Origin of the sequence: Clostridium sp. AM58-1XD (assembly GCF_003464085.1) — a bacterium.
Lineage (GTDB): Bacteria > Bacillota > Clostridia > Lachnospirales > Lachnospiraceae > Lachnoclostridium_A.
Window position 1 is genome coordinate 1 of the sequence record NZ_QSDR01000021.1, and the last position, 57,671, is coordinate 57,671.

The following is a 57,671-nucleotide window of genomic DNA, read 5'->3' on the forward strand; positions in this document are numbered from 1 at the left end:
ATAAATTCATTAACTTTTAGTTCCTACATGTTGCCTCAGACTTGATTTTGAGGTAAAATTTATTCATAAAAGTGATAATCGATACACCAACGGAGAATAAATACAGGAACACTCATTGAATTGAAGCAGAGTGAGCGAGGGGAGCAGATCAGATGATTACGATTGCAGATGTGGCAAGAGAAGCTGGCGTATCAGTAGCAACTGTCAGCAGGGTATTAAATAAGAACGGTCCGGTATCGCCGGCAGCATTGGAAAAGGTACATATAGCAATTAATAAATTGAATTATCAGCCGAACGTCTGGGGAAGACGGCTGAGAAAAAAGGAGAGCAGAATGCTGCTGATCTTTGTCCCTGCGATCAGCAATCCCTTTTATGCCGCCATTGTTTCCGGTATTGAGGATGAAGCCAGGAAGAACCGGTATGGCACGATGCTCTGTATTACGAATGGGGACAAGGTGAGAGAACGGGAGTTTATGGAGCTTTTGTTCGACGGCCAGGCCGACGGGGCAGTGCTGCTTTGCGTCGATAAAGATGATAAGGATATAAAGAAAACAGCGGAGAAAGTTCCGCTTGTCCAATGTTGTGAATTCTGCGAGGACGCAGATATTGCTCATGTAACGGTGGACAATTTTGAAGCGGCCAAGCAGGTGGTGCGCTATCTGCACAGCCTGGGGCATGAAAAAATAGGATTTATCGGCAGCGTAAACCACTTTATAAGCAGTGAGGAACGCCAAAAAGGATATGAAGAAGCAATGAAAGAGGCCGGTCTTCCGGTACGGAACGAATATATGGTAAATGCTGACCGGGATTACAGCTTTCAGAGCGGTATTGCCGCAGGCCGACAGCTTTTGAGCCTGAATGACAGGCCGACAGCCATATTTTGTATATCGGACGTACTGGCGATGGGTGCGATCAGGGCGGCGGAAGGCATGGGAATAAAAATCAGCAGAGATTTGTCTGTCGTCGGATTCGACGATGTCGAATACGCTACCATGATGAACCCCATGCTGACGACGGTCTCCCAGCTCTCTATTTACTGGGAAAGACAAGCGCAGGTATGCTTGTAGAGCAGATGAAACTGGAGAAAGAAAGGGAGCCAAAGGGTCTGTTTTCCTGGAACACAAACTGGTAATACGTGATTCTACAGCCGGGATACGGTTTTAGAATAGAAAGTAAAAATAAAGGAGGAAGTAAGAATGAAAAAAGTATTGGCGGTAGTATTGGCATCAACAATGGCAATGTCACTGGCTGCATGCTCAGGCTCAAAGCCGGCAGAAACAGCAGCTGCAACAGCAGCAGAGACAAAGGCAGAGGAGACGACTGCAAAAGAGGAAAAGGCAGAAGAGAGCAAGGAAGAGACAGAAGCAGAAGCTCCGGCAGCAGATTTAAAGGGTAAAATGATGGGTGTTGTTACACCGTCTGCAGACCATGGTTTTACGGCAGAATCAATCAAGCACTGTGAAGCAGAGGTAAAGGAACTGGCAGAAAAGTATGGATTTGAATACAAATTCATGACAGCAGCAGAGTCTGGCGAGCAGAGCAACGCAGTAGAGACAATTCTCGGATTAAACCCAGATGTAATGGTACTTTGGCCTGTTACAGGCGACGAGCTGAGAAGTGCTGCACAGCAGGTACAGGACGCAGACGTTCCGCTTATTATCTATGACCGTTTAATTGAAGGATTTGAGCCGACCAGCTGGATTATGGGCGACAATGATGCCATCGGCGAGGGCGCAGGCGAGTATTTCACCGAGTACTTCAAAGACGATCTGGCAGCAGGCGAAGTAGGACTTCTGGAATTTAAGGGCGATTCCTCTACGGTTCCGATGCAGCGTTCCAATGGTTTCTGGAAAACAGCAGACAAGAACTTTAAGAAAATTCAGGAATTCTCCACTGACTGGAGCCAGCAGAAGGCTATGGAGCAGATGGAAGACTTCTTAAATACAAAGAGCGTTGAAGAAATTGAATCTGTAAAAGCAATCTTTACCCATGACGATGAAATCGTATTCGGTATTGTAGAAGCATTAAAGAATTACAACGGACCTGCAAAATTAAACATCAAACTGGTTTCCGGCGTATCCGCAGGCGAAGGCTTCATGAACTTATATGAGAATTCCGGTCTGGAAGGTATTGATTTCATGACATATACATTCTCACCATCCATGGTTCGTGACGCAGTTGATTTAGGACTGAAAGTAATGCAGGGTGAAACTCTGGATGCCAGCTACTTAATTCCTACCGAAATGATTGATAAGACAAACTATAAAGAATATATGGAATCTGATGTTTATAAGATTCGTTACAGCTTACAGTAAGCCCATAAGCCGGTCGGTTTTTAACCGGCCGGCTTTTCTATCACAGATGATTGTGCCTGCGATAGAAAAGCGCTGCGTGTGTTGCACTGAGGCGGAAGGGAATCATGTCGCTGCAGCGGCCCCGCCGCAGGTATTGATTACGCTGCTGCGTAATCGTTCTTGAATTAAAGGAGGTTCTACTACATGAACTTGGAAATGAAGAATATAAGCAAGCAATTTGGCCCGGTTGCCGCATTGCAGGATGTGAGTTTCCAGACAGGACCGGGAGAAATCCACGGCCTTTTGGGAGAGAATGGTGCAGGCAAGACCACATTGATGAATATCCTGTCAGGAAATTTTCCTCCCACCTCCGGGAAAATCATAATCGATGGGAAAGAAATTACGGATATGACTCCGCAAAAGTCAATGGAAATGAAAATTCGTTTTATCCATCAGGAACTGAACCTTTGCAATGATCTGAAGGTTTATGAAAATATGTTCCTGGGAGAAGAACTTACGAATAAAGCAGGTGTAGTGGATAAAAAAACCGAGATTAAAAGGGCGCAGGAAGTTCTGGACAGCATGAATGTGCAGATCGATGCCAAAGCGCTGGTGGCGGATCTGGAAACGGCTAAAAAGCAGCTTGTCGAGATTGCCAAAGCTCTTTTATTCCAGTCTGAACTGATTATTATGGATGAGCCGACCACTGCCCTCAATAACCAGGAAATTGAAAACCTGTTTTCCATTATGAGGGGGCTTCAGGAACAGAAGGTAAGTTTATTTATATCTCCCATAAAATGCCGGAGATATTTACCATATGTGACCGCTATACGGTGCTGAGAGACGGACGGTTTATTGAAAGTGGTCTGATTAAGGATATCGATGAACACAAGGCCACGGAGCTGTTAATTGGAAAGACATTTATTAATGCCAACTTAAAAGAGCAGCAGGAACCGTGTATGAAGGATGAAGTTCTGATGTCGGTTAAGAACTTATGCGGAGAGACCTTTGAGGACATCTCATTTGACCTCCATAAAGGAGAAGTAATCGCTGTTACAGGTCTGCAGGGGGCTGGAAGCGGCGAACTCGCTACGGCCATTTTCGGTGCGACCGGCGTAAAGAGCGGCACGGTGGAGACGAAAAACGGAAAGCTGAATACGAAGAGCATATTAAACGTTATGAGACATGGAGTAGCAATGATTCCATGCAACAGAAAAGAGAGAGGAATTCTCCCGGATTTGAGTATCAGAGATAACAATTCCGCAGCTTATTTTACACTGCTGCACAAGAAACTTATTATCAGTAATAAGGAAGAGACGGAACGTTTTGAGAAAAACCGGAAGAAAATGGAAATAAAAGTGGGCAGTGAAAAGGACCCGATTACATCTCTGTCAGGAGGGAACCAGCAGAAAGTAATTGTCGGCCGATGGCTGGAAACAAACGCTGATGTGCTGATTATGGACAATCCGACACAGGGAATAGACGTAGGGGCAAAATATTCGATCTACCGGCTGATTCTGGAACTGGCTTCTCAGGGAAAGGGAATTCTGGTTTTCAGTACGGAATTTCCGGAAATTTATCAGATAGCAGACCGCTGCATCGTCATGTATAAGGGGAAAATCAGCGGCACCCTCGGCAGACAGGAAATGGATGAGACCAGAATGATGGCGCTTTCCACAGGTACAAAAATGGAGGTACGGAAATGAATACGACAAATAAGGATTTCAAGCATATCTGGCAGAATATAACAACTAATTACAGCCATTGGCTGAGCTTCGTTTTATTGATGATTGTAGCGGTTGTGATCAATCCATCGTTTCTATCGTTTACCAATCTGACCAACCAGTTTGTACAGGGAGCAATTGTAGGAATCTGCGCCATGGGAATGAGCCTTGTTATTTCCGCAGGAATGATTGACCTTTCCGTAGGTTCCTCCGTAGCTCTTGTCTCAGGACTTGGAATTCTGCTTCTGAACAGAACGCAGAGCATCGTTCTGTGCCTTTTGTTCTGCCTGGGATTTGGTCTGTTATTGGGCCTGTTCAATGGTCTGTTTATTACAAAGGGAAATATTGCGCCTTTCATCGTGACGCTTGCTACGTTCTCCGCATACCGCTCTATTATTACACAGCTGGGCCAGGGCGGACCGTTTACCGTAGACAAATCCATGTATGATGCATTCCGCAGCGTGGCGGCAGGAAAAATTTTCGGTATTCCTCACCTGATGATTATTTTTATACTCATCACCCTGCTTACCGGATTTATTATGAGCAAGACAAAATTCGGCCGTTATGTCTATGCCGTCGGATCCAATCAACAGGCGGCCAGACTGGCAGGAATCAAGGTGGGAAATGTAAGGCTCTTATCTACGCATATGCAGGAATTCTGTATGGATTGGCAGCGTTTCTTTTGGCAAGCCGTCTTACTTCCATTCAGGCGGCCAGCGCAGGCGACGGATATGAAATGGATGCCATCGCTGCCGTTGCAATCGGCGGAACATCGATGGAGGGCGGCCGCGGCAAGATTATCGGAACGTTTTTAGGCGTCCTGATGCTGCGCATTATTCAGACAATTCTGGTTATGGCAAATGTACCTCCGTTCCTGAATGGACTGGTACGCGGTATTGTAATCCTGGTTGCCGTACTCGCTCAGACGAAGAAAAAGAATAAATAAATGATAAGCTGCAGAAGGAAAGGGGAAGAGGGGAGATATTATGTTTAAAATAGGTATAATCGGATGTGGAAAAATTGCTCAGGTACGTCATATACCGGAGTATGCAGATCATGATGAGGCAGTTCTGGCGGGATTCTATGACCTGAATCAGAAGAGAGCAGAAGAACTGGCAGCCCAATATGGCGGCAGAGTATTCAACTCTTATGAGGCGCTCCTGGCGGACCCCGGCATTGACGCAGTCAGCGTCTGCGTGGCTAACAGCGCCCATGCGGAGATTACGATGGCGGCTTTAAGGGCCGGTAAGCATGTTCTGTGTGAAAAACCGATGGCGATGTCGTTAAAGGAGTGCGAAGACATGGTTCGTACGGCCAGAGAAGCCGGACGGTTCCTTATGATTGGCCACAACCAGAGGCTGGCAAAAGCTCATGCCAGAGCCAGAAAGCTGATTGAAGAAGGCTGATTGGGGATATTGTGACCTTCAAGACAAATTTCGCTCACGGGGGACCGGAGACCTGGAGCATTGATCCTGGCAGAGCCGTATGGTTTTTTGACAAGGACAAAGCCGTGTTAGGCGCCATGGCCGATCTGGGTATACATAAAACCGATTTGATTCAGTTTTTGACAGGCTCGAGAGTAGTCGAGGTTATGGCTTATCTGGGAACAATCGATAAACGGGGAGCCGATGGGAAACTGATCGGGGTGGACGACAACGCGATCTGTATTTACAGAATGGAAAGCGGCTGTATGGGAACGATGACAGCCAGCTGGACCTGCTATGGAGAAGAGGATAATTCTACTATTTTATATGGAACAAAAGGCGTAATGAAAATATACAGCGATCCTGCACATTCGATCATTGTGGAGATGAAGGATGGTGAGAAGATCCTGTATGATATCGATAAGATACAGACGAATGACAACCAGACGAAATCGGGCGTGATCGATCTGTTTATGGAGTGCCTCGTGACAAATACCCCGCCAGAAATCAGCGGAGAAGAAGCGTTAGCGGCGATGAGAGCGGTATTTGCGGCTGTGGAGAGTTCAGAGACAGGAAAGAGCATTAAGATTGCGCAGTAGCTGCAGCAAAAGGCAGCGGGTGTGCGAAAAATATGGCGAGTGGAGGAAATAACATGAAACTGGGACTTGTAAGTGCGATTTTGGATTGGATGTCCTTTGAGGAAATGATTGATACGGTCAGCAGACTTGGATATGAGTGCGTGGAAGTGGCCTGTTGGCCAAACGGCAAGGCAGAGCGCCGCTACGCAGGCGTCAGCCATATTGATGTAGATGGGCTGGATGATGAAAAGGCAGCTTATATTCAGTCTTACTGCAGGGATAAGGGCGTTGAGATATCGTCTCTGGCATTTTATCCGAATACGATGGACGGCAATCTGGAGAAAAGGGCGGCAAATATTGAGCATCTGAAAAAGGTAATCCTGGCTTCAGAAAAGCTCGGTGTCGGCATGGTTACGACTTTTATCGGACGCGACCAGACCAAAACCGTTGAAGAAAATATGGAGCTATTCAAGGAAATATGGCCGGATATTATCCGCCTGGCAGAAGATCATAAGGTCAAGGTGGCAATTGAAAACTGCCCGATGCTGTTCGGAGCAGAGCAGTGGCCGGGAGGACAGAATCTGGCGACGACTCCAAAAATATGGAAAGAAATGTTTGAAGCAATCCCCAGCGACTGCTTTGGACTGAATTATGATCCCAGCCATTTTGTATGGCAGATGATGGATTATATCAGGCCGATGTATGAATTTAAGGATAAAATTTTCCATGTTCATTATAAGGATATAAAGCTTTACCGCGACAGACTGGACCGGGTGGGCACCATGGCATACCCGCTGGAATATATGGCGCCGAAGCTTCCTGGTTTGGGAGATGTGGACTGGGCGAAGTATGTGAGCGCACTGACGGATATTGGGTATAAGGGATATACGTGCGTGGAAGTGGAAGACAAAAGCTTTGAGGAGACGAGAGAAGATGTGATCAGAAGCCTCGTTCTCAGCAAACGATATCTGGGGCAGTTCATTGTATAAACGATAGCTGTGTGCATCGAAATGAAAAGTTTTTAACTGTATATTATTTGTCAGGTTTTTGTCGTTCCCGTCCGCTTTATGGGGCGGAAAATGAGGGAGGAATAAAGAATCGTACATAAAAGGCCGCACCGGGTGCAGAAATGATGAAACCGGGCGGCTTTTTTCACTTCCAGGAAAGACCTTGTTCTGAACAGAAGAAACGGTATAACGGTATAAAATGACACGATCAAGACTTGGCGGAAGTATTTAAGACGCGGTGCGAGTCATATAATTGTACTTAGTGATATCTTACACAGGCTGATACAAAATATATGGAATTTTCTTTTCATATTCTGTATAATAATAGAAAGTTCCCTAAATGGGGGAAAGGCTTGACATTTCAATAAAAAAGAAGTAAAAGTAAGTGAAATCATACAGAAAAAAGGATGGGAAACATTATGTATCAGATAGATTTTAAAACACCGTGCCATATTCATTTTATAGGGATCGGGGGCATCAGCATGAGCGGCCTGGCAGAAATCCTTCTGGATGAGGGATTTACGGTATCCGGGTCCGATGCGAAGCAGACAGAACTGACCGATCATCTGGAAGCGAAAGGGGCGCAGGTATTTTACGGGCAGAGAGCGTCAAACATCGGAGACGGAATCGACGTAGTCGTATATACGGCGGCAATCCACAAAGACAATCCTGAATTTGAAGCCGTTGTGGAAAAAGATATCCCAATGCTGACAAGGGCAGAACTGTTGGGGCAGATGATGAAAAATTACAAACAGGCCCTGGGAATTTCCGGTACTCATGGAAAGACCACGACAACCTCTATGATCACCGAGGTTCTGCTGGCGGCCGATCAGGATCCAACCGTTTCCGTAGGCGGGATTCTGCCGTCCATAGGCGGGAATATCCGCGTGGGCGGCCCTGATTTATTCGTTACAGAAGCGTGTGAGTATACAAACAGCTTCCTGTCATTTTATCCGACAATGGAGATTATTCTGAATATAGAAGCGGACCATCTGGATTTCTTCAAGGATCTGGCCGATATCAGGCGTTCTTTCCGCCTGTTTGCAGAGAAACTTCCTGTTCACGGACTGCTGGTTATTAACAATGATATCGAGCAGGTAGAAGAGATTACGAAAGGCCTTCCGTGCCGTGTTGTGACATTTGGACAGTCTGAGGGCAGCGATTACAGATCGGTCAATGTCCGCCACGACGCGTATGCGAGAGCGGAATTTGACCTGATTAAGGAAGGCAGGGAAATGGGACACATCGTTTTGGGCGTGAGTGGAGACCATAATGTTTCGAACGCGTTAGCCGCGGTTGCGGTCTGCCTGGAACTGGGAGTTCCCATGAAGCAGATTCAGGACGGACTTCATAAATTTACCGGTACGAACAGGCGGTTTGAAAAGAAGGGAGAGATCGGCGGCGTTACGATTATTGATGATTATGCCCATCATCCAAGTGAGATCCGGGCGACTCTTTCCGCTGCCAGAAATTATCCTCATAAGAAGCTGTGGTGCGTCTTCCAGCCGCATACATATACGAGAACAAAGGCATTTATGGACGAATTTGCAAAAGCGCTGTCCATGGCGGATGAGGTGATTCTGGCGGATATCTATGCGGCCAGAGAAACCGACAATCTGGCATAAGTTCTGGAGATTTAGCCGATAAAATAGAAGAATTGGGGACCAGGACGCAGTATATCCCGTCTTTTGACGAAATTGAAACATTTATTTTAGAAAAATGTGTCAACGGTGATTTGTTGATAACTATGGGGGCTGGAGATATCGTAAAAGTGGGAGAAAAGCTGTTGGGTCTTTAAGTTATCCACATTATCCACATAGTTTTCAACATTTTATGTAAAGAAGCTATGTGGATTTTTTGATTTACATAATAAATTAACAGATAATATTTTTGATATTGAAAATTACAGTATTTCGACATAAAATTACAAGATATTGAAGATTATGTTAACTTATTATCCCCGTTATCCACATTATCCACAATAGGGATGGTGGATAAGTCGCCCTATTTTCTTTTTAAAAATGGTGTGATATGATAGGAACATAGAAAAGAGAGGGGAGTTTTGTACCGTGAATATTAAAAATCCATTCGTAATAAAGGCTACGGCAGTTGCAAATGAGTTTATTGATAAGTACATGCCCTCGGCAAATGGAGAGTACGTAAAAGTATATCTCTATGTGCTCCGCCATGAGCAGGAGACGATTGAAATTGCAGATATTGCCGATGCGCTGAACCATACGGAGGCCGATGTAAAACGTGCTTTGGCGTATTGGAAAAAATATGGGATACTGGAAGAAGCGGCGGGAACGGAGGCAGACGTTTCGGGAGCGGGAGAGACGGCGGCGGCACTCAGCGGCAGTGGCGGAAAGCAGCCGGATCAGACATACAGGAAGCCGGCTCAGGAGCGTAAGAAGCCGGTCCAGGAGTATCAGAAGCCGGTCCAGGAGCATCAGAGGCCAGTCCAGGAGCATCAGAGGCCGGTCCAGACGTATCAGCAGTCGGGTGCCTCGTCTGCAGGAACCAGAAAAGTATATTCGGTCGATGAGATCAACCGTCTGTCCGGTGATGAAGAGTTTACACAGCTGCTTTACATTGCCCAGAAATATATGAACCGTCTTTTTACGCAGCGGGACAGCGAAGTAATGGCTTATTTGTATGATGGGCTGAAACTTCCGGCGGAACTGATCGAATATCTGATTGAATATTGTGTACAGAATCAGCATACGAGCCTGCGGTATATGGAAAAGGTGGCGATCGACTGGCATGAAAAGGGAATTGGCACCGTAGATCAGGCCAAGGCGAGAGCGGAAGGCTTCAGCAAAGATTACTTTGCTGTGATGAAGGCGTTTGGCCTGGGCGACAGACGGCCGGGTGAGGCTGAGATTACATATCTGGACAAGTGGTTCGGAGAATATGGTTTTACCAGAAAGATGGTGGTAGATGCCTGCAACAGGACGATAGAGGCGATTCACCAGCCCAGTTTCCAGTATGCGGATAAGATTCTGTCTGAGTGGAAAAAGGCTGGTGTCAGGACACTGGAGGACGTAGAAGTGCTGGCTGGGCGCAGAAAGAAGACCGGTGCAACAGCTCCGGCCAAAAAGCAGGCTCAGACAAACCGTTTCCATAATTTTGAACAGAGGAATACGGACTACGATGCCCTTGTTATGGAATTGTGGCAGAAGGAAAAGTAGTGAACAGGAGGACATGTTATGGCGCTGAGCAATTCCCAGTATGATTCCATCATCAGGGACTACCAGAAGCAGCAGCTTCAGAATAAACACGAACAGGACGAGCGGGTGGCCAGAGTATATGAGAAGATACCGGTTATGAGGGAACTGGAGGATTCCATCAGCACTGCGGCGGTGCGGTCGGCCAGAAGGCTTCTGGACGGAGATTCCGGGGCGCTGAAAGCGCTCAGGGAAGAGCTGTCGGATTTGAGGGAGCAGAAGGAACTTCTGCTGAAAGCCAATGGTTTTCCCGCAGATTACATGGAAATGCATTACCGCTGCCCGGACTGCCGCGATACCGGATATGTGGATGGAAGGAAATGCCACTGTTTCCGTCAGGCTCAGATGAAGCTGCTTTATGCGCAGTCCAACATCGAGGAGATCGTACGGAGAGAGAACTTCGATACCTTCTCCTATCGCTATTTTGACGATTCGGTTAAAATTCCAGGAGTGGGAGAAACGGAAGCGGAGCATATGCGCGAGGTGGTGAAGCTCTGCCGTCAGTTTATCGAAGCGTTTCAGGAAGAGAAAGGCAATCTCCTCTTTACCGGTACGACTGGCGTCGGAAAGACGTTTCTTACCAACTGCATAGCGAAAGAGCTGATGGAGCTGTATTATTCGGTCATCTACCTCTCGGCAAACGATCTTTTCGATGTTTTTTCCAAAAATAAATTCTCCTATCAGGATGACGATGAGATGAAGGATATGTACGAATTTATTCTGGACTGCGACCTGCTGATTATCGATGACCTGGGAACGGAGCTGAATAACAGTTTTACATCCTCTCAGCTTTTTTACTGCATTAATGAAAGGCTGATCAGGAAAAAAGGAACGATCATTTCCACCAATCTTTCCCTGAATATGCTGCAGGATCTGTATACGGACCGGGTGGCATCCAGGATTATGAGCAATTACCGCATGATTCCTCTGTATGGAGAGGATATTCGTATTAAAAAAAGACGAAAAGGCCTTGACTGACTTGACTATTTAAGAACATAATGATAGAGTATACGTTGCGTTACTTTTTTGACACAAATTGTTCTGCTTATAATATAAATTACAAACATAATTAGGAGGACGAATGATGATATACGAGGAGAAGACAATCGAAACCATACCGGTAGGACCACTTGGACTGATTCCGCTTAAGAGCTGCGCGGAATTAGGAGAACGGGTAAACCAGCATTTAATTGCCTGGAGACATGAACGTGAAAGTGAACACAAATCTACGATTGCCTTTGCTGGATATCAGAGAGACTCCTATATCATTAAGGCTGAGACGCCGCGATTCGGCTCCGGCGAGGGAAAGGGTTCCATTGAGGAATCAGTCCGCGGAGATGACCTTTATTTTATGGTGGATATCTGCAACTACAGCCTTACGTATTCTCTGTGCGGAATGGTCAACCACATGTCGCCGGATGATCATTTTCAGGATTTAAAGCGTGTGATTGCCGCTGCCGCAGGAAAGGCCAGAAGAATCAACGTAATCATGCCATTCCTGTATGAGGGAAGACAGCATAAGCGTTCCGGAAGAGAATCCCTGGACTGTGCGACTGCACTTCAGGAGCTCTGTGATATGGGCGTGGAGAACATCATTACATTTGATGCGCACGATCCACGTGTGCAGAATGCGATCCCGCTGAGAGGCTTTGAGACTGTCCAGCCGATTTACCAGTTTATTAAATATCTTCTGAAGGCAGAGACGAACCTCCAGATCGATAGCGACCATATGATGGTCATCAGTCCGGACGAGGGTGGTATGAAGCGCGCCATCTATTTTGCAAACGTGCTGGGACTGGATATGGGAATGTTTTACAAACGGCGTGACTATACGCAGATTGTAAACGGCAGAAATCCGATTGTAGCTCATGAATTCCTCGGCACAGATGTAGAGGGCAAGGATGTGCTGATTATCGACGACATGATATCTTCCGGAGAGAGTATGCTGGATGTTGCGAAGGAACTGAAGAGGAGAAAGGCGGGAAAGGTATTTATCTGTTCTACGTTCGGCCTCTTTACCAACGGGCTTGCCAAATTTGACGAGTATTATCAGAATGGTCTGATCGATCGGATTCTTACGACGAACCTGGTTTACCAGACGCCGGAACTTCTGTCAAAGCCGTATTATATCGATGTGGATATGAGCAAATATATCGCATTAATTATTGATAATCTGAATCACGATGCTTCCCTGAGCGAGCTTCTTAACCCAACGAGGAGAATCAACAAGCTCCTGAAGGCATATAGAAAAGAACAAAATTAAACGAATTCCGCGCCTGTAAAGCGCGGAATTTTTATATTTGGCGAGCGCTCTTTGGTTTCGCAGGAACCCCGACAACTGTTGTAAAGTCGGGAACATTTCTGATAACAACCGCTCCGGCGCCGACAACGGCTTCTTTTCCGATACGAATGCCGTCAATTATGGTACTTCCGATCCCCAAAAATGATTTCCGACCGATCTGTGTGTGGCCGGCCATGGATGCGTTAGGACAGATATTAACGAAATCTTCGATGATACAGTCATGCTCAATTACGGCAGCCGTATTGATGATACAGCCGGTTCCTACTACGGCGTTTGTATGGACAACCGCATTGGCCAGAATCGTACATCCTCCAGCAATTTTGGCGGACGGGCTGATAACAGCTGTGGGATGAATGACCGTTGCCAGAGGCCGTTCCATAGAGATCAGCCGGGAAATTTTTTTGTCCCTAAGATCATTGCTGCCGGTTGCAACGATGATTTCGTCGTAAGACCTGATGATCCTGCCGATATCGTCATCGTCTTCCCTGTATATGACACGGCCTGGAATCCGGCGGTGTCCCTTTTCCTTTATTTCTAAAAAATCTATCGCGGCGTATTGGTTCATTGCCAATGCACATTCCAGCGTTACCGTACCCTGGTCGCCTGCACCCCAAATCAGTAATTTCTTCATTTTAACAGTTTTTCTCCCGTTTTTATATTGGATTTTTGCCCCGGTTTACAGGTGCTTTCTTTTATTATATTCTCAATTGAAGCGGTGTCAATCGAACTTTGCAGCAATGAGTTTTATCGTGTCTGGTTTTGTTAAATATTTGTTGTGCCCTGGACATGGCCGTGATAAAATGAAAGGAAAAGTACAGATATTCCTAAATGAGGAGGGAGACAGAAGTGAGATCGGATCGATTGGCGTTTGACCTTATTTTAAATATCGGCCTTCTGGTTATTATCGCTAACCTGCTGTCGAAACTGCGCCTGATACAGAATATGCTTGTTCAGGAAGCCAGGGACTGGCGGCGTCAGATGGTGCTCTCCATGCTGTTCGGCGGAATTATCATGCTGTCTACCTATACAAGCATCGATATCGGTTCCTACAACCTGAATACGCGTGTAATCGGCGGTATGGCAGCCGGCCTTCTGGGCGGCCCCCTTGTAGGTATGTATGCCTCTCTTCTGGGAGCCGTTTACGTATATTTCTTTTCCTCTCCTTCGGCATTTGCAGCAGCTTCGGCGTTTTCAACGGCTCTTTTCGGCCTTTTGGGCGGGGGATTTTACCCTTATTTCCAGCGGGGCAAATGGAAGTATAAGGATCTGTTTTTCCTCACATGTTTTGCGGAAGTCTGTGATATGATTGCGATTCTGAGACTGGCGTCGCCGTTTGATATGGCGTTCCAGACGGTGCTTCAGGTGGCCGGTCCTATGATTATACTGAACTCGTGCGGAATTCTGCTGTTTATTTCCAGCTTTAACAACGTGTTTATACAGCAGGACCTGGAGAGCAGCCGGCAGCTTCAGCTGTCGTCTGAGCTTTCAAGAAAATGTATTCCTCTGCTTAGAAAAGGGCTTAAAAACCGGGATGACATCGAGGAAATGGCTGATATTATTCTTAAGGAAACGGACTGGACGGGAATCATGGTTCTGGACCGTACCGAGATTATTGCCTGGAAACATAAAGGAATTCCTCTGGAACTGGAGGATATGAAAAATATCCCTTTGATAGCCAGAGAGGCGATGGACAATGCCAGGCTTACAACCGTCAGTCAGGTGGCAAGGGATAATCCGCTGTACGAGATCGTTAAGGACTACTCCCTTATCGCGGCGCCTTTTGTCATACACGAGCAGTCCATTGGCTGTCTGGTTGCCTGGACGAAACGCCAGTGGGTAATGAGAAGAAGTGAGATGGTACTTCTTCAGAACATTGCAACGATTGGTTCTGCGCAGATTGCCATGGCGGAACTGGAAAATCAGAAAAGAATGCGTCAGAAAGCAGAATTCAAAGCGCTCCAGTTTCAGGTGAACCCCCATTTTCTGTTCAATGCTCTGAATACCATATCCTGCGTCTGCAGGGAGAACCCTGACAGAGCGAGAGAACTCCTGATTATACTGGCCAATTATTTCCGTTATAACTTAAATAATGAGGTATACATGGTTCCGATGGCGGATGAACTGGACCACGTAAAGGACTATCTGGAACTGGAAAAAGCTAGGTTTGAAGAAAAACTGGAAGTTATCTATAAAATTAACGGAAAACTGGACACGCCTGTACCGACGCTGATCCTTCAGCCGATTGTGGAGAATGCCGTGAAACATGGGGCGGACGGCCGGGGATACCGCTACGTATCCATCCGCATTGAGGACAAAAAGGATGAACTTCAGGTGTGCATCAGTGACCATGGAAAGGGATTTCCAAAAGAGGTTCTGGAAAAATTGGATCAGGAAGAGCAGACAGGAAGAAGCGTTGGTCTTATGAATGTCCATAAGAGAATGAAAAGTATCTACGGAGAAGATCACGGACTGAAAATTGTTAACTCTGACCAGGGGTCTTGTGTAGAACTACGATTTGATAAAAAAGTAACGAAGGAGAGGGAAGATGAGGATAGCGATAGTTGATGATGAAAGGCCGGCCAGAAGTGAGCTGAGGCATCAGCTTTTGGAACTGCTTCCGGAAGCAGCGATCACAGAAGGAGACTGTGGTGCGGCTGCGCTTCAGATTGCGGGAGAAGAAAAATTTGATCTGTTTTTTCTTGATATTAACCTGGGGGATATCAACGGCACCGTACTGATTAATGCTTTGAAAAATATGCAGCCGGAAATGAAGGTTATATTCGTTACGGCTTATTCAGAATACGCGGTAAAGGCCTTCGAACTGGGAGTGGCGGATTATGTGATGAAACCTTACGATAAAAAACGTCTGGAAAAGGTCATTGAAAAGTGCTGCGCAGATATGGGCGGAAGGGAAAAGGCAGCACAGGAGAGAAACTTAAAGAGAATTGCCATCAACAGCAACGGCAGAACTGTATTTGAAGACGTTGACCGGATCATTTATATTGAGACGTATAACAGAGGGTGTCTCATACATACGCCGAGTGATGAGTATTTTGAGGGAAAAACCATAGGAGAGTACGAAAAGCGACTGGAGGCTCTCCGGTTTTTCCGCATCCATAAGAGTTACCTGATTAACCTGGATCAGGTGCGGGAAGTATTTCCATGGGGAAATAACAGTTTTGCGCTTAAGATGAACGGATATGAAAAAAATATACTTCCAATCGGAAGGGAAAAAACGAAAGTTTTAAGGCAGCTGCTGGGATGGTAGCTGCCGTAAGACTTATTCTTCAATTACCTGAAGCTCCAGAAAATCAAAATCAACATGTTCGATAAAGTTATCCTGACTGAAGCGTGTTTTTGAGTGTACCTGGAATTCATGAACATTGGAATCAAGCCAAATGGGCTCTCCAAGGTCTAATTCATAGCAGATATCGGTTAATGACTGGAACACCATCTGTGTTCTGGTCAGAGAATAGTCCGTGATACAGATCACGGTATCCTGCAAGAGGTGGTTGTCTCTGAAAATCTTACCCCACATTCGGAACATGATCATCTCCTCCTTTTCATTTTTTTACTATATCAGATTTTGAAAGTTTGCTCAACGAAAAGATGCAACAGACCTTGTTTCTTGTCTTTTTTTGTAGTAAGCTAATAATAATTATAACTGTTCCTTCAAGGCTCCGGGCATGGCCGCAGATCCTGCAGGAAGATTCGCCGTTCGGGACAGTTCATCATTTACTTTACATCGGGAGGGAATCCGTATGACTCCGATCAGCGATCATATCGCGTTTCTGACAGAGGCCAGGGAAAAGCTGGAAGAGCTGGAGCTTCTGAAAGACAGAGAGAAACAGCTGAAGGCTGACGAAATAAGGCTGGAAAAGGTTCTGGAGAGCGAGAAAAAGACAGTCAATGACAACATTGCTGCTACAATTAAAAAGCGGCGTGAAGAGATCAATTCCAGCTATGACAAAGAGATTGCAAAAGGGCAGGACAAGCTTAAGAAGGCCCGGGTAAAGCGCGAAAAGGCAAAGAGCCAGGGAATGAAAGAGCGCATTGCCGAAGAAACGGCGGATCTCCATAAAGAAAACCGCGATTTGAAGCTTCAGATGAAGACCATGTTCCAGAAGAATCACGTGCCGGCTGTCTGTAATTCCAGCCTGTATTATGCGATGTTTTTTCCGAGATGGTTTGGAGAAATTCTAAAGCTGCTGATTGCTGTTCTGATCTGTTTTCTGGCTGTGCCGTATGGGATTTACCTGGCCCTGCCGGAGAAGAAAACGTGGATGATGGTAGTGATCTGCTTCCTCTGTGTCGTTATTTTTGGGGGCTTGTACATCTGGATCAGCAACAGGACAAAGCTTCTTCACATGGAGGTGCTTCGTACAGGACGGACGCTGCGGGATCAGATGCATTCCAACAGGAAGAAAATCCGTGTAATTACCAGTTCGATTAAGAAAGACAGAAATGAGGCTTTGTACGATCTGGAGAAGTATGACGATGAAATCGCCAGAGTGGAGCAGGAACTTCAGGACGTTGCCAATAAAAAGAAAGAAGCTTTGAATACCTTTGAACAGGTAACGAAGATGATTATTTCCGATGAGATTGCTAACAATGCCAGGCCGCGGGTAGACAAACTGAGAGAAGAGTTCCAGCAGGTTACGGCGGGTACTAAGGAGCTGGAAGGGCAGATTAAGGACATGACGCTGTTTATTACGGATCACTATGGAACATATCTGGGAAATGAATTCTTAAATCCCCTGAAGATCGGGGAGTTGTCTGAGATTATTAAATCAGGAAAGGCTTCAATCTAAGCGAAGCGATTGAAGTTTCTAAAAAAGCAAAAGACGAGGCGTAATAGGATAATGGGATAGGAAGGGGTGCTGTGGATATGGCATCCTTTCTTTTTACTTTCCAGGAAAGGCTTTGTTCTTTCTGCGGGAAAGATATAAATTTATAGTAAAAAGGAGCGGACAGGTGTATAATTAGTACATTGCTTTAAGTGCTAAGGAAAAGACCGGATTTTTTTGTCCCCGGGCACAGAAAAGCAGATACCAATCAGAAAGTAAGAGGATAATCATGGTCAGACAAAAAGATATTGCGAAAGAATTAAATATATCGAGAACAACAGTTGCCCGCGCGTTTGCCGGAAAAAATATAAGTGAAGAAACTCGGGAAAAGGTGTTTGAAGTAGCGAAGAGAATGGGATATGTACACAACAGCACGGCTTCGATCCTTTCTCTGAAAACCAACAAGATTGTTTATTGTTTTATTATTGCTACCATTGATGAAGGATATGGTAGCCAGATGGAAAATGGGATTAAAGAAGTCATGAGAATCTGGAATGGTTATAATTTTGAGTTAAAGGTTGTGTTTACGGACATTACCAGGGAAGGAAACCAGTGCAGGAGACAGATGGAACAGTTCGAAGAGGCTGTCCGGGATGCGCGTGTTGACGGCGTTATTTTTTCTGCGCTCAGCCGGGAAAATCTGCAGCGTGTACAGGAATACTGCAGAGTTCAGGACATTCCGCTGATGACTCTGGATCTGATCTGCAAAGACACGAGCCTGTGCCATATTGGCCCCAGCTATTATAATCTTGGAGCGTTGTCCGCCTCTTATCTTTCGGAGATCATGAACAGGGAGGGAAAGGTACTTACGCTGTTTTATGATGATGGGTATGAACTCAGTAAAAAAAGAATGGAGGGATTCGAGGACAGAATTAAAGAATTTTCCGGTATCGAACATCTCTGCATCCATGTTGCAGGGATTGACTGTGATACATACAGAGAGGCTCTGAAACGTGTCATTCCGGAGTTTCAGCCGGATGCTGTTTATGCACCTTATAAGATGGACAATATTATATTGGCGCTGAGACAGCTGGGGGATCATAAGGATTACAGAATGATCAGCAACGGAATCAACGGTGAAATCGAACGGTATTTATATGAGGGAGTTATTACAGGCATTGTGACGGCCCGCCCGTTTCATCTGGGAGCAGTAGCGGCAAATAATTTCTTTAAATATTTCTACAGAGGTTCGGAGATGCTCCGTGAAGAGATCGATGTGGGCCTGAATATTTATATGAGAGAGAATTATGAACGGTATCACAATATTTTTTAAATTATAATAAAATTCGGATTTTATATTGACAATTATCCGTAAGTGTGATAATGTCTCGTTATAAGGTGATGTTCCCGGGAACATCACTGCACATGTAAGTGCTGCTTTGGAGGCTTCCGGTGAAATTTTTTTATTTAAAATTGTTCCCGGGTACATGGGGCCAAATTTTTTTTAGCACAGGATGTTCCTGGGAACACGAAAGAAAGGAGGGGCGGGGATTCAAGCAGCATGCTGCTGCAGGGGAAAACAGCAAAAATTAACAGAAACAAATAAGAAAGGAAGAAGGTATGAAAGAAGAGGGGTTAGCAGTTAACAAAGAAAAGGGGTTTGGGGAAGAAAGCTTGGCGCCTCAGACAAACAGGATTATGGGGAATGCTTCCTATACATTCGCCTGGATCGCAGGAGTTATTAATATCAACTCGTTTATGATGGGAGCGGCGCTTGTTCCTCCCAGCGGAAAATTAAACCTTGTTCAGGGGGCGCTGGCTATGCTTATCGGCGTAACGATTATCAGCATTGCCATGACGTGGAACGGTATTCCGGGACACCGGCTGGGAATTCCGTTTATAGTACATACGAGAACATGCTTTGGTATGAAGGGATCACTTTTCCCGGGATTAATCCGATCGTTGCCGGCAGTTCTCTGGTATGGGATTCAAAGCTGGATCGGGGCTTCCGCTATTAATTCCGTACTTTATATGGTAATAGGTTTTGATAATATGGCAGTGTGCTTCATCGGATTTCAGACGCTTCAGATTTTGCTCTCCATCCTGGGATTCAAAGGAATCAAATGGCTGGAAAACATCGGCGCTGTCTTTATTATCATCGCCTTAGGCTATATGTTCCTGGTTATTTACAATACATATAAATTTGAAATTATGACGAACCTGATTGATTACAAAGGATCATGGGGGATGCCGTTCCTGGCCGGAATCACAACGTTCGGCGGCACTTATACGACTTACGTTATCAGCATGGGCGACCTGTCGAGAGAGCTCAGGAAGGAGACTGGCACAAAGGTCATGTTTCTTCTGCACTGGATCGGGACTGTTCCATTTACCATGTTTATGGCGGTTATTGGCCTTATGGTGTCCGGCACGACAGGATCATGGGATCCGATCAAACTTTTTACGGAACTGGTGCCGAATAAGCCGCTGCTGATAGCGACGCTTCTGTTTATAGCATTTGCACAGGTGACGACGAACGTGCTTCACAATGTAGTTCCATCCTCATATGTATTTATGGAATATTTAAACTTTTCTTACCGCAAATCGCAATTGCCGTAGGAATCGTAGCAATGTGTACATGTCCGTGGATTTTGACAACAAGCAATGGTTTCGTCAAATTTGTACAGGTTGTATCCTCGTTCCTTGGTCCGATTGCAACGGTAATGATTACGGACTATTACATTCTGAGAAAGAAGAAACTGGATCTGGATATGCTGTACGATGAAAATGGCCCGTTCAAAGGGGTGAACTGGCAGGGAATCGCAGCGACGCTGGCTGGGGCGGCAGTGTCTCTGATCTTTATCGATCTATCCTGGATCGCAGGAATTATTCCGTCGGTACTCGTATATCTGCTGCTGACGAAATATCGGCCGCTCAGCAAAGAATTTCTGGCCGGAACAATTTATGAGAAATAACTAAAACAAAGTAAAATAAAAGGAGAAGGTATTATGAGTTTAATTATTAAAAATGGGATGATAGTAACAGCTTCAGATGTTTTTAAAGCAGACATGAAAATCAGCGGGGGATTGATTGAGGAAATCTCATGCAGTATGGTACAGGGAGAAAACGACGAGATAATCGATGCAGAGGGACAGTACGTTCTTGCAGGAGGCATCGATCCTCATGTACACTTTGGGGTACCTGGATATGCAGATGATTTCAGAGACGGAACGAGGGCCGCGGCAGCGGGAGGAATTACGACGATCCTGAATTTTGTAGAACCGCCGCTTCCAGGCAGAACACTGATGGAAAACTTCTCCATGTGGAAGGATATGGCGAAAGACTCCTATATTGACTACGGGCTGCAGCCGATTATTAATGAAGAACACAGTGAAGAAGCACTAAGTCTCATGCCGGAACTGCTGAAAGAAGGGGTATCCACCGTCAAGCTGTTTATGTCGGCCAGAGGAATTGGCCTCATGGTGAGTGATGCGAATCTGTACAGAATTCTGTCCGAACTGAGTAAAAACCATATGCTTGCTACCGTACATTGTGAAAATGGGGATATTATTGACCAGATTGTCAAAGAAACGGTGGAGAAAGGAAACACCTCTACATTATATCACGGTCTCAGCAGACCGGAAGCGATGGAGGCAGAAGCGACGAACAGGATCTTGTCCATTGCTCAGGTGACAGGAGCAAATATCCGTGTAGCACATGTGTCCTGCAAGCAGGCTATGGATGTAATAGAGGCTGCTCAGGAACGGGGAGTTCATGCATATGGAGAAACATGTGCCCATTATCTGACAAAAGATATCACAGATCTGGACAAGGATTTCGCATACAGTTCCCGATTCATCTGCTCACCGCCGCTGCGTGAAAAGTGGAATCAGGATGCGCTCTGGAAAGGCATCAAAAAAGGAATTCTGTCGACAATGGGATCCGACCATGCGCCTGTTCCATATAAAGACGGCAAGACAAAGGGTATGGACAACTTCTCTAAAATACCAAACGGTGGACCGGGAGTTGAGGACATGTTCTCAATCATGTATCACTATGGAGTGCATGAGGGAAGGATTACTCTTCCGGAATTTACCAGGATTCTCAGTTTTAATACGGCAAAATTGATGGGTATTTACCCGCAGAAAGGCGTCCTTCAGGTCGGAGCTGATGCGGATATCGTAATTCTCGATCCGAATCAGACAAGAACAATTACAGTTGATAAACAGTATCAGAAATGTGATTATAACGCTTATGAAGGAACGACGGTTTATGGGGTTATTACACATGTGCTGTCGAGAGGAGAAGAGATTGTAAGAGACGGAATATTCCAGGCGGAAGAGCAGATCGGCCGGGGACATTACCTTTACAGAAAGCCAATAGCAGAATAGGGGGGATTATATGAGACTGCTTACGATAAAGAAGGAAAACGGGTACGAACTGGGAGTAAAACTTCCGGAAGGAATATTAAATGTAACAGAATGCCTCAAAAAATACCCGACGGATTACGTTCCGGGTACGATGGAAGAAGTAATCGGCGGGGGAGGGAAGGCCCTTACTGAACTGAATCGATTTATTACAGAGTTAACGAATGAAGTCAAAGTTGAATTTACGAAGGATGAGGAGCGTGTAGAATTCGGTCCATGTGTCCCAAATCCGGGAAAGATTATTGGAATCGGTCTGAACTATCAGGCGGTGTTGGAAGAGTCTAACGGAAAAAAGCCGGTATTTCCCCATCTGTTCAATAAGTTTTCTGATTCCGTTGTAGGACATAAGGGCGTTGTTACCATACCTGCAAATTCAAACGAGGTGGATTACGAGGCTGAACTGGCCATTGTAATCGGAAAACGGGCAAGGCTGGTATCTGAAGAAGAAGCACTGGATTACGTGCTGGGCTACTGCAATACAAACGATATTTCGGCAAGAGATTTCCAGTATTCCACAACGTCCTGGATTCCGGGAAAATGCTGTGATAATTTCTGCCCGATCGGCCCGTATATCGTTACGAAAGACGAAGTTCCCGATCCGAATAATCTCGCGTTAAGAGGTTACGTAAACGGGGAACTGAGGCAGGATCACAATACATCCGATATGATATTTAACTGCAGAGCTATCATCAGCGGAATATCGAAATATTTTACGCTGAAGCCGGGAGACGTGATCCTGACGGGAACATCCGGAGGCATCATATTAACATATCCGGAAGATAAACGCGTGTGGCTGAAAGAAGGCGACATCCTGGAAGTTGAAATGGGAAATCTTGGACGTCTGGTAAATATTGTAAAAAAAGAAGTACTATAAAGAAGTACTATAATGGAAAAAGACCACCTGTATCTGGCGCTGAATTTTGTCAGATACAGGTGGTCTTTCTTCTCCTGTCCCATGCATAAACGAGACATGCCCTGCCTATAATAGAACATAGACTAAGAAATGCACAGGCGGGATTATATGAAATTATGGGAACGGATTAAAATCCGGGGAAACCGGGAGATATATTACTATGATGCCCAAAATGACTGGGAAATTGAGACCTTCGCCCTTCAGCTCTACGGACTGATCAGGGAGCAGATGGAAGAAGAAAAGAAAAATGGTGTCCTGTTTCTCTGTATCGGCACAGACCGTTCAACCGGAGACAGTCTGGGCCCGCTGATCGGGTATAAGCTGAAAGGGAAGAAGATAAAGCGGGCGGAAGTAGTGGGAACTCTGGAAAAACCAGTACATGCGATGAATCTGGAACAATACCTCAGAGCGGTACGCCTGAGTTTTCCGGATCATCTGATCGTAGCAGTGGATGCTTCTGTCGGTAATATGGAGCATATCGGATACATTACCCTCGGCAAGGGCCCGCTAAAGCCGGGACTGGGAGTGAGCAAAGAGCTGAAGGCGGTCGGAGACATCTTCATTACAGGTATCGTAGGCAGCTGTGGGAATCACGATCCGATCATGCTGCAGAGTATACGCCTCTCAGTGGTCATGCGCCTGGCGGACTGTATCAGCGAAAGCATATGTTTTGTCGAAAAGTTATGGGACAGGACAGCCTCTGTTTGACAAGTTTTTTGTCCCCGCTGTGCTATGCTTGGAAAGATAAAAAAACAGCGGGGTGAACCTATGGGAGAATTATATAATCCGTATCCAAAACTGCCGAAAAACATCAGGCAGATTGGGGAACGAGATCAGATTGTAAAACTGTACGTGGAAGATTATGTAAATACTTACCTGAAGAGGCTGTACCCGGTGGGGGGACAAGATCTGCGCGTCGGACTCCTGCTGGGAAACGTAGAAGAATACGACGGGATTCCCTATATTTTCATAGATGGGGCCCTGGAGATGGACGGAGTTACCCAAAATGGGGAAAAAGTGGAGTTCTATGAAGGAGCGTGGAAAAAGGCGTATCAGGACATCGAGCAGATGTTTCCCAAGAGGACGGTACAGGGATGGTTTCTGTGCGGAGCACCGGGAAGCCAGCTGAGTCCGCTGAATTACTGGAAACAGCATGGGCAGTATTTTTCCGGTGACCATAAACTGATGTACCTGAATTCTGGACTGGAGAATGAAGAGGCTGTTTACGTGGCGTCCGACGACGGTTTTTACAAACTGAGAGGACATAACATCTATTACGAGAGAAACCAGATGATGCAGGACTATATGATCCTGCGGAGGGAAGCAAGACGTGTAGATGTGGATGTGGACAATACGGTGATACATAATTTCCGCCAGAAAATGGAGTCCCGAAAGGCGGAAGCGGCGGCTGAAAAAAATATAGTCGGCATACTGGGAACCTTATGCAGCGTATTGGCAATTACGGTCTTGGCAGGCAGTGTAACCATGTTTAATAATTACCACAAAATGAAAGAGATGGAACACGTCATCGCCTCTGCATTTCCGGCAGGCACTTCAACGTGGCAGGATTACAGTATAGACGACGAAGAACCAGAGGTAATCATCCAGAGCGGTTCCGGCACGGAACAGGTCTCGGGAACAGGAAAAATCATACCGGAAACGATGAGCGAAGAGGCCGGAAAGACAGAAAGCCAGATTCAAAGTGAGGCGGCTTCCACTGGAGAAACAGAGCCGGCAGCTGCAGAACCTGCTGCGGTCGAAACACAGCCGGAAACGCAGATTCCAACGCTTGGTGAAGCAGAAGATCAGGCGGCGGCTGTGGGGGAGTCTATTGCAAAGCAGAGCATTTACGAAGTAGCGGAGGGAGAAACTCTCTATGGTATTTGTCTGAAGAAGTATCATGACCTGAATATGCTGGACGAAATATGTGAACTGAACGGGCTGGACGATCAGAATAAAATCACTACAGGGCAGAAATTGATTATGCCGTAGAAAAAAAGAATGCGTTTCCGGTCAGAATGTTGTATACTGACATATATACAGCATGGGGAGAAATGCAGAGATGAGTGATATGAGCTCCATGAGCAGAGAGAGTAAAAAGAAACAGCTGCGCAGACAGATGATTTCCGCAGACAGCGGAGAACGGGTACGCCGGCAGGCATCCGGTGAAAATAGTGAGGAGATTGTACGCAAAGCCCATAGAAGGGTGCTGCGCCGTCGTCTTACTGTTTTATTTGTGTTTCTCCTGTTGGCAGCAGGCGCGGGCTTCGGAATTTATCAGTATCTGATCTTCCATCAGTTTACCGAGTATAAAACGGTATGGGAGAATTCCGTAAGCGAGGGCGGGGCTGCCGAGTATGCGGCGTTTGGCGGCAACGTATTGAAATATACGAAGGATGGCGCTTCCTACATCAACAGTGAGGGAAAGACCATTTGGATGCAGAGCTATGAGATGAAGGCGCCGATTGTCTCCGTGAACGGAGATTATGCGGTAATTGCCGACCAGCAGGGCAATACGATTTATATCTGTAATAAAGAAGGCTGTCAGGGAACAGCTTCTACTGTGTTGCCCATTGTGAAGGTGGCAGTGGCACAAAACGGTCTGACAGCTGCCATACTGGAGGATGCCAGAGCCAGCTATATCCAGTATTATAAAAAGGATGGAAGCGCGATGAAGCTGATGATTAAATCGGTGCTGGCCGGTGACGGTTATCCGGTGGACATCGGGATTTCGCCCGACGGTACACAGCTGATCGTTTCCTTCATACATCTTTCGCAGGGGGAAATGGCGCAGAGAGTCGTGATTTATGATTTCTCTGAGATTGGCAAGAACGAAAACCACATTGTAGGCGGATTTGACGAAGAGTTTGAGGGGAGCCTGGTAGCCAGAGTGATTTATCCCAGCGAGGAAGCGGCAGTTGCCTTTGCGGACGACAGCGTGACCTTCTTTTCAACCAGAAATCTGGCCAGTGTATCTCTGGAGAAACAGATCGAAATTAAAGAAACAGTTGAGAGCATTTTTTATTCGGATGAATATGCGGGCGTGATCGTACAAAACACGGCGGGCCCTGATGCATACAGAATGGATGTTTACCATCTGAACGGCAGTCTCGTATTCAGCAAAGAATTTGATTACCAGTATCAGGATGTCCAGATATCAGGCGACAGCGTGATTCTCTATGACGACAGTTCCTGCAGGATTTATAATATGCATGGAGTGGAGAAATATTCGGGAGAGCTGGATGTAGAACCGGATATTATAGTAAAGGGAAGATTTCCTGATACCCTGATCGTCACGGGGCAGCAGACGATGAAAGAGATAAAATTAAAATAGGAGAGAATGTACTATGGAAAAGAAATGCATTGGAATCGATATTGGGGGGACGAGCGTGAAACTCGGTCTGTTCAGCACGGACGGAACGCTGCTTGAAAAGTGGGAGATCCCTACGAGGAAGGAAAATGGAGGAGACAGAATCCTTCCCGATATTGCTGATTCTATCAAAGCGAAAATGAAGGAAAAAGGTCTGACGAACGATGATCTGGCCGGAGCCGGGATGGGATATCCGGGACCGGTTCTTCCGGACGGATATGTAGAGGTATGTGTAAATATCGGCTGGCATGACAGGAACCCTGAAAAGGAACTCAGCAGTCTGCTTGACGGTCTTTTTGTGCGTTCAGGAAATGATGCCAATGTGGCTGCTCTGGGAGAGATGTGGCAGGGCGGAGGAAGAGGATACAGGGATCTGGTGGCAGTGACTCTTGGAACAGGCGTCGGAGGCGGCGTAATTCTGAACGAACAGATCGTTGCAGGCAGGCACGGAACAGCGGGAGAGATCGGCCATATTCATGTGCGCGACGAAGAGACGGAGCAGTGCAACTGCGGCGGAGTCGGCTGTCTGGAACAGGTCGCTTCGGCCACAGGCATTGCAAGAGAAGCGAGAAGAATGATGAAAAAAAGCGATTTGCCGTCTGTCCTGCGTAAATTCGGGGATAATGTAACGGCGAAAGACGTGCTGGACGCCGCAAAAGAGGGCGACAAACTGGCAGATGAAGTAGTGGAAACTTCCTGCCGGTATCTGGGGCTCGTACTGGCACAGGTAGCTATGACCATAGACCCGGAACGTTTTGTAATTGGGGGCGGAGTATCGAAGGCAGGTCAGTTTCTGATCGACAGAATATGGAAATATTTTGATTTCTATACGCCGATAACGAAGCACAAGGCCAGCATCGGTCTTGCTGAACTTGGAAATGATGCAGGCATCTACGGCGCTGCACGACTGATCGTTACGAACATCTAGCGGACGCTTCTGAACGCGGGACCAGGCCGTTTTCAGGACATTTTAAGGAGGATATCGGGCAGACATTTGAGATGTCTGTGCAATATCCTCCTTGCATTTTTTTGCGGGATAGTTTAAAGTATGTATCAGTGAAATAATGTTTGCAGTGGATAAAACGAGGAGACCCCGATTCGTAAACGAACCGGGGCAATTATGAAAAATCTATGTGCATTTTGACCATATAACCTGTTTGAAATTATTTGTTTCTATGCAAATAGTATAAAAAACAGATATGAATAAAATGTGAACGAACTGTAAATAGAATATGAAACATTTAACGGATGAGGAGGTAACATGGCAGAGAAAAGGCAAAGGAAAACAATTGTAATCGGACATAAGAATCCCGATACGGATTCAATTTGTTCTGCTATCTGTTATGCAGGTCTGAAACGGGCAGCGACCGGCGGACTGTACCAGCCTGGGAGAGCAGGGCAGGTGAATGAAGAAACAAAATTTGTATTGAATTATTTCGGTGCCAAAGAGCCTGTTCTGATCGAGAATGTGAAAACGCAGGTGAAGGATATCGAAATCAGGGAGACTGAAGGAGTAGCAAGGAATATTTCCCTCAAAAAAGCGTGGAATTACATGCAGAAAGCCGGAGTGGTGACACTTCCTGTAGTGACAGGAGACGGTATTCTGGAAGGATTGATTACGGTCGGTGATATCACAAGATCCTATATGAACGTCTATGACAGCAGTATCCTGTCAAAGGCGAACACCCAGTATTCGAATATTATTGAAACGTTGGAAGGACTGATGCTGATCGGAGATGAAAGGGAGTATTTCGACAGCGGAAAGGTCCTGATCGCAGCTGCTAATCCGGATATGATGGAATATTATATCCAGCCTCACGACCTTGTAATTCTTGGAAACCGCTATGAATCTCAGCTGTGCGCCATCGAGATGGAAGCAGCCTGTATTATCGTATGTGAAGGAGCAGCCGTTTCCATGACGATTAAAAAGCTGGCCCAGGAAAGAGGCTGCAAGGTTATGACAACCCCGTACGACGCATATACGGCGGCCCGACTGATTAATCAGAGCATGCCTATCAGCTATTTTATGAAGACAGAAAATCTGATCACCTTTGAACGGGACGATTATATTGAAGATATCCGGGATGTGATGGCCAGCAAGCGCCACAGGGATTTTCCGATCCTGGATAAAGACGGGAAATATTATGGAATGATTTCCCGAAGGAATCTGCTCGGCGCCCGTGGAAAGCAGGTAATCCTGGTTGACCACAACGAGAAAAATCAGGCGGTAGAAGGGGTGGAGGGCGCTGAGATTATGGAGATCATTGATCATCATAAGCTGGGAACCGTAGAAACGATCGCTCCTGTTTTCTTCCGCAACCAGCCTCTTGGATGTACGGCTACAATCGTATACCAGATGTACAGGGAAGCCGGAGTTGAAATCAAAAAAGAGACGGCAGGCCTTCTCTGCAGCGCAATCATTTCTGATACGCTTTTATTCCGTTCTCCGACCTGTACGCCGGTGGATAAAGCGGCTGCGATGGAGCTGGCCGGCATAGCAGAAATTGAGATTGAAAAATACGCCAGTGAGATGTTCGCCGCAGGAAGCAACCTGAAAGGCAAGACGGCGGAAGAAGTATTCTACCAGGATTATAAGCGTTTTGCCGCAGGCAAAACGGCTTTCGGCGTGGGGCAGATCAGCTCTGTCAATGCAGAGGAGCTGGAATCTCTGAAGGAAAAGCTGCTCCCCTATATCCAGGTAAAGCAGAAGGAACAGGAGATTGATATGCTGTTTTTCATGCTTACAAACATCCTGACGGAATCGACAGACCTGCTCTGTGCAGGACAGGGAGCGGAGCAGATGGTGGCGGCGGCTTTCCATATTGATTCCGATAAGAGAAAGGATCAGGAAGTTCATCTCGACAATGTGGTATCCAGAAAGAAGCAGTTGATTCCCGTTATTATGATGGCTTTGCAGGGATAGAGCGAATGCTTACGGATTGAAAATTTAAATTTACAATTTTTTTACGGACAATACAATAATATTACATCTTCATAACTTCTGTTGACCCTGGACTCGCTCCAGGGTTTATCCTTTGCTCATCAGCAGAAATTGCATGAGAAAGGATGAAGTTATGAAGAAATTATCAAAAAAAGCGTTGATTCCCTTTGCGGCTATGGCGCTGACTGCAGGCACGGCGTTTACTGCTCTTGCAGCGACCGGCTGGCAGGAGGATAACGGCGAATGGGTTTACATGGGCTCTCATGGGGAGAAAGTGACGGACCAGCTGAAAAAATCGGGAAATTACTGGTATTATCTGGGAGACGACGGATATATGGCGAGAGATGAAGTCGTTGAGTATAATGAAAACTACTACTACTTTAACGGCGACGGCGTTATGAGTACCGCCCAATGGAGAGAGGTCGATAACGAAGACGGAGGCGGGGATGAGCCGGACGTTTGGTGGTATTACTTTCAGGGAAACGGAAAGGCTGTGAAAAAGTCGGACGATTCCAGCCGTGTGAAGTTCACGACTCTCCCTACGGCATCCGGTTCTGCAAAATTTACGTTTGATGAAGAAGGCCATATGCTTTATGGCTGGATCAGCGAGGACGGAGAAATGCTGACAGATGATGACGCGTGGAAAGAAGGCGTATATTACTGTCAGGAAAATGGAAACGGCCGCATGACGACAGGGTGGAAGTATCTGGAGACAGAGGATGATGAAGAAAACCCTGATAAAGAAGGCGACGGAGACTGGTTTTACTTTAACACCTCCGGCAAAAAGGTTAAGGACGCCAAGAGTAAAACAATAAATGGAAGAAAGTACAGATTTGACGAAAACGGAGCCGCTGTATTTGCATGGTACAATAGGCTGGCAACTCCGGGAGAAGCGACTTCATCGGAAAATAAATATTACAGCCGGGAAGAACAGCGCTGGCTTTCTACCGGATGGTTCAGAACCGTTCCGGGAGAAGACGTGGACAAAGAAGCTTACGATGATGATGAGGAATACTGGTTCTATGCAAAATCGGATGGTGAGCTGGTTACGGCCCAGATTAAGTCCATCAGCGGGCATAAATACGGCTTTGATGTAAATGGAGAGATGCTGTCTGGACTTTATAAAATTGTCTTTGATGAAAAAGGCAGTGAGATTATTTTCGCTGAAGAGATCGAGACCTTTGACGATCTTCCGGACGGGGATGACGAAGATACGGAAGTCTACTATTTTGGCACATCTCCGAAAGAGGGAGTCATGAAGACAGGAACATGTTCCATTGAATTAGACGGAGAAAAATATAATTTTAATTTCAAAAAATCGGGTAGCCGTAAGGGCGCGGGGATTAACGGAATTGATAAGGATTCCATTTATATACAGGGAAGAAGGCTGGAAGCAGAAGAAGGAACGAAATATGAGGCGGTTGAATACCAGGGAAAGAATTATCTGATTAATACCTCCGGAAAGATCATTAAAAACAAGAAAAATGTAAAAGATGCAGATGACGTCTATTACAGTACGGATAAAAGCGGCGTTATCATCTATCAGGATGAGGAAAAACAGTAAATCGCACGCCGGGGAAGAAAAGAGGCTGAAGGTGCTGCCAAAGAAAAAGGCGGTGCGTTCCGTCTCTTTTTTGCTGTCCCTTTTTCAGATTGAGGGTATACAACATCTTTATTTTTTGATATCATACAGTGTAAGTCAAAGTTAGAGGGAGGCTGTATGGATAATAGAAACAAGAGTAAAAACGACATAACAATGCAGAAGGTCTTGTGGAAACCAGGAAATATGGTCTATCCTGTGCCGGCAGTAATGGTGAGCGTAGCCGACAGGGAAGGAAATAAAAATATTCTGACAGTTGCCTGGACGGGGACTGTCTGTTCTGACCCGCCTATGGCATATATTTCTGTCAGACCGGAGCGGTATTCTTACCATATGATCCGTGAAACGAAGGAATTTGTAATCAATCTGACGACTAAGGATTTGGCGGCGGCTACGGATTACTGCGGAGTCCGTTCCGGACGAGATGTGGACAAATGGAAGGAAATGAAGCTGACGCCGGGGAAAGCAAAGAAGATTTCCGCGCCGATTATTGAAGAATGCCCCGTGAATATTGAATGCAAGGTTACGGAAGTCAAGGAACTTGGTTCTCATCATATGTTCCTGGCAAAAGTCGTTGCAGTGACGGTTGACAGCCGGTATTTGGACGGGAAAGGCAGATTTGATTTGAAAAAGGCCGGACTAATGGCGTATTCCCACGGAGAGTACACAGAATTAGGAAAAACCCTGGGAACCTTTGGATTTTCAGTGAAGAAGGGCAGCAGTAAGAGGACGGAGACTAAGAGAAACTATACGAAGAAGAGATAATATATAATAAAATAATATGTGGCGGAGACGTAAGATGAAGAAAAATAATATTACATTAATCGGAATGCCGGCATCCGGAAAGAGCACGGTTGGAGTTCTTCTTGCAAAAAGACTGGGATATTCTTTTGTAGACGTGGATATCGTCATCAGGAACAGGAGAAAAAGCTTTTAAAAGAGCTGATTGATGAAAACGGAATTGAAGGATTCTGGAAGATCGAGGAAAGGGCGAATGCAGGTCTTCAGGTAGAACACTCTGTAATCGCGCCGGGAGGAAGCGTCATATACGGCCCCAAGGCTATGGAACATTTAAAAGAGATCGGTGTTGTCGTATACCTGAAGCTGGACTGTGATGAAATAGAGATGAGGATCGGCGATGCAGTGAACAGGGGGGTGACGCTGAAAGAAGGATGGACAATCCGTGATCTTTATAATGAAAGAGTGCCGTATTATGAAAAATATGCGGATATTACCATAGATGAAGCAGGCATGACGCCGGGAGAGACGGTTGACGAACTGTGCGTGATATTGAAGGAACAGTTTGAGATATGGGGTGAATACGAAGTCTTGTAAGAGAGACGGGGGGAGAAAAAGTAGAATACAAAGGAGACAACAGGAAATGAACAGGAAAAAAACATATGTGACCCCTTATGACTTTGAGGGCAGAATACCTATGGCACAGGCGGTTCCCCTCGGACTTCAGCACGTACTCGCTATGTTTGTAGGAAATCTCACCCCGCTTTTAATTATCACAGGAGCGTGCGGTATTACAGGAGGCAGCGATCTGGCGGACCTGCAGGTGGCGCTGCTTCAGAATGCCATGTGGATCGCAGGCGCGGTTACGTTGATACAGCTTTTCGGAATCGGCCCTATGGGCGGAAAAGTACCGATTATCATGGGAACGAGTTCCGGCTTTATCGGCGTTTTCAGCAGCGTGGCCAGCGCTATGGGAGGCGGTGTCATGGCTTATGGAGCGATGATGGGCGCTTCGATTCTGGGAGGTATATTTGAAGGAGTTCTGGGTATATTTTTAAAGCCTCTGCGCCGTTTTTTCCCGGCTGTTGTGACGGGAACGGTAGTGTTGTCCATTGGTTTGTCCCTGATCGGCGTTGGCATCAATTCCTTCGGAGGAGGAAGCGGCGCTGCTGATTTTGGATCAATGGAGAATCTGTTGCTGGGCTGTCTCGTGCTGGTCGTTATTATCGCATTGAAGCATGGAACAAAAGGCATAACCAGCTATTCTTCTATTTTGATTGGAATTATTGTAGGATACATTGCGGCGGCAGTGATGGCGGCTGTTCTGCCGACCACAGGCATAACGGCAGAAGGTGTGGAATATACAAAAGCATGGGTGCTGAATTGGGACAAGGTGGCTAAGGCCGACTGGTTTGCGATTCCTAAGATTGTTCCCGTCCCGATTGTTTTTGATCTGAGAGCGATCATTCCCGTAATGATCATGTTTGTTGTTACGGCTGTCGAAACGGTCGGCGATATATCGGGTGTGACAGAAGGCGGTATGGGAAGAGAAGCTACCGACACGGAACTTTCCGGAGGCGTGATATGCGATGGACTTGGCTCTTCGATCGCGGCAGTCTTCGGCGTTCTTCCGAATACTTCATTCAGTCAGAATGTAGGGCTTGTAACGATGACAAAAGTAGTCAACCGTACGGCTCTGGCGGCAGGGGCAGTGTTCCTGATCTTCTGCGGACTGTTTCCCAAATTGGCGGCTGTCGTTTCCATCATGCCCCAGAGCGTGCTGGGCGGAGCAGCTGTTATGATGTTCTCTTCTATCGTGGTGAGCGGGATTCAGCTTATCACGAAGAATCCTGTTACAGCCAGGAGCATTACCATCATTTCAGTTGCCCTTGGCCTGGGATACGGAATCGGCGCCAACAGCGGAGTTCTGGTTCACCTTCCACAGCCGGTCCAGCTGATTTTCGGCGGTTCCGGAATTGTGCCGGCAGCGCTCGTTGCCATTATTCTAAACCTCCTTCTTCCGAAAGAGGAGAATGAATAAATCAAGGAGGAATAACATGAAAGCAAGAGAAACGGTTCTTTACTATGCTCCGGAAAAGACGGAGAGGACTGCAAGATTAAAAGGAGTTTTTGTAAGGCTGGGACTGAGAATTAAAAATATAAGCCAGGATGAAACAGGTGAAACCGTAGGGTATCTGGCTGGTCTGTCCGGATACGGTCCGGCAGAAAATACAGGAGACCTTTTGCCGATACCGGAAGAGATGATGGTCATGAAGGATTTTACCAGCAGCAGGATCGACGAGCTTCTCCTGGCCGTAAGGAAAGCCGGCCTGTCTAAAATTGAACTGAAAGCCGTCCTGACCGAGAGCAATGCAGGCTGGACTTTCTACCATCTTTATGAAGAGATTAAAGAAGAGCATGAAAAGATGACCGGAAAGGGGAATGCATAATCCCGCAGGCCGGCTGTCAAACAGAATATGAATGTTTTAAGAAGAGTGTTGCAACAGGAAAGTCAGATATACTTCCGATATCAGAGTGGATTACAGACAGAAGTCAGACCATTCACGGATATCGAGAGGAATGATTTTCCTCGGCGATACTCTTTTTTTGCTTTTCTGGAAAGCTCTTTTCTGTCAGGCTTTTGCTCAACACATGTCCATACAAATACAAATATTGCGTACAGATGTATGGAAAACATCTGAGCTTAACTTAAAAAACAGGAATTTAGGGTACAAGTTAAAGGATAAAAAAAGAAACGGAATATCTGCGTTTGTATAAATTGCATAAAAATAGTGTGCTAAATGCAACTAAAAACTAAATAGGTACGTACATATTTTCCAAAGCCAAAAAATGTACGCAAGAGTTGTTGACACTACAAACGGACAAGTTGTATATTTTAAACATGAGATATGCAAAAACAAATAGAAATAAATAAGAAATGACGAATCCTGTCGATGATTTCCAGTTGGGCATCATCAAAAATGCAAATTTACATATTGTACAAATTGCGGAAAATGTGAAAAATTGTACTTAAAAATAAGTACAAATAAAATAAAAGGAGGATTTATTAATATGAAAAAAGGATTGAGCTTACTGCTCGCAATGGCAATGGCAGTATCCATGACTGCATGTGGAGGTTCCAGCACTGCAAGCAATACGGAAGCAGCAAAGACAGACGCTGCTAAAACAGAGGCAGCAAAGGACGGAGCTACAGAAGCGGCAGAGGCAGCAGCTGAAGCAGCAGGCGAAACAACAGGGGAAGGCAAGACGGTTGGCGTTGCAATGCCTACACAGTCAGCAGAACGCTGGATTAACGACGGCAATAACATGAAGAAGCTCCTGGAGGACAAAGGATATAAGGTTGAACTTCAGTATGCAGAAGATGATGTTCAGATGCAGGTATCTCAGATTGAAAACCTGATCGCAAGTGGTGTTGACTGTCTGGTAGTAGCAGCAATCGACTCAGGAGCACTTGTAAACGTGCTTGCTTCCGCAAAAGAGAAGAACATTCCGGTTATCGCATACGACAGACTTCTTATGGATACAGACGCTGTTTCTTATTATGCAACCTTTGACAACAAAGGCGTAGGCACTACGATCGCAAAGTATATTGAAGAAAAGAAAGATTTAAAGAATGCAAAGGCTGAAGGAAAATCCTATACAATTGAGTTCTTCATGGGATCTCCTGACGACAACAACGCTTTATTCTTATACAACGGCATTATGGAAGTTCTTCAGCCATATCTGGATGACGGAACACTCGTATGTAAGACAGGAAGAACATCCTTCGAAGATACATGTATTTTAAGATGGTCTCAGGAAACGGCTCAGCAGTGGTGTGAGAACTATCTGTCAGGATTCTATGCAGATGACAAGCTTGATATCGCATGCAGCGCATACGACGGTTTCGCATACGGCATTAAGGCAGCATTAGAGGGCGCAGGCTACAAGGTTGGCGAAGACTGGCCTCTGATTTCCGGTCAGGATGCAGACGCTATGGCAGTTAAAAACATCATTGCAGGTTCTCAGACAATGACAATCTACAAAGACACAAGACTTCTTGCAGACAAGTGTGCAACCATGGTTGACGCAGTGCTGATGGGAACAGAACCGGAAATCAACGATACAGAACAGTACAACAATGGCAAGCTGGTTGTTCCTACATATCTGTGCACACCAATTGCAGTTGATAAAGACAACTACCAGAAAGAAATTGTTGACAGCGGATACTATACACCAGAAGAAATCGGCCAGTAAAGGTATTTCATTAAAGTTCGGGCAGCGGCAAACGGCCGCCGCCCGATTTTAGGATAAGACGGCTCAGATAAGAATCTGGGTAAGGATTCACAGGAAAGAGGGGCTTAAAAGAATGTCTGATATCATATTGGAAATGAACCATATCACGAAGGAATTTTCAGGAGTCAAAGCCCTGGATGATGTAAACCTGAAAGTGGAGAGAGGAGAAATCCATGCGCTCTGCGGCGAAAACGGAGCGGGAAAATCCACGCTGATGAATGTCCTTTCCGGCGTTTATCCATACGGAACATATTCAGGCGATATTAAGTATAACGGAACGATCTGTAAATTTCACAATATAAAGAACAGTGAGGAAAAGGGAATTGTAATTATCCATCAGGAACTGGCGCTGAGTCCATATCTGTCCATTGCCGAAAATATGTTCCTGGGCAATGAACAGGTATCCATGAAGGGCGTAATCAACTGGACGGAGACACGTAAAAGAGCAAAAGAAATGCTGGCTAAGGTAGGACTTGAAGAAGAGGACGTGATGGCTCCGGTCAGCAGCCTGGGCGTAGGCAAACAGCAGCTGGTGGAAATTGCAAAAGCTCTTGCCAAGAAGGTGGACCTTCTGATTCTGGATGAACCTACGGCTGCCCTGAATGATGAAGAGAGCGCACAGCTCCTGGAAATCATGCTGAATCTGAAAAAACAGGGAATTACCTGTATCATTATTTCTCACAAGCTCAATGAGATCAGCTACGTTTCGGATTCCATCACCGTAATCCGTGATGGAAAAACGATTGAGACTCTGACAAAGGGCAAGGATGAATTTACGGAAGACAGAATTATTAAAGGTATGGTAGGACGAGAACTCACCAATCGTTATCCGGAGCGGAAGGACTGTAAGATTGGTGAAGTCATTCTGGAGGTAAACGACTGGAACGTTTATCACCCGGAAGATTCCAGCCGTCAGGTGCTGAAAAATATTTCCATTAAGGTCAGAGCGGGAGAGGTTGTCGGCCTTGCCGGCCTCATGGGAGCGGGACGAACGGAATTTGCCATGAGTCTTTTTGGAAGGTCTTATGGACAGAAGATTTCCGGAGAAATCAAAATGCACGGAAAACCGGTCACCATCCATTCGGTAAAGGATGCGATTGACAACAAGATTGCTTATACATCTGAGGACAGAAAGACCTATGGGCTTGTCCTGATGGATGATATTAAGCACAACATGACCATGGCGGCTCTGAGAACTTATTTTTCTAAAAATCAGGTCGTTAACAGCAATGAAGAGATCGTTGAAGCTGAAAAATATAAAAAGCTGATTAATATAAAGGCCAATTCCATCAACCAGGCGGTAGGATCACTTTCGGGCGGAAACCAGCAGAAGGTGGTGCTGGCAAAATGGATGCTCACTCAGCCGGATGTTCTGATTCTGGATGAACCCACGAGAGGAATTGACGTAGGCGCCAAGTATGAGATTTACTGTGCAATCAATGATCTGGCAAAGGCAGGAAAAGCGGTAATCGTTATTTCATCGGAAATGCCGGAAGTTATCGGTACATGCGACAGGGCCTATATTTTAAATGAAGGAAGCTGGCCGGCGAGCTGAACAAGTCTGAACTGACACAGGTGAATATCATGAAATGTATTATGCAGAGCAACGGCACGAAAGGGGAATAGTGATGAACAGTAAAAAGACAGTTAATATTGATCTGAAGCAATACGGCATGGTAATTGCCCTGATTGCGATTTTTGTACTCTTCTATATCTTATCAGGGGGGAAAAATGCTTCTCCTACAAACATCAATAACCTTGTAATGCAGAACGGATACATCGTGATCCTGGCGGTCGGCATGCTCTTATGCGTATTGACCGGTAATATCGACCTGGGCGTCGGATCAATCGTAGCACTCTGCGGCGCTGTTGCAGCTATGCTGGTCGTTGACAAGAATATGCCGTTTCTTCTTGCATTTATCGTTGCTCTTGCGGTTGGTGCGCTCAGTGGTGCTTTTGTAGGATTCTTTATCGCGTTTCTCGATATACCGCCGTTCGTTGTTACTCTGGCTACCATGCTTATGGGACGCGGACTTACATATTCCATGCTGAAGGCTCAGACAAAGGGGCCTACACCGACGGATTATAACTTTATCGGAGTCGGCTTTGTACCGACTGTAAAGATACCTTTTGCAAACGGTACGCTTGATATCGTGACGATTGCAGTAGCAGTTATCGCATGTGTACTTCTGGTACTTGCGGAGCTGAAGGATTATAAGACGAAAAAAAGCTATGATTTTGCTACCAACCCTGTTTGGCAGCTGGTTGTGAAAGAGGGCGTAATCGTCTTCGTAATTATGTTCTTCTTTTATAAACTGGCAAGAAATAACGGTATCCCGGTTGTGCTCGTACTGATGGGAGTTCTCGTAGGCGTTTACCATTTTATTACAAGCAAAACAGTTGCAGGACGCCAGATTTACGCTCTCGGCGGCAACGCAAAGGCAGCGCGCCTTTCCGGTATCAACACGAGGAAGGTATTCTTCTGGGTATACTGCAACATGGGGCTCTTATCAGCACTGGCAGGCATTGTGCTTTCTGCACGTAACGGTTCTGCAACACCGAAAGCTGGTGACGGATTCGAGCTGGATGCAATCGCTTCCTGTTATATCGGCGGCGCGGCAGCAGCCGGCGGCGTGGGAACGATTATCGGAGCGGTAGTCGGAGCACTCGTTATGGGTATCCTGAATAATGGTATGTCACTGATCGGCCTTGACTCTTATATTCAGAAGGTCGTAAAAGGTGCCGTTCTGCTTGGCGCCGTAACATTTGATATTGTATCTCAGAGAAAGAAAGGGTAAAATAGGAGACAGAATACTGCAGCAGAAGGGGATAGAGAGATGGAAGGTGCTCCTAAATATCAACAACTGATTAACTGGATAAGGATTAAAATGGATAACGGAGAGCTGAAGCCTGGGGATAAGCTGATGACAGAGCATGAAATGAGCGCCGCATTTAAGGTGAGCAGGCAGACGGTAAGGCATGCTCTGAGCGTACTGGAACAGGAAGGCGCAGTGGAATGCCGCCAGGGAAGCGGAAATTACATAGCGATCCGGGAAGTGAGGCCGCAAAAAGGCGGGAAAGGCAATGTAATTATCGTAAGTACGTATCTGAACGCCTATATTTTTCCTGATATTATTGAAGGGATGGAAAATATCCTCGGGAACAGGGATATGGGGCGCAGATCTGCTTCACTCACAATAAGATGGAAAAAGAGCGGAGTGTGCTCAAGCGAATCCTGAGGGAAAATGAGGCGGTCGGGCTGATTATTGAACCTACAAAGAGCGGTCTGCCCAATCCGAATCTGGATCTCTACCAGCAAATCGTTGACAGGAAGCTGCCTATGCTGTTTTTCAACAGTTACTATCCGGAGATACCCGTCCCCCACGTGTGCCTGGATGATGAAAACGCAGGATACATCGCGGCGTCCTATCTGCTGGACCACGGCCATGAGCTGATCGGCGGAATCTTCAAATCTGACGACGGGCAGGGGCGCCTCCGGTATAAAGGATACCAGGCCGCCCTCATGGAACGGAAAATACCTTTAAAGGAAGAGAATATTATATGGATTGACACGGATGACCAGAGAACCATGCTCAAGGACGAAAAGAGAATCCTGAGAAGGCTTCGGGGCTGTACGGCATGTGTTACATACAACGATGAGGTCGCGTATAATCTGGAAATCATCTGTGCCCGCCACGGAATCACGATTCCGGGGGATCTGTCGATTGCAAGTATTGATAATTCGGAAGTTGCAGGCCTTTGCGAGGTGCCTTTGACATCCGTTGTACATCCCATGGAAGAACTGGGAAAAAAAGCGGCACTGAATTTAATAAAATTGATTAATACCCCGGATTTTAATGCAAATTATGAGTTTCCGGCAAACCTCTGCATAAGGGATTCCGTCAAGAACCTTGGCGAAGACGAGGAACTCATGGAAAAGGAAGGAGTCTGAACAGAATGCAGCAGGGAGACGCACAGGAGAAGAAACAGAGAGGAAATAACAGTTCCTATATGTTCCGGCTGGTAATAGGAGCATATCTGGTATATATGGCATATGGCCTGGTCAAAGAGATGCTGCAGGGAACAGCGCCTCTCAGCATACTGACAGCAGCATGTACAGTTCTGTTCGGAGTGGTTGGAACTCTGCTGGTTGTTGTATCAGGACGGAGACTGTATCTTTCCAGAAGGAATGAAGAGGACGGTTCCATATAAACCAGCAGTGAGAGAAGTACGTGGAATATCAGGGACAAATGCACATAATTGCACAATTCAATTTATGCATTTGTCCTTTTCTGAATCCGAACAAAGAGTTCCGCAAGCGGAACTCTCGCGCTGAGCGCGGTACCCGATAAAGCGGGGCATGCAATCGCATTAGCGACATAATTCCTTTTGTGCGAATGCGCATCCATAGCGGAGCGTTTTTTGCTTTCTAGGAAATCATACGCTTTATCACTTTACGATAACAAGGTCATTCCTAGAAAACAAGAAACAACTTGTACAAATGACCGTACAAGTTGTAAAATTAATTTAAGAACAAGAAGGACTTTGCCATAGGAGGATGAACGGATGGATGAGTCCGGAAGAAATAAATATAGTGTTTTGACGGAATATCTGAGAAATGAAATTCTTTCAGGCAGCATAAAGCCGGGAGACCGTATATGGTCTGAAAATAAACTGGTAGAAATGTTCGGAGTCAGCCGTCATACGGTACGAAGGGCCCTGGAAATCCTGGAACGGGACGGATATGTTGAAGCGATTCATGGAAAGGGAACATTTTGTTCCGACCGTCTGATACATATGAAGAAGACGAAAAATATCGGAGTAATCACTACCTATATCTCAGACTATATTTTTCCCAGGCTGATACAGGGAATGGACCGGGTATTTTCAGAAAACGGTTATACGATTATTCTGAAAAATACAGGGAACAGCAGGAAAAAAGAGGCGGAGGCCCTTGATGTTCTGCTTGCCAAGGGCATTGACGGAGTGATTATTGAACCGAGTAAGAGCCAGCTGCTGTGCAGGCACACGGATCTGTATCAAAGGATGGAGCAGAGTGGAATCCCATATATCTTTATCCAGGGATGTTATGAACAAATGCCGGATAAACCTCATATTGTCATGGACGACTGCCAGGGAGCGTACATGGTGACTCATTATCTGATCGAGCTGGGGCACCGCCATATTGCCGGGGTTTTTAAGGCAGACGATATCCAGGGAAAAGAACGCCATAAAGGATATGTGAAGGCTCTTCAGGAAGCCGGATTCCCATATAATCCGGACATGGTGGTATGGTTTCACACGGAAGACAGGAAGAAAAAGCCGGCTGTGATGATCGGTAAAATGGCGGAACAGGGAGTAGAGCTGGATGGAGTTGTATGCTATAACGACCAGATTGCCATACAAGTGATGGATGCACTGTCTGAACTGGGAATGAAGGTGCCGGAAGATGTATCGGTGACCGGCTATGATAATTCTCTGATTGGTCAGGAAAGGGGCGTCGGCCTTACGACGATTGCTCATCCCCAGGAAAAGCTGGGCGAGATGGCGGCCCAGCTCCTGCTGGAAAAACTGAAAAATGTACCGGAAGAGAACAGCAGGATTCCAAGGCTGATTGCGCCGGAACTGATTATCAGAGGTTCCTGCATAAGCCGCGGCAAATAATCAGGGAAATTTTAATTTTAAAATATAGGAAAGGTAAATAAAGAACAGGAGGATATCAAAAATGAAAACAGGAAAGAATTACAAGTTTTGGTTTTGTACGGGGTCTCAGGACTTATATGGAGATGAATGCCTGAAAAAGGTTGCAGAACATTCCAAAATTATGGTGGAAGAGTTAAACAAGTCCGGAGAGCTCCCTTTTGAAGTGGTTTGGAAACCGACGTTGATCACTAATGAGCTGATCAGAAAGACGTTCAATGAAGCAAATGCAGAGGAAGAGTGCGCCGGCGTGATTACCTGGATGCATACGTTTTCACCGGCAAAGAGCTGGATTCTCGGACTCCAGGAGTACAGAAAGCCTCTGCTCCACCTTCACACACAGTTCAATCAGGAAATCCCTTATGACACCATTGATATGGATTTTATGAATGAAAACCAGTCTGCCCATGGTGACAGAGAATACGGTCATATCGTTACAAGAATGGGGATTGAGAGAAAGGTGATTGTGGGCCACTGGGACGACAAGGCAATTCAGGGAAGAATCGCTTCCTGGATGAGAACGGCGGTCGGCGTAATGGAGAGCAGCCACATTCGCGTTATGCGTGTGGCAGACAATATGAGAAACGTAGCTGTTACGGAAGGCGATAAGGTAGAAGCACAGATTAAGTTCGGATGGGAAATTGACGCATATCCGATCAATGAGATCGCGGAGTATGTCGATGCAGTTTCCAAGGGGGATATTGACGCGCTTGTCGATGAGTATTACGATAAATATGAAATGATTCTGGAAGGACGTGACCCGGAAGAGTTTAAGAAGCATGTGGAAGTTCAGGCAGGTATTGAAATTGGTTTTGAGAAGTTCCTGGAAGAGAGAAATTACCAGGCGATCGTTACCCACTTCGGTGATCTGGGAGCGCTGAAGCAGTTGCCGGGACTTGCCATTCAGAGACTGATGGAAAAGGGATACGGCTTTGGCGCAGAAGGAGACTGGAAGACTGCAGCAATGGTCCGACTGATGAAAATCATGGCAGCAGGTGTCAAGGACGCGAAGGGAACTTCTTTCTTCGAAGATTATACATACAACCTTGTACCGGGCAAGGAAGGCATTCTTCAGGCGCATATGCTGGAGGTGTGCCCGACGATAGCGGACGGCAAGGTGGGCATTAAAGTCTGCCCGCTTAGCATGGGTGACAGGGAAGATCCTGCCAGACTTGTATTCTCTTCCAAAGAGGGACACGGCGTGGCGACGTCCCTGATCGATCTGGGCGACAGATTCCGCCTGATCATCAATGATGTGGACTGCAAGAAGATCGAAAAACCAATGCCGAAGCTTCCGGTTGCAAGTGCATTCTGGACGCCGGAACCGAACCTGCAGACAGGCGCGGAGAGCTGGATACTTGCAGGCGGCGCACATCATACGGCGTTCTCTTACGACCTGACGGCAGAACAGATGGGCGACTGGGCCGCAGCAATGGGTATTGAAGCTGTATATATCGATAAGGATACAACGATCAGACAGTTTAAGAACGAGCTGAAATGGAACGAAGTATACTATAAATTTCATTAAAGGAAACGGGTGAAAAAATGAGTCGTGACATCAATCAGATGAAAAGTGATATTATAAGCGGGAAGACCATGCTTGGAATCGAATTCGGTTCCACAAGAATCAAGGCAGTTTTAATGGATGATGAAAATGAAATTGCTGCCCAGGGAACCCACGACTGGGAGAACAGGTATGAAAACGGGGTATGGACCTATCACGTTGACGATGTGATAGAGGGACTACGGGACACATATGCCAGCCTTGCTGCTGATGTGAAGGAAAAGTATGGAGTAGAACTGGAACAGATCGGTGCAATCGGCATAAGTGCAATGATGCACGGATATATGGCGCTGAATCAGGAGGGAGATCTGCTTGTCCCGTTCCGTACATGGCGCAATACGATTACTCAGGAAGCTTCGGAAAAATTGACGGAACTGTTCCAGTACAACATTCCTCAGCGCTGGAGTATCGCCCATTTGTACCAGGCTGTGCTTAAGGGTGAATCGCATCTGCCGGAAATCAGTTATCTGACAACTCTTTCCGGATATGTGCACTGGCTTCTGACAGGAGAAAAAGTGCTGGGCGTGGGCGATGCTTCCGGTATGTTCCCAATTGATATCAACACGAAGGATTACGATGAGGGAATGGTTGAGAAATTCGATCAGCTGACAGCTCCTAACGGGTATCCGTGGAAGCTTAGGGGCATTCTCCCGAAGGTGCTTCTGGCCGGCGACGAGGCAGGCTGCCTGACAGAGGAGGGCGCTAAGCTTCTGGATGTATCAGGAAGCTGAAGGCCGGAATACCGCTCTGCCCTCCGGAAGGAGATGCAGGTACGGGCATGGCAGCTACCAACAGCGTGGCAAGGCGTACAGGAAACGTATCTGCCGGAACATCTGTATTTGCCATGGTGGTCCTGGAAAAAGAACTCTCCAGGGTGTATCCGGAGATCGATCTTGTGACGACGCCTTCAGGCGATCTTGTAGGTATGGCTCACTGCAACAACTGTACCTCAGATCTGAATGCCTGGGTGGGCCTGTTTAAGGAGTACTCAGAGGCTATGGGTATGAAAGCGGATATGAACAAGATATTCGGCACCCTGTACAACAAGGCACTGGAAGGCGATGCCGACTGCGGCGGCCTGCTCTCATATGGATATCTATCCGGAGAGCCGATTACCGGATTTGAAGAGGGCCGCCCATTGTTTGTACGCACTCCTGACAGCAGATTTAACCTGGCTAACTTTATGAGAACGAATCTGTACAGTTCCCTGGCAACGCTGAAGATCGGTCTGGATATCCTGTTCAAGGAAGAAGGCGTAAAGATGGATAAGCTGATGGGCCACGGCGGACTGTTCAAGACGAAAGGCGTGGGACAGAAAATCATGGCGGCAGCAGCCGGAGTGCCAGTTTCTGTAATGGAGACAGCAGGTGAAGGCGGAGCGTGGGGAATTGCCCTGCTGGCTGCTTATATGGTAAAAAAAGAAGCGGGAGAAAGCCTGGGCGATTTCCTGGAAAAACGGGTTTTTGCAGCAGCCGATGCCGTTGTAATGGAGCCGGATGAGGCTGATATGAAAGGCTACGATGCATTTATTGATGTTTACAAGGCTGGTTTTGCAGTGGAGAGGGCAGCCGTTGATTCGCTGAAGCTGTAGCAGGAGGAAAAGAGATGTTAGAGCAGTTAAAAAAAGAGGTCTATGAAGCGAATATGCTTCTCCCAAAATATAAGATGGTAACTTTTACATGGGGAAACGTAAGCGGCATAGACAGGGAAAAGGGACTGTTCGTAATTAAACCAAGCGGTGTGGATTACGACATCCTGAAGCCGGAAGATATGGTCGTAGTGGATCTGAAAGGGAATATAGTAGAAGGAACTTACCGTCCGTCATCCGATACGAATACTCACGTTGTCCTTTATAATGCATTTCCGAATATCGGCGGAATCGTCCATACTCATTCGCCGTGGGCTGCCAGCTGGGCGCAGGCAGGCCGTTCAATTCCGTGCTATGGTACGACTCATGCGGATTATTTTTACGGAGAAGTTCCATGCGTCAGGACTCTGACCAGGGAAGAAATCGACGAAGGATATGAAAAAAACACGGGAGTCGTGATTGCGGATTATTTTAAGGATCATGACTATGAAGCAGTGCCCTGCGTTTTGTGCAAGAACCATGGCCCCTTTGCCTGGGGAAAAGATGCCCATGAAGCAGTGCATAATGCTGTAGTTCTGGAAGAAGTGGCTAAGATGGCAGCGCGTACGGAAATGATTCAGCCCAAGGTGCAGCCGGCTCCTCAGGACCTCAGGATAAACACTATTTCAGAAAGCACGGAGCTGGAGCATACTACGGACAGAAATAGAAATAAAGAAGAGTTGTAAAAGTCGAATCATTCGCATATCCGCATAACAGATTCCGTTCCGATGCGGTGGCAAGTCACTGCATCTGTTATCGGCGGATATGCTCTGTTCTAATCCTTTTGGTAACGCCTTTTGGATTGCGGATTGATCGCGAAGAGCAAGATGCTTTCTGAGGTTCTTTGACTGAGAGGGGAAACGAAAATAAAATTGTGACGTGCCAAAAAAGCGCGGAACTAAGGGATTTTAATTCCTTCAAAAAACGGCATAGTCGTGATTATCGGCTACGCCGTTTTTAGGTTTTATAAAAGTTCAGCCGCACCGCTCCAGTCTAATTGACAAATAAAATACCAGGCATTATGATAAATGACAGACACGTGAACGAGAAGACGGCACAGAGGGGTTGAGAAAATGATAAAGGTATTTTTGGTTGAAGATGAGGCGATTATCAGACGGGGGATTAAGAATAATGTGGAATGGGAGAAAAACGGTTTTGAATTCGTCGGAGAGGCTGGCGACGGTGAGTACGCCTATCCTCAGATTCTCAAAACAGAACCGGATATTCTGATTACTGACATTAAAATGCCTTTTATGGATGGTCTGGAACTGAGCAGGCTGGTAAAGAAAGCGCTGCCGGACACTAAGATTATTATTCTCAGCGGTTATAACGAATTCGACTATGCCAAAGAGGCGATTAAAATTGGGATCAGCGATTATCTTTTAAAGCCGATCACTTCCGCTAATCTGACGGAAGCACTGAAGAAAGCCGGAGAAGCCATCAAAGAGGAACGGGAAAAAACGAGACTCCTGGAACGGTATTTTGCAAGCTATGAGAAATATAATGAATTTCTGGATAAAACAGACTATAGCGGTGTGAACAGAAAGCTGATTGAAGATTTTCTGAAGCTGGGATCCATTGACGAGGAAGAAGACTTTGTAGAGGAGTATTTTGCGGCCGTAGGAGAGAATAACTATAAGTCGCTGCTTCTGAGGCAGTATATGACTATGGATATCTTTTTCTGCATACAGGAATTTCTAAAGACCATAAACGCCAAAACAGAAGGCCTGCCGGCAGAATTCAGCGATATTAAGTTTATCCCCAAGGCGGTGAGCGCAGTGGAGACAACTAAAGAGTATCTGAAGAATATGTTTCGCTACGCTCTTTCGGAAAGGGACAAGGTTTCCAATGACAGATACGGTTCTCTGATCGATGAAGCGAGGAAATACATAGCCGGTCATTTCAGCAGCAACGAGTTTTCCCTCAATATGATAGCTGCTCATATCGGCGTAAGCCCCAGTTATTTTTCATCCATCTTCAAGCAGGAAACGGGACAGTCCTCGTGGAGTATCTTACCAAGGTGAGAATTGACAAGGCGTGTGAGCTGCTGAAATGTACGACGCTGCGCACGTCGGAAATCGGCGAGCGGGTAGGATATAATGATCCTCATTATTTCAGCGCTACATTTAAGAAAATAACAGGTATGTCGCCGAAAGAATATAAGAACGGACTATAAAACGAAATATATAAACGGAATATATTTACGGAATATATAAACTCATAGCTGTCGGGAACAGTTATAAGGAATAGAAGAGGCGGATAAAAGGATGAAGGAAATAAAACCTCGTATCGTTAAAATTTCTTTAAAGAGCAGGCTGAAACTTCTGCTTTTCCTCATTGCCATACCACTGACCTGCATGGTCCTTGGAATTCTTGTGATGATTAATAATTATTCCAATTCGTATAACAGGATGATGGCGAATCTGAAGATAGCCAATGCGTACAATATGACTTTTAAACAGGATATGGAATATTCCATGTACCGGGTTATGATCGGCCTGATCGATACGGACAAATTTAAGGACGGCGATATCGTAGAAGGAATGACGCAGTACGCCACTGTAGTGAAAAATCCATTTAATATGATCGATAAGGCGCGGCGGGATTTGGGAGAAAAAATCGAACGTATACCAGGAAGCGATGAGGACATTAAAATCAAGGGGATTCTTTCCTGTATGGATTCACTGGAGAAAGCCGTCGATCGCATGATCGACAATTCCAAGCGTGCCGGCACATACGATGAGAACAATTCCATATGGGAAAACGATATCCAGGGGCTCTGTTCCCTGATTCAGGAATACATTAACCAGTATATCTATTACGAGACGATCAATATGGAACGCCTGCAGCAGGAGCTGGAGACCCATACGCGCCAGATTGTGTATGGATTTATGGTGCTGCTTGTCGCAGTACTGCTTGTCGGCATATTCCTTTCAGCCATGATTACAAAGACAGTTACAAAGCCCATTAACAATCTGAAGATGACGGCGGAACGTCTCGGGCAGGGGGATCTGCAAGCCAGGGCTGAACTGGGGGGGCTGGAAGAAATTAACGTCCTTGCGAGAACATTTAACAGAATGAGTTCCGAGATTGCCGCACTGATGGAAAAGACAAAAACAGAGCAGCAAAACCTCCGTGTGGCTGAATTTAAACTGCTTCAGGCACAGATTAATCCTCATTCCTCTATAATACGCTGGATTCGATCGTATGGATGGCGGAAGACGGGGACAATGAAAAGGTGGTGGAGATGACTTCGGATCTGAGTGGATTCTTCCGTACGGTTCTGTCCGGAGGAAGAGACTTTATTACGATCGCGGAGGAAGAAACCCATATTAGGAGTTATCTGAAGATACAGAAAATCAGATATGAGGATATTCTGGAATATAACATGAACATCGAATCTGCGATTAAAGACCGTATGGTCCTGAAGATGATTCTGCAGCCCGTGGTGGAAAATGCCCTGTATCACGGAATCAAGAATAAGCGGGGAGGCGGAACGATCACCATAAGGGGATATGAAGATAAGAGCGGGATAGTGTTTGAAGTGGAAGACAATGGAAAGGGCATGGATGAGGAAACGCTGAAAAAACTGCGGGACAAGATCAGGGGAGGGACTGAAATTAATGAAAAAGGGGGATTCGGCCTTTCCAACGTGGTTCAGAGAATTCATATGTACTACGGGGACAGCTCCGATATTATCATAGAATCAGAACAGAATGTAGGCACCTGCGTTAAAATTTATCTTGGCCATATGATACAGGAGGAATCGTAAAAAAACATACTTTTATTATAAAAAAACACAATTTTTATCCATTTAATTATAAAAATGTACCATATACTGGAAGAAATTCAGTAAAAAAATACCCTTTTTTTAAAAAATGCTCTGTTTAAAAAAAACAGAGTTTTTTTTATAATATAGACATGAAGGATAGGAGATATCCAAATTAAAGGAGGAAAGTAAATATGAAGAAAAAAGTCGTATCAGTGGTTTTGACAATGGCAATGGCAGGTTCCCTTGCAGCTTGCGGCGGCGGAGCAAAAGAAGAAACAACCAAAGCAGCTGAAGCAGCAGCTACAGAAGCTAAGGCAGAGACAGAAGCAGCTAAAACTGAGGAAACAGAAGCGGCAAAAGCTGATGAAGGCGGAGAAAAAGAACTGATTACAGTTGGTTATGCACAGGTTGGTGCAGAATCTGACTGGAGAACAGCTAATACAGAGTCCTTTAAGTCTACATTTACAGAAGAGAACGGCTATAAGCTGATCTTTGACGACGCTCAGCAGAAACAGGAAAATCAGATTAAGGCAATCCGTTCCTTTATTCAGCAGGACGTTGATTATATCGTAGTAGCTCCTGTAGTAGAAACAGGATGGGAAACAGTTCTGGAGGAAGCAAAAGAAGCTGGTATTCCTGTAATCCTTTCCGACCGTCAGATGCAGGTTTCTGATGATTCTCTCTATGAAGCATGGGTTGGTGGAAACTTCGTAAAAGAAGGCGAGACATGCGGCAATTGGTTAGCTGATTATCTTGAGGCTCAGGGACGCGGCGATGAAGAAATCAATATCGTTACGATCCAGGGTACAATCGGTGCTTCCGCACAGGTTGGACGTACAGAAGGCGTTGGCAATATCGTAAAAGAGCATTCAAACTGGAAGATGCTTGACATGCAGAGTGGTGAGTTCACACAGGCAAAGGGCCAGGAAGTTATGGAATCTTTCCTGAAGAGCTATCCGGACATCGATGTAGTAATCTGTGAGAATGACAATGAAGCATTTGGTGCTGTAGACGCAATCAAAGCTGCAGGTAAGACATGCGGACCAGACGGCGACATCATCGTTGTTGGTTTTGACTCCGTTAAAGCGGCATTTGAATCTATGATCGCAGGCGATATGAACGCAACATTTGAGTGTAACCCACTTCACGGACCACGTGTAGCTGAAATTATCCAGAAGCTTGAAAAAGGCGAAGAAGTTGAGAAGATTCAGTACGTAGACGAAGCTTACTTCGATACAAGCATGGACCTTGAAAGCATTCTGAAAGAAAGAGCATATTAATTTAAGGCCCCTGAACGGTTGAACTAAAAACATAAGGTGTGGAGCCGGAGGCTTTGGCTTCCGCTCCGCACCATTTTTTTACTTTCCCGGAAAGAACTTGTTGCTGTAAAGTACGAAAATAATTGATTCCCTGGAAAGCAAAAAGCTCCGCTGTGGATGTACACTCCGCGCTAGGGAAGTATGACCGTTTTAACGGCCGAGCTTCGGCGTAAGAGTTCCGAAGGCGGAACTATTTATATCATAAGCTGGCAGTTTACGATATAAAACGACAGGCAAGAGGAGTATGGAAAATCTGGTTGTTTTTATTTTTAGAAGGAGGCAAAGCTTTTATGGAACAAGGAGCAGTTCTTGAAATGAGAGGAATTTACAAAACATTCCCTGGAGTAAAGGCTCTGCAGAATGTGGATTTTACCTTAAAGAAAGGTGAGATACATGCCCTGATGGGTGAGAATGGTGCCGGTAAGTCGACATTGATTAAAGTGCTTACTGGAGTCGAAGAATTCGAGACAGGAAAGATCACGATTGATGGAATCGACCGTCCCGTTATTAACCGAAGCCCTCAGGAAGCACAGCAGAGAGGAATCAGTACGGTATATCAGGAAGTAAACCTCTGTCCGAATCTTTCGGTAGCAGAGAATCTTTTTCTGGGAAGAGAACCGAGGAAAGGCGGTTTGATTGACTGGAAAACAATGAATAAGAGAGCAAGCGAGCTTTTAAAGAGCCTTGATATAAATGCAGACGTAACGAAGACCATTGACAATTATTCTCTGGCTATTCAGCAGATGATAGCGATTGCACGTGCAGTGGATATGTCGGCGAAGGTACTCATACTGGATGAACCGACATCATCGCTGGATGACAACGAGGTTGAAAAGCTGTTCGTCCTGATGAGAAAGCTTAAAAAAGAAGGCGTTGGAATCATTTTTGTTACCCATTTCCTGGAACAGGTTTACGCGGTCTGTGATGAAATCACTGTTTTGAGAAACGGACAGCTGGTAGGCCAGTACACGACAGCAGAGCTGCCCAGGCTCCAGCTGGTAGCTAAAATGATGGGTAAAGACTTTGATGACCTTGCTGCGATCAAACATAATTCGGACGGAGTCAAGAGCTATGATGAAAGCGATATCGTTATTAAGGCAGCGGGCCTTGGAAAGAAAGGATATATCAAGCCGTTCGATCTCGTTATACATAAGGGTGAAGTAATCGGACTTACAGGACTCCTTGGATCCGGCCGTTCTGAGACGGTGCGTGTAATCTACGGCGCAGAGAAGACGGATTCCGGAGAGCTTCGGGTGAAAGGCAAGAAGATGGCGGCAAAGCATCCGATTGATTCCATGAATGAAGGAATGGCATACCTGCCGGAAGACCGTAAGAACGAGGGAATTATAGCAGACCTGTCCGTAAGGGAAAACCTTATTATCGCCCTTCAGGCAAAACAGGGGATGTTTAAGCTGCTGAGTAAAAAGCAGCAGGAAGAATATACAGATAAGTATATCGACATGCTGCAGATTAAGACGGCCAGCCGCGAGACTCCGATCAAGTCGCTTTCGGGTGGAAACCAGCAGAAGGTAATTATCGGAAGATGGCTATTGACTAATCCTGATTTCCTGATTCTGGATGAGCCTACACGAGGAATTGACGTAGGTACCAAGACAGAGATTCAGAAGCTGGTGGTGCAGCTCGCAGAGCAGGGAATGGCAGTCGTATTTATTTCTTCCGAAATTGAAGAAATGCTTCGTACCTGTGACCGCATGGTTGTTATGCGCGACGGCGCTAAGGTAGGAGAGCTTACCGGAAGCGAAATGAGCCAGTCAACCATCATGACTACAATTGCAGGAGGGCAGTAAGTATGAAAGACTTCAGTTTGAAAAAGTTAACATCGCAGAGATTGTTTCTGCCAATCTTCTGCCTGATATTAGTACTCCTGGTAAACGTTGTAACGACACCTGGCTTTTTTGCTATTTCTGTCAGGGACGGAGTGCTTTACGGATACATTATTGATATCGTGAACAGAGCTTCCGAACTGGTGATTCTGGCCATCGGTATGACCTTGGTCGTATCTTCATCGGCAGGAACTGACATTTCCGTTGGCGCGATTATGGCAGTGAGCGCCGCCGTATGCTGCAACCTCCTTTCAGGCGGGGAAAGAGCTGCAACTGCTTATGCCAATCCTCTGATTCTTGGTTTCCTTGCAGCACTGGCCGTAGGCGTTGTAATCGGATGTTTCAACGGATTGCTGGTATCCAAGCTGAATATTCAGCCAATGGTCGCCACATTGATTATGTTTACCGCAGGCCGAGGCATTGCACAGCTGGTTACGGACGGACAGATCACATATGTGCGGGTGGAAAGCTACAAGATTCTTGGAAGCTTCCTTCCGGGCGTGCCGGTTCCCACTCCGTTTATCGTAGCGGCAGTAATGGTGGCCCTGACGGCGCTGCTTCTTAAGAAGACAGCTCTTGGAATGTATATCCAGTCTGTAGGTATCAATAAAAAGGCCTCCAGGCTCGTGGGTATCAAAGCGACACTGATTATTTTCCTTACATATGCGTTCTGCGGCCTGTGTTCTGGCCTGGCGGGAATGATTGCTTCCAGCCGTATCTATTCAGCAGACGCGAACAACATCGGGCTTAACATGGAACTGGATGCCATTCTTGCAGTTGCAATCGGAGGCAACTCTTTAGGCGGAGGTAAATTTTCTCTTGCAGGTTCTGTGATCGGCGCATATACGATCCAGGCTCTTACGACGACGCTCTATGCTATGCACGTATCTTCCGACCAGGTGCCGGTATACAAGGCAATCGTGGTTGTCATCATCGTAACACTTCAGTCTCCTGGATTTGCAAAGTGGCGTAAGGCACTTGCCCAGAAGAAAGAATTGAAGCTTGCAGCTGGAAAGGAGGCCGCATGATGAAAAAGGGAAAACAGCTTAACCAGACCAGCTTCCTTCTTATGATAACAATCGTATTATTCTTCGTGATGTATGCCCTCGGATGTATCCTGTTTAAAGAACAGGGATTTGCAAAAACACAGAACTTTTTGAATCTGTTTATCTCCAACGCTGGACTGATCGTAATTGGTATCGGTATGACGATCGTAATGATTACGGGAGGAATTGATATCAGCGTCGGATCTTTCGTAGCTATGGCATGTATGATGCTCGCATGGATGATGGAACGGGCACATGTAGGCGCTGTTCCGGCGGTAATTATCGTTCTGATTACCGGTATCATATTTGGACTTGTCCAGGGCTTTCTCGTCGCATATATGGATATTCAGCCGTTTATTGTCACGCTGGCAGGAATGTTCTTTGCGAGAGGTATGACGGCTATTATTTCCAAGGATATGATCAGCATCACCAATGAAACGTTTATGGCGTGGGCGAAGGTTAAAATTTACCTTCCATTCGGCGGGTATGTCAACCGGAAAGGCGTTATGATCTATCCTTACATTTATCCTACTGTTATTATTGCGCTTGTGCTTCTTGTACTGGCATTTATCATGCTCAAATATACGAAATTCGGCCGCAGCATTTATGCGATCGGCGGCAGCCAGCAGTCAGCCTCATGCTGGGCCTGAATGTGCGTCAGGTGAAATTAAAAGCCTACGTGCTCGACGGCTTCCTCTGCGGCGTCGGCGGAATCCTGTTCTGCCTGAATACTCTTGGAGGATTTGTTGAACAGGCAAAAGGTTTTGAGATGGACGCCATCGCCTCTTCCGTTATCGGCGGAACATTGCTGACAGGAGGTGTGGGTAACGTATTCGGCACGCTGTTCGGCGTTCTGATCAAGGCAACGATTGAAGCGTTTATTACCTTCCAGGGCACGCTTTCTTCCTGGTGGACACGTATTACAATTGCAGGACTTCTGTGCTTCTTCATCGTGCTTCAGTCTGTGCTCGCCATGATGAAAAAGAAAAAATAGGGATTGATGAGAGAGAGGAAATAATATGAATACAATAAATATTCCAAATATAAAGCTGGGAATTGTAGCAGTCAGCCGTGACTGCTTCCCGGAAAGCCTGTCGGTAAACAGAAGAAAGGCTCTAGTTGAAGCTTATGCAGCTAAATATGACGAGAATAATATCTATGAATGTCCGGTTTGTATCGTGGAGAGTGAAATCCACATGGTTCAGGCTCTGGAGGATGTTAAAAAAGCCGGCTGCAATGCTCTGGCCGTTTATCTTGGCAACTTCGGCCCGGAAATTTCAGAAACGCTTCTGGCAAAGCACTTTGACGGTCCGGTGATGTTTATTGCAGCTGCAGAGGAAAGCGGGGATAACCTGATTCAGGGCAGAGGCGATGCGTACTGCGGTATGCTGAACGCAAGCTATAACTTAAAGCTGCGCAATATCAAAGCGTATATTCCGGAATACCCGGTAGGAACTGCGGAAGAATGTGCCGACATGATCGAGGAATTCCTTCCGGTTGCAAGGGCGCTGGTGGGACTTTCCGACTTAAAGATTATCAGCTTCGGGCCGAGACCGTTAAATTTCCTGGCCTGCAACGCGCCGATCAAACAGCTTTACAACATGGGCGTTGAGATTGAGGAAAACTCAGAACTGGATTTATTCGAAGCGTTTAACAGACACGACGGCGATCCCAGGATTGCGACGTGGTAAAAGATATGGAAGCGGAACTTGGCAAAGGCAATATGAAGCCGGAGATCCTTCCGAAACTGGCTCAGTACGAGCTGACTCTTCTGGACTGGATTGAAGCTCACAGGGGCTACCGGAAATACGTTGCCATTGCAGGAAAATGCTGGCCTGCATTCCAGACACAGTTTGGCTTCGTTCCATGTTATGTGAACAGCCGCCTGGCCGGAAGAGGAATTCCGGTGTCATGCGAGGTGGATATTTACGGTGCTCTCAGTGAGTTTATCGGAACGTGCATAAGCCAGGATGCCGTTACTCTTCTGGATATTAACAACAGCGTTCCGGCAGACATGTATGAAGAAGAGATAAAAGGAAAATTTGACTATACACATAAGGATACGTTTATGGGATTCCACTGCGGAAATACATGTTCACGTAGCTTGCGGCATGTTCTATGAAATATCAGATGATTATGGCCAGAACGCTTCCGGAGGAAGTCACACAGGGAACACTGGAAGGCGATATCGCCCCAGGCGATATTACATTCTTCCGCATCCAGAGCACGGCAGACAACCATCTGAGAGCATATGTGGCTCAGGGAGAGGTGCTTCCTGTAGCGACACGTTCTTTTGGCTCGATTGGTATTTTCGCAATTCCGGAAATGGGAAGATTTTACCGCCATGTACTGATTGAGAAGAACTACCCTCATCATGGCGCAGTTGCCTTCGGCCATTACGGAAAGGCGCTGTACGAAGTGTTCAAGTATCTGGACGTTGAAGATATCGGGTTCAACCAGCCTCAGGGCATGATGTATCCGACGGAGAATCCGTTTGCATAAATGGATTGCCATTTGAAATAAATGAGCTATATGATAAAGTTATATACGGATTTACATGGATAAGTTGTATAGAAAGATTACATAGAAAAGCAGCCGTACCGGCAGAAAATTATCGGTACGGCTGCTTTTTACTTTCCAGAAAGGACTTTACTCTTATATCCGGCAACGTATCTGTCAGGTAACTGTGTCCAGGCGCTTGTGCCTGTAAATAAAAAATACTCTATATGATATCCCGTAGGACCTGGATCACGGCGTTCACATAATAGGAATCCTGTTTACCGGATGGAACCATTGCGGAGACCGTCCAGAAGCAGCCGCCTCTTCCTATAGAAACATATTCGATCGATGGATCTCTGATGACAAATTGTTTGGGAACGAACGTGAGAGCCAGGCCTTCCTGGACCATGCTGAGAGCGGTTGACATGTTGCCGGTATATTGCAGTATATGAGGCTGGATGCCGTTGTCTTTGAATAGTTTATCGCTTAAAGCGCGTAGTCCGCGCCCTTCGTTCATCAGAACAAACGGTTCTCTGCCGATATCGCTTAGTTCCAGCCATGTTCTGCTTCCGCTTTCAGAGATATGGACAGTTGATGAAAAACGGCGGGCCGCTGGCAGCGCCAGGAACACTTCTTCTTCGGCCACCGGAATATATGAAATATTATCCAGGTTCTGAGGTTCTTTAAAAAAAGTGGTCTTCAGTGCGATATCCACTTTGCCTTCCGTGATCGCCTGCCTCAATGCGGTGGGATATAATTCCATGACCCGGAGTGTGATTGCAGGATACCGTTCACTGAAGCGGGAGATGAAACTTGGGAGGATTAAGGAACCTCTCTGATCGGCTACGGCAAATGTAATGGAATTGACAGCACCGGATGCCGGGCGGGGAAGAGACGCTACCATGTCTTCATATTCCGTAAGTATTTTCTTTGCGGTCTGAATATAGATATTGCCGGCGGCAGTTGGCGTAAGACCGGCGGAGGAACGGAAAAAAAGCTGGACTCCCAGTATTTCTTCCTGCTTTTTTAGATATTGGCTCAAAGATGGCTGCGCCACATAAAGTCTGCGCGCCGCTTTGGCAATGCTTCCCTCTTCTGCCATTGCCAAAATATATTGCAATTCTCGAAACATCATCAGGCAATCACCCTCCAAATGTCAGACATATATGTTTTTCCTATACCCATCTATTATAATACACATATTAGACAAGAGTCAACGCGAATGATAGAATGAAACTATAAAAAGCAACCAAATATGGCTGCGTGGTCTGTGCACGGATCATTCCAACTACATAAAGAGAGGAATGGTTATTGTATGATAAGAAGCAGTGAATTACATTATATCGGAACGCTGAGGCCGCAGGAGCCGGCTGTTCTGATGATACCGGGAGCGTTGACAAGTCCGGCTGTTTTTGACGGGATTGGAGGCGGCCTTCCATGCCAGTCGGCCGTGATTGACTGGTGCGGATCGCCGGGGCCATGGGACGTTGTGGAGGTTGGAAAGCGTGTGCTGGAATTTATTTCAGAACATGAGCTGGGAAAGACTGTATTAGCGGGATATTCTGCAGGGGGAATCATATCGATGGCAGCCGGCAGCCGGGATGAAGACAAGCTTATTTCAGGTATGCTTATTTCCAATACGGGCGCCTGTGCTGTCGGCCATGGAGACTATGGTCTCCCTCAGCGAATTCTTGCTGGCTGGCCTGGCGAAGATATACTGGAGCCGTTCTTTGCCCGCTGCTTTGCCCGTCCTGTTCCGACGGCCTTAAAGGAAAAATTGAAAGAGTATGCACGGAGTCTCAGCAGGGAGACGGCATATGAGGCGACCAGCTCGTGCAGGGTTCACGATTTGCGGGGAGAGCTCCATAAGATTACCTGTCCGGTTGTGATTGCTCATGGAAAGCTGGATCAGACGAGACGGGAAGAACATGTAAAACAGATGAAAGACGGAATTCCGGATACAGAAGTATTCTGGCTGGACGGCGGACATACGATTATGGTTGAAGACAGAGAGCATTATCGAAAGGCGCTTAATTACCTGCTCGATAAAGTGGGAATGGGAAAATAAAAGGAGGAGAAACATGAAAAGGAGAGTTGCGTTCATTTTATCATTGGTGATGATTTCCGTTTTGACAGGATGCAAAGGAACAGGAAACGCCGGAAAAGATAGTTCTCAAACGGAGAGCTCCGGGGCCGGAAATACGGCTGGCGCCGTTTCGGAGAAAAATGCGGAGGCGCTCAAAGGAATTACCATAGGAACCGGTTCTGCAGGAGGAACCAGCGAAATTGTCGGCGCCACTATGGCGGAGATCTGGAAAAAGGCGGTTTCAGATATGGATTTCACGGCAATCCCCACGTCTGGTTCTCAGGCGAATGTCAGCCTTTTGCAGAATAATGATGTCCAGTTTTCCATTACGACGGCGGAAGCAGCTGTTTCTGGAAGGGAGGGAAGCGCGCCTTTCCAGACGCCATATGAGGACCTGCGCTCTGTGTGCGCGCTATTTCCTAATACGCTGCAGATTTGGGCGAATAAGGACGCGGATATTAAAGATTTCAAAGATTTGGAATCAAAAAAATTCTGCTTCGGCATGCCGGGAGGCGGCCCTTACCAGGTGACCTTAAACCTGATGGAGCTTTACGGAATGAGCCAGGACAGCGTGAAGGCTGCAGGG

The 57,671-nt window shown here is 46.2% G+C and carries 46 protein-coding genes and 8 pseudogenes (1 of these 54 running past the window's edge); 51 read left to right on the plus strand and 3 right to left on the minus strand.

Annotated elements, in window-relative coordinates; all coding sequences use genetic code 11:
• Nucleotides 1-152 precede the first annotated feature (152 nt).
• From DXA13_RS13355 to DXA13_RS13400, 12 genes and pseudogenes are all read left to right on the plus strand, one after another.
• On the plus strand, nt 153-1,067 hold the full coding sequence (locus tag DXA13_RS13355) for a LacI family DNA-binding transcriptional regulator (RefSeq protein WP_243009132.1): 915 nt from the start codon (nt 153-155) through the stop codon (nt 1,065-1,067).
• Between the two features lie 129 nt (nt 1,068-1,196).
• On the plus strand, nt 1,197-2,315 hold the full coding sequence (locus DXA13_RS13360; protein ID WP_118245040.1) for a substrate-binding domain-containing protein: 1,119 nt from the start codon (nt 1,197-1,199) through the stop codon (nt 2,313-2,315).
• Nucleotides 2,316-2,498: 183 nt separating this feature from the next.
• Complete coding sequence (locus DXA13_RS21900; RefSeq protein ID WP_243009133.1) at nt 2,499-3,134, plus strand: ATP-binding cassette domain-containing protein; 636 nt, start codon at nt 2,499-2,501, stop codon at nt 3,132-3,134.
• Nucleotides 3,128-4,000, plus strand: coding sequence for an ATP-binding cassette domain-containing protein (locus DXA13_RS21905; RefSeq protein ID WP_243009134.1), 873 nt, complete (start codon nt 3,128-3,130; stop codon nt 3,998-4,000). The genes DXA13_RS21900 and DXA13_RS21905 overlap by 7 nt, the downstream gene beginning before the upstream one ends.
• Nucleotides 4,001-4,179: 179 nt before the next feature.
• Nucleotides 4,180-4,964: pseudogene (locus tag DXA13_RS13370) on the plus strand (ABC transporter permease).
• Between the two features lie 40 nt (nt 4,965-5,004).
• Nucleotides 5,005-5,424, plus strand: a complete 420-nt coding sequence (locus DXA13_RS23160; protein ID WP_347559861.1) for a Gfo/Idh/MocA family oxidoreductase — start codon at nt 5,005-5,007, stop codon at nt 5,422-5,424.
• 11 nt (nt 5,425-5,435) lie between these two features.
• Nucleotides 5,436-6,041: a Gfo/Idh/MocA family oxidoreductase gene (locus DXA13_RS23165; protein WP_347559862.1), complete on the plus strand. Its 606-nt coding sequence runs from the start codon at nt 5,436-5,438 to the stop codon at nt 6,039-6,041.
• A 53-nt stretch (nt 6,042-6,094) separates the two neighbouring features.
• Nucleotides 6,095-7,009, plus strand: a complete 915-nt coding sequence (locus DXA13_RS13380; protein WP_118245042.1) for a sugar phosphate isomerase/epimerase — start codon at nt 6,095-6,097, stop codon at nt 7,007-7,009.
• 437 nt (nt 7,010-7,446) lie between these two features.
• Nucleotides 7,447-8,825: pseudogene (murC, locus tag DXA13_RS13385) on the plus strand (UDP-N-acetylmuramate--L-alanine ligase).
• A 271-nt stretch (nt 8,826-9,096) separates the two neighbouring features.
• Nucleotides 9,097-10,218: a DnaD domain protein gene (locus tag DXA13_RS13390; protein ID WP_243009135.1), complete on the plus strand. Its 1,122-nt coding sequence runs from the start codon at nt 9,097-9,099 to the stop codon at nt 10,216-10,218.
• Nucleotides 10,219-10,236: 18 nt separating this feature from the next.
• Complete coding sequence (locus DXA13_RS13395; protein ID WP_118245044.1) at nt 10,237-11,232, plus strand: ATP-binding protein; 996 nt, start codon at nt 10,237-10,239, stop codon at nt 11,230-11,232.
• 106 nt (nt 11,233-11,338) lie between these two features.
• Entirely contained in the window at nt 11,339-12,517 is a 1,179-nt protein-coding gene (locus DXA13_RS13400) for a ribose-phosphate pyrophosphokinase (RefSeq protein WP_118245047.1), read from the plus strand.
• Between the two features lie 31 nt (nt 12,518-12,548).
• On the opposite strand, the gene DXA13_RS13405 is transcribed toward DXA13_RS13400, so the two are convergent.
• Nucleotides 12,549-13,187: an acetyltransferase gene (locus tag DXA13_RS13405; RefSeq protein WP_118245049.1), complete on the minus strand. Its 639-nt coding sequence runs from the start codon at nt 13,185-13,187 to the stop codon at nt 12,549-12,551.
• 215 nt (nt 13,188-13,402) lie between these two features.
• Between DXA13_RS13405 and DXA13_RS13410 the strand changes: the two genes are divergently transcribed.
• Together DXA13_RS13410 and DXA13_RS13415 are read left to right on the plus strand one after the other, a co-directional pair.
• The gene (locus tag DXA13_RS13410) at nt 13,403-15,121 is read left to right on the plus strand and encodes a LytS/YhcK type 5TM receptor domain-containing protein (protein ID WP_243009136.1); all 1,719 of its coding nucleotides are present in this window, start codon (nt 13,403-13,405) and stop codon (nt 15,119-15,121) included.
• Nucleotides 15,102-15,824: a LytTR family DNA-binding domain-containing protein gene (locus DXA13_RS13415; protein WP_118245053.1), complete on the plus strand. Its 723-nt coding sequence runs from the start codon at nt 15,102-15,104 to the stop codon at nt 15,822-15,824. Before DXA13_RS13410 ends, DXA13_RS13415 begins: the two co-directional genes overlap by 20 nt.
• A 12-nt stretch (nt 15,825-15,836) precedes the next feature.
• Here DXA13_RS13415 and DXA13_RS13420 read toward each other — a convergent pair whose 3' ends face one another.
• Nucleotides 15,837-16,103, minus strand: coding sequence for a hypothetical protein (locus DXA13_RS13420; RefSeq protein ID WP_118245055.1), 267 nt, complete (start codon nt 16,101-16,103; stop codon nt 15,837-15,839).
• 214 nt (nt 16,104-16,317) lie between these two features.
• On the opposite strand from DXA13_RS13420, the gene DXA13_RS13425 reads away from it, so the two are divergent.
• The 35 genes and pseudogenes from DXA13_RS13425 to DXA13_RS13585 all read left to right on the plus strand — a co-directional run bounded on the left by DXA13_RS13425 (nt 16,318) and on the right by DXA13_RS13585 (nt 55,002).
• On the plus strand, nt 16,318-17,367 hold the full coding sequence (locus DXA13_RS13425; protein ID WP_118245057.1) for a hypothetical protein: 1,050 nt from the start codon (nt 16,318-16,320) through the stop codon (nt 17,365-17,367).
• Between the two features lie 265 nt (nt 17,368-17,632).
• Entirely contained in the window at nt 17,633-18,676 is a 1,044-nt protein-coding gene (locus DXA13_RS13430; protein WP_118245059.1) for a LacI family DNA-binding transcriptional regulator, read from the plus strand.
• Nucleotides 18,677-18,963: 287 nt separating this feature from the next.
• Nucleotides 18,964-19,962: a cytosine permease gene (locus DXA13_RS13435; protein ID WP_207662172.1), complete on the plus strand. Its 999-nt coding sequence runs from the start codon at nt 18,964-18,966 to the stop codon at nt 19,960-19,962.
• Nucleotides 19,963-19,973: 11 nt separating this feature from the next.
• Entirely contained in the window at nt 19,974-20,318 is a 345-nt protein-coding gene (locus tag DXA13_RS22500; RefSeq protein ID WP_207662173.1) for a cytosine permease, read from the plus strand.
• 33 nt (nt 20,319-20,351) lie between these two features.
• The gene (gene hydA, locus DXA13_RS13440; RefSeq protein ID WP_118245061.1) at nt 20,352-21,734 is read left to right on the plus strand and encodes a dihydropyrimidinase; all 1,383 of its coding nucleotides are present in this window, start codon (nt 20,352-20,354) and stop codon (nt 21,732-21,734) included.
• 10 nt (nt 21,735-21,744) lie between these two features.
• Nucleotides 21,745-22,644, plus strand: a complete 900-nt coding sequence (locus DXA13_RS13445) for a fumarylacetoacetate hydrolase family protein (RefSeq protein WP_118245063.1) — start codon at nt 21,745-21,747, stop codon at nt 22,642-22,644.
• Nucleotides 22,645-22,791: 147 nt separating this feature from the next.
• Nucleotides 22,792-23,391: a spore protease YyaC gene (gene yyaC, locus DXA13_RS13450; RefSeq protein ID WP_118245065.1), complete on the plus strand. Its 600-nt coding sequence runs from the start codon at nt 22,792-22,794 to the stop codon at nt 23,389-23,391.
• A 60-nt stretch (nt 23,392-23,451) separates the two neighbouring features.
• A complete protein-coding gene (locus DXA13_RS13455) occupies nt 23,452-24,675 on the plus strand; it encodes a LysM peptidoglycan-binding domain-containing protein (RefSeq protein WP_118245067.1) in 1,224 nt (407 codons plus the stop codon).
• A 70-nt stretch (nt 24,676-24,745) separates the two neighbouring features.
• Nucleotides 24,746-26,017 (plus strand): DUF5711 family protein, encoded by a 1,272-nt coding sequence (locus tag DXA13_RS13460; RefSeq protein ID WP_118245069.1) that lies wholly within the window; start codon nt 24,746-24,748, stop codon nt 26,015-26,017.
• A gap of 13 nt (nt 26,018-26,030) precedes the next feature.
• A complete protein-coding gene (locus DXA13_RS13465; protein ID WP_118245071.1) occupies nt 26,031-26,981 on the plus strand; it encodes an ROK family glucokinase in 951 nt (316 codons plus the stop codon).
• Between the two features lie 333 nt (nt 26,982-27,314).
• Nucleotides 27,315-28,976 (plus strand): putative manganese-dependent inorganic diphosphatase, encoded by a 1,662-nt coding sequence (locus DXA13_RS13470; protein WP_118245073.1) that lies wholly within the window; start codon nt 27,315-27,317, stop codon nt 28,974-28,976.
• Between the two features lie 151 nt (nt 28,977-29,127).
• Entirely contained in the window at nt 29,128-30,558 is a 1,431-nt protein-coding gene (locus tag DXA13_RS13475) for a cell wall-binding protein (protein WP_118245146.1), read from the plus strand.
• 156 nt (nt 30,559-30,714) lie between these two features.
• Nucleotides 30,715-31,359 carry a flavin reductase family protein gene (locus DXA13_RS13480; RefSeq protein WP_347559863.1) on the plus strand — a complete coding sequence of 215 codons (645 nt, stop codon included), beginning with the start codon at nt 30,715-30,717 and terminating at the stop codon, nt 31,357-31,359.
• A 34-nt stretch (nt 31,360-31,393) separates the two neighbouring features.
• Nucleotides 31,394-31,929 (plus strand): annotated as a pseudogene (locus DXA13_RS13485) (shikimate kinase).
• Between the two features lie 46 nt (nt 31,930-31,975).
• Nucleotides 31,976-33,373 (plus strand): solute carrier family 23 protein, encoded by a 1,398-nt coding sequence (locus DXA13_RS13490; RefSeq protein WP_118245075.1) that lies wholly within the window; start codon nt 31,976-31,978, stop codon nt 33,371-33,373.
• Nucleotides 33,374-33,389: 16 nt separating this feature from the next.
• Nucleotides 33,390-33,782 carry a DUF3783 domain-containing protein gene (locus DXA13_RS13495; protein WP_118245077.1) on the plus strand — a complete coding sequence of 131 codons (393 nt, stop codon included), beginning with the start codon at nt 33,390-33,392 and terminating at the stop codon, nt 33,780-33,782.
• Between the two features lie 622 nt (nt 33,783-34,404).
• Nucleotides 34,405-35,589: a multiple monosaccharide ABC transporter substrate-binding protein gene (gene chvE / locus DXA13_RS13505; RefSeq protein ID WP_207662174.1), complete on the plus strand. Its 1,185-nt coding sequence runs from the start codon at nt 34,405-34,407 to the stop codon at nt 35,587-35,589.
• A 112-nt stretch (nt 35,590-35,701) separates the two neighbouring features.
• Nucleotides 35,702-37,254: pseudogene (gene mmsA, locus DXA13_RS13510) on the plus strand (multiple monosaccharide ABC transporter ATP-binding protein).
• Between the two features lie 2 nt (nt 37,255-37,256).
• The gene (gene mmsB, locus DXA13_RS13515; protein WP_118245081.1) at nt 37,257-38,426 is read left to right on the plus strand and encodes a multiple monosaccharide ABC transporter permease; all 1,170 of its coding nucleotides are present in this window, start codon (nt 37,257-37,259) and stop codon (nt 38,424-38,426) included.
• Nucleotides 38,427-38,465: 39 nt separating this feature from the next.
• Nucleotides 38,466-38,867 (plus strand): winged helix-turn-helix domain-containing protein, encoded by a 402-nt coding sequence (locus DXA13_RS13520; RefSeq protein WP_118245083.1) that lies wholly within the window; start codon nt 38,466-38,468, stop codon nt 38,865-38,867.
• The gene (locus DXA13_RS13525; protein ID WP_181995676.1) at nt 38,849-39,580 is read left to right on the plus strand and encodes a substrate-binding domain-containing protein; all 732 of its coding nucleotides are present in this window, start codon (nt 38,849-38,851) and stop codon (nt 39,578-39,580) included. The genes DXA13_RS13520 and DXA13_RS13525 overlap by 19 nt, the downstream gene beginning before the upstream one ends.
• Before the next feature lie 5 nt (nt 39,581-39,585).
• Nucleotides 39,586-39,840, plus strand: coding sequence for a hypothetical protein (locus DXA13_RS13530; RefSeq protein ID WP_118245087.1), 255 nt, complete (start codon nt 39,586-39,588; stop codon nt 39,838-39,840).
• Nucleotides 39,841-40,194: 354 nt separating this feature from the next.
• The gene (locus DXA13_RS13535) at nt 40,195-41,292 is read left to right on the plus strand and encodes a GntR family transcriptional regulator (protein WP_118245089.1); all 1,098 of its coding nucleotides are present in this window, start codon (nt 40,195-40,197) and stop codon (nt 41,290-41,292) included.
• A gap of 61 nt (nt 41,293-41,353) precedes the next feature.
• A complete protein-coding gene (gene araA, locus DXA13_RS13540; RefSeq protein WP_118245091.1) occupies nt 41,354-42,856 on the plus strand; it encodes an L-arabinose isomerase in 1,503 nt (500 codons plus the stop codon).
• A 17-nt stretch (nt 42,857-42,873) separates the two neighbouring features.
• Nucleotides 42,874-44,483, plus strand: a pseudogene (locus DXA13_RS13545) (FGGY-family carbohydrate kinase).
• A gap of 14 nt (nt 44,484-44,497) precedes the next feature.
• Nucleotides 44,498-45,186: pseudogene (locus DXA13_RS13550) on the plus strand (L-ribulose-5-phosphate 4-epimerase).
• Between the two features lie 406 nt (nt 45,187-45,592).
• Nucleotides 45,593-46,543 carry a response regulator gene (locus tag DXA13_RS13555; RefSeq protein WP_347559864.1) on the plus strand — a complete coding sequence of 317 codons (951 nt, stop codon included), beginning with the start codon at nt 45,593-45,595 and terminating at the stop codon, nt 46,541-46,543.
• Nucleotides 46,540-46,695: a helix-turn-helix domain-containing protein gene (locus DXA13_RS23170; protein WP_347559865.1), complete on the plus strand. Its 156-nt coding sequence runs from the start codon at nt 46,540-46,542 to the stop codon at nt 46,693-46,695. The genes DXA13_RS13555 and DXA13_RS23170 overlap by 4 nt, the downstream gene beginning before the upstream one ends.
• Nucleotides 46,696-46,786: 91 nt before the next feature.
• Nucleotides 46,787-47,770, plus strand: a complete 984-nt coding sequence (locus DXA13_RS13560; RefSeq protein ID WP_243009137.1) for a HAMP domain-containing protein — start codon at nt 46,787-46,789, stop codon at nt 47,768-47,770.
• Nucleotides 47,731-48,291: an ATP-binding protein gene (locus DXA13_RS21910; RefSeq protein ID WP_243009138.1), complete on the plus strand. Its 561-nt coding sequence runs from the start codon at nt 47,731-47,733 to the stop codon at nt 48,289-48,291. The genes DXA13_RS13560 and DXA13_RS21910 overlap by 40 nt, the downstream gene beginning before the upstream one ends.
• A 191-nt stretch (nt 48,292-48,482) precedes the next feature.
• Entirely contained in the window at nt 48,483-49,571 is a 1,089-nt protein-coding gene (locus tag DXA13_RS13565; RefSeq protein ID WP_118245093.1) for an ABC transporter substrate-binding protein, read from the plus strand.
• Nucleotides 49,572-49,900: 329 nt separating this feature from the next.
• A complete protein-coding gene (locus DXA13_RS13570) occupies nt 49,901-51,418 on the plus strand; it encodes a sugar ABC transporter ATP-binding protein (protein WP_118245096.1) in 1,518 nt (505 codons plus the stop codon).
• A 2-nt stretch (nt 51,419-51,420) separates the two neighbouring features.
• A complete protein-coding gene (locus DXA13_RS13575; RefSeq protein WP_118245098.1) occupies nt 51,421-52,482 on the plus strand; it encodes an ABC transporter permease in 1,062 nt (353 codons plus the stop codon).
• Nucleotides 52,482-53,494 (plus strand): annotated as a pseudogene (locus DXA13_RS13580) (sugar ABC transporter permease YjfF). The gene DXA13_RS13575 and the pseudogene DXA13_RS13580 overlap by 1 nt, the downstream one beginning before the upstream one ends.
• 25 nt (nt 53,495-53,519) lie before the next feature.
• Nucleotides 53,520-55,002 (plus strand): annotated as a pseudogene (locus DXA13_RS13585) (L-fucose/L-arabinose isomerase family protein).
• A 220-nt stretch (nt 55,003-55,222) separates the two neighbouring features.
• Here DXA13_RS13585 and DXA13_RS13590 read toward each other — a convergent pair.
• The gene (locus tag DXA13_RS13590) at nt 55,223-56,134 is read right to left on the minus strand and encodes a LysR family transcriptional regulator (RefSeq protein ID WP_118245099.1); all 912 of its coding nucleotides are present in this window, start codon (nt 56,132-56,134) and stop codon (nt 55,223-55,225) included.
• A gap of 180 nt (nt 56,135-56,314) precedes the next feature.
• On the opposite strand from DXA13_RS13590, the gene DXA13_RS13595 reads away from it, so the two are divergent.
• Complete coding sequence (locus tag DXA13_RS13595) at nt 56,315-57,067, plus strand: alpha/beta hydrolase (protein ID WP_118245101.1); 753 nt, start codon at nt 56,315-56,317, stop codon at nt 57,065-57,067.
• A gap of 13 nt (nt 57,068-57,080) precedes the next feature.
• Nucleotides 57,081-57,671, plus strand: partial view of a TAXI family TRAP transporter solute-binding subunit gene (locus DXA13_RS13600; RefSeq protein ID WP_118245103.1) — the 5' portion only. It continues 468 nt past the right edge of the window; the window shows 591 of its 1,059 coding nt (coding positions 1-591); the start codon lies at nt 57,081-57,083; its stop codon lies off the right edge, out of view.

Bases quoted from the DNA above. Each gene is read 5' to 3' on its own strand.
- DXA13_RS13355 (WP_243009132.1), top strand. From the start codon at position 153: ATGATTACGATTGCAGATGTGGCAAGAGAAGCTGGCGTATCAGTAGCA.
- DXA13_RS13360 (WP_118245040.1), top strand. From the start codon at position 1,197: ATGAAAAAAGTATTGGCGGTAGTATTGGCATCAACAATGGCAATGTCA.
- DXA13_RS21900 (WP_243009133.1), top strand. From the start codon at position 2,499: ATGAACTTGGAAATGAAGAATATAAGCAAGCAATTTGGCCCGGTTGCC.
- DXA13_RS23160 (WP_347559861.1), top strand. From the start codon at position 5,005: ATGTTTAAAATAGGTATAATCGGATGTGGAAAAATTGCTCAGGTACGT.
- DXA13_RS13380 (WP_118245042.1), top strand. From the start codon at position 6,095: ATGAAACTGGGACTTGTAAGTGCGATTTTGGATTGGATGTCCTTTGAG.
- DXA13_RS13395 (WP_118245044.1), top strand. From the start codon at position 10,237: ATGGCGCTGAGCAATTCCCAGTATGATTCCATCATCAGGGACTACCAG.
- DXA13_RS13400 (WP_118245047.1), top strand. From the start codon at position 11,339: ATGATATACGAGGAGAAGACAATCGAAACCATACCGGTAGGACCACTT.
- DXA13_RS13405 (WP_118245049.1), bottom strand. From the start codon at position 13,187: ATGAAGAAATTACTGATTTGGGGTGCAGGCGACCAGGGTACGGTAACG.
- DXA13_RS13415 (WP_118245053.1), top strand. From the start codon at position 15,102: ATGAGGATAGCGATAGTTGATGATGAAAGGCCGGCCAGAAGTGAGCTG.
- DXA13_RS13420 (WP_118245055.1), bottom strand. From the start codon at position 16,103: ATGTTCCGAATGTGGGGTAAGATTTTCAGAGACAACCACCTCTTGCAG.
- DXA13_RS13425 (WP_118245057.1), top strand. From the start codon at position 16,318: ATGACTCCGATCAGCGATCATATCGCGTTTCTGACAGAGGCCAGGGAA.
- DXA13_RS13430 (WP_118245059.1), top strand. From the start codon at position 17,633: ATGGTCAGACAAAAAGATATTGCGAAAGAATTAAATATATCGAGAACA.
- DXA13_RS13435 (WP_207662172.1), top strand. From the start codon at position 18,964: ATGAAAGAAGAGGGGTTAGCAGTTAACAAAGAAAAGGGGTTTGGGGAA.
- DXA13_RS22500 (WP_207662173.1), top strand. From the start codon at position 19,974: ATGTGTACATGTCCGTGGATTTTGACAACAAGCAATGGTTTCGTCAAA.
- hydA (WP_118245061.1), top strand. From the start codon at position 20,352: ATGAGTTTAATTATTAAAAATGGGATGATAGTAACAGCTTCAGATGTT.
- DXA13_RS13445 (WP_118245063.1), top strand. From the start codon at position 21,745: ATGAGACTGCTTACGATAAAGAAGGAAAACGGGTACGAACTGGGAGTA.
- yyaC (WP_118245065.1), top strand. From the start codon at position 22,792: ATGAAATTATGGGAACGGATTAAAATCCGGGGAAACCGGGAGATATAT.
- DXA13_RS13455 (WP_118245067.1), top strand. From the start codon at position 23,452: ATGGGAGAATTATATAATCCGTATCCAAAACTGCCGAAAAACATCAGG.
- DXA13_RS13460 (WP_118245069.1), top strand. From the start codon at position 24,746: ATGAGTGATATGAGCTCCATGAGCAGAGAGAGTAAAAAGAAACAGCTG.
- DXA13_RS13465 (WP_118245071.1), top strand. From the start codon at position 26,031: ATGGAAAAGAAATGCATTGGAATCGATATTGGGGGGACGAGCGTGAAA.
- DXA13_RS13470 (WP_118245073.1), top strand. From the start codon at position 27,315: ATGGCAGAGAAAAGGCAAAGGAAAACAATTGTAATCGGACATAAGAAT.
- DXA13_RS13475 (WP_118245146.1), top strand. From the start codon at position 29,128: ATGAAGAAATTATCAAAAAAAGCGTTGATTCCCTTTGCGGCTATGGCG.
- DXA13_RS13480 (WP_347559863.1), top strand. From the start codon at position 30,715: ATGGATAATAGAAACAAGAGTAAAAACGACATAACAATGCAGAAGGTC.
- DXA13_RS13490 (WP_118245075.1), top strand. From the start codon at position 31,976: ATGAACAGGAAAAAAACATATGTGACCCCTTATGACTTTGAGGGCAGA.
- DXA13_RS13495 (WP_118245077.1), top strand. From the start codon at position 33,390: ATGAAAGCAAGAGAAACGGTTCTTTACTATGCTCCGGAAAAGACGGAG.
- chvE (WP_207662174.1), top strand. From the start codon at position 34,405: ATGAAAAAAGGATTGAGCTTACTGCTCGCAATGGCAATGGCAGTATCC.
- mmsB (WP_118245081.1), top strand. From the start codon at position 37,257: ATGAACAGTAAAAAGACAGTTAATATTGATCTGAAGCAATACGGCATG.
- DXA13_RS13520 (WP_118245083.1), top strand. From the start codon at position 38,466: ATGGAAGGTGCTCCTAAATATCAACAACTGATTAACTGGATAAGGATT.
- DXA13_RS13530 (WP_118245087.1), top strand. From the start codon at position 39,586: ATGCAGCAGGGAGACGCACAGGAGAAGAAACAGAGAGGAAATAACAGT.
- DXA13_RS13535 (WP_118245089.1), top strand. From the start codon at position 40,195: ATGGATGAGTCCGGAAGAAATAAATATAGTGTTTTGACGGAATATCTG.
- araA (WP_118245091.1), top strand. From the start codon at position 41,354: ATGAAAACAGGAAAGAATTACAAGTTTTGGTTTTGTACGGGGTCTCAG.
- DXA13_RS13555 (WP_347559864.1), top strand. From the start codon at position 45,593: ATGATAAAGGTATTTTTGGTTGAAGATGAGGCGATTATCAGACGGGGG.
- DXA13_RS13560 (WP_243009137.1), top strand. From the start codon at position 46,787: ATGAAGGAAATAAAACCTCGTATCGTTAAAATTTCTTTAAAGAGCAGG.
- DXA13_RS21910 (WP_243009138.1), top strand. From the start codon at position 47,731: ATGGCGGAAGACGGGGACAATGAAAAGGTGGTGGAGATGACTTCGGAT.
- DXA13_RS13565 (WP_118245093.1), top strand. From the start codon at position 48,483: ATGAAGAAAAAAGTCGTATCAGTGGTTTTGACAATGGCAATGGCAGGT.
- DXA13_RS13570 (WP_118245096.1), top strand. From the start codon at position 49,901: ATGGAACAAGGAGCAGTTCTTGAAATGAGAGGAATTTACAAAACATTC.
- DXA13_RS13575 (WP_118245098.1), top strand. From the start codon at position 51,421: ATGAAAGACTTCAGTTTGAAAAAGTTAACATCGCAGAGATTGTTTCTG.
- DXA13_RS13590 (WP_118245099.1), bottom strand. From the start codon at position 56,134: ATGATGTTTCGAGAATTGCAATATATTTTGGCAATGGCAGAAGAGGGA.
- DXA13_RS13595 (WP_118245101.1), top strand. From the start codon at position 56,315: ATGATAAGAAGCAGTGAATTACATTATATCGGAACGCTGAGGCCGCAG.